Annotated in this window: 42 protein-coding genes and 2 tRNA genes; 21 read left to right on the forward strand and 23 right to left on the reverse strand. The window is 41.6% G+C overall.

The genetic code is table 11. From position 1 onward, the window contains the following. The 3 genes from ACKPQ5_RS05280 to ACKPQ5_RS05290 form a co-directional block, all read left to right on the forward strand. On the forward strand, positions 1 to 294 hold a 294-nt coding region (locus ACKPQ5_RS05280; protein WP_407678058.1), incomplete at its 5' end, for an amidohydrolase family protein. Then, positions 288 to 923 carry an ATP-binding cassette domain-containing protein gene (locus ACKPQ5_RS05285; protein WP_407678059.1) on the forward strand — a complete coding sequence of 212 codons (636 nt, stop codon included), beginning with the start codon at positions 288 to 290 and terminating at the stop codon, positions 921 to 923. The genes ACKPQ5_RS05280 and ACKPQ5_RS05285, both read left to right, overlap by 7 nt. Continuing rightward, a complete protein-coding gene (locus ACKPQ5_RS05290) occupies positions 920 to 2,314 on the forward strand; it encodes a hypothetical protein (protein ID WP_407678060.1) in 1,395 nt (464 codons plus the stop codon). The genes ACKPQ5_RS05285 and ACKPQ5_RS05290 overlap by 4 nt, the downstream gene beginning before the upstream one ends. Positions 2,315 to 2,359: 45 nt before the next feature. Here the strand turns inward: ACKPQ5_RS05290 and ACKPQ5_RS05295 are convergent, their stop codons facing one another. Both ACKPQ5_RS05295 and clpB read right to left on the reverse strand, forming a co-directional pair. Then, positions 2,360 to 4,063 carry a hypothetical protein gene (locus tag ACKPQ5_RS05295; protein ID WP_407678061.1) on the reverse strand — a complete coding sequence of 568 codons (1,704 nt, stop codon included), beginning with the start codon at positions 4,061 to 4,063 and terminating at the stop codon, positions 2,360 to 2,362. Between the two features lie 279 nt (positions 4,064 to 4,342). Beyond that, positions 4,343 to 6,934: an ATP-dependent chaperone ClpB gene (clpB, locus tag ACKPQ5_RS05300; RefSeq protein WP_456064506.1), complete on the reverse strand. Its 2,592-nt coding sequence runs from the start codon at positions 6,932 to 6,934 to the stop codon at positions 4,343 to 4,345. 200 nt (positions 6,935 to 7,134) lie between these two features. Here clpB and nth point away from each other — a divergent pair, with 200 nt between their 5' ends. Then, positions 7,135 to 7,788 carry an endonuclease III gene (gene nth / locus ACKPQ5_RS05305; RefSeq protein WP_407678063.1) on the forward strand — a complete coding sequence of 218 codons (654 nt, stop codon included), beginning with the start codon at positions 7,135 to 7,137 and terminating at the stop codon, positions 7,786 to 7,788. On the opposite strand, the gene ACKPQ5_RS05310 is transcribed toward nth, so the two are convergent. The 5 genes from ACKPQ5_RS05310 to ACKPQ5_RS05330 all read right to left on the reverse strand — a co-directional run bounded on the left by ACKPQ5_RS05310 (position 7,785) and on the right by ACKPQ5_RS05330 (position 13,463). After that, positions 7,785 to 8,795: a GYF domain-containing protein gene (locus tag ACKPQ5_RS05310; protein ID WP_407678064.1), complete on the reverse strand. Its 1,011-nt coding sequence runs from the start codon at positions 8,793 to 8,795 to the stop codon at positions 7,785 to 7,787. The genes nth and ACKPQ5_RS05310 overlap by 4 nt on opposite strands. Next, positions 8,792 to 9,607: a hypothetical protein gene (locus ACKPQ5_RS05315; RefSeq protein WP_407678065.1), complete on the reverse strand. Its 816-nt coding sequence runs from the start codon at positions 9,605 to 9,607 to the stop codon at positions 8,792 to 8,794. The genes ACKPQ5_RS05310 and ACKPQ5_RS05315 overlap by 4 nt, the downstream gene beginning before the upstream one ends. A 66-nt stretch (positions 9,608 to 9,673) precedes the next feature. Beyond that, positions 9,674 to 11,410, reverse strand: coding sequence for a cytochrome b N-terminal domain-containing protein (locus ACKPQ5_RS05320; RefSeq protein WP_407678066.1), 1,737 nt, complete (start codon positions 11,408 to 11,410; stop codon positions 9,674 to 9,676). Next, complete coding sequence (locus tag ACKPQ5_RS05325; protein WP_407678067.1) at positions 11,407 to 11,994, reverse strand: QcrA and Rieske domain-containing protein; 588 nt, start codon at positions 11,992 to 11,994, stop codon at positions 11,407 to 11,409. The genes ACKPQ5_RS05320 and ACKPQ5_RS05325 overlap by 4 nt, the downstream gene beginning before the upstream one ends. A 224-nt stretch (positions 11,995 to 12,218) precedes the next feature. Then, on the reverse strand, positions 12,219 to 13,463 hold the full coding sequence (locus tag ACKPQ5_RS05330) for a toxin-antitoxin system YwqK family antitoxin (RefSeq protein ID WP_407678068.1): 1,245 nt from the start codon (positions 13,461 to 13,463) through the stop codon (positions 12,219 to 12,221). Positions 13,464 to 13,597: 134 nt separating this feature from the next. On the opposite strand from ACKPQ5_RS05330, the gene ACKPQ5_RS05335 reads away from it, so the two are divergent. Continuing rightward, a complete protein-coding gene (locus tag ACKPQ5_RS05335) occupies positions 13,598 to 15,784 on the forward strand; it encodes a sodium-translocating pyrophosphatase (protein ID WP_407678069.1) in 2,187 nt (728 codons plus the stop codon). On the opposite strand, the gene rpe is transcribed toward ACKPQ5_RS05335, so the two are convergent. From rpe to ACKPQ5_RS05370, 7 genes are read right to left on the reverse strand one after another with little or no spacing between them, the layout of a single operon-like run. Further along, a complete protein-coding gene (rpe, locus tag ACKPQ5_RS05340; RefSeq protein ID WP_407678070.1) occupies positions 15,781 to 16,446 on the reverse strand; it encodes a ribulose-phosphate 3-epimerase in 666 nt (221 codons plus the stop codon). The two genes, ACKPQ5_RS05335 and rpe, sit on opposite strands and share 4 nt — an antisense overlap. Positions 16,447 to 16,458: 12 nt before the next feature. Beyond that, positions 16,459 to 16,959 carry an LPS assembly lipoprotein LptE gene (gene lptE / locus ACKPQ5_RS05345; RefSeq protein WP_407678071.1) on the reverse strand — a complete coding sequence of 167 codons (501 nt, stop codon included), beginning with the start codon at positions 16,957 to 16,959 and terminating at the stop codon, positions 16,459 to 16,461. Then, positions 16,952 to 18,067: a tetratricopeptide repeat protein gene (locus tag ACKPQ5_RS05350; protein WP_407678072.1), complete on the reverse strand. Its 1,116-nt coding sequence runs from the start codon at positions 18,065 to 18,067 to the stop codon at positions 16,952 to 16,954. The genes lptE and ACKPQ5_RS05350 overlap by 8 nt, the downstream gene beginning before the upstream one ends. A gap of 15 nt (positions 18,068 to 18,082) precedes the next feature. Beyond that, a complete protein-coding gene (locus tag ACKPQ5_RS05355) occupies positions 18,083 to 19,081 on the reverse strand; it encodes a beta-ketoacyl-ACP synthase III (RefSeq protein WP_407678073.1) in 999 nt (332 codons plus the stop codon). Positions 19,082 to 19,084: 3 nt separating this feature from the next. Beyond that, entirely contained in the window at positions 19,085 to 20,152 is a 1,068-nt protein-coding gene (plsX, locus tag ACKPQ5_RS05360) for a phosphate acyltransferase PlsX (RefSeq protein ID WP_407678074.1), read from the reverse strand. A 17-nt stretch (positions 20,153 to 20,169) separates the two neighbouring features. Then, complete coding sequence (gene rpmF, locus ACKPQ5_RS05365; RefSeq protein ID WP_407678075.1) at positions 20,170 to 20,346, reverse strand: 50S ribosomal protein L32; 177 nt, start codon at positions 20,344 to 20,346, stop codon at positions 20,170 to 20,172. A 60-nt stretch (positions 20,347 to 20,406) separates the two neighbouring features. Next, complete coding sequence (locus ACKPQ5_RS05370) at positions 20,407 to 21,378, reverse strand: undecaprenyl-diphosphate phosphatase (protein ID WP_407678076.1); 972 nt, start codon at positions 21,376 to 21,378, stop codon at positions 20,407 to 20,409. An 84-nt stretch (positions 21,379 to 21,462) separates the two neighbouring features. Between ACKPQ5_RS05370 and trpD the strand changes: the two genes are divergently transcribed. The 3 genes from trpD (at position 21,463) to ACKPQ5_RS05385 (ending at position 25,310) form a co-directional block, all read left to right on the forward strand. Continuing rightward, positions 21,463 to 22,518 (forward strand): anthranilate phosphoribosyltransferase, encoded by a 1,056-nt coding sequence (gene trpD / locus ACKPQ5_RS05375; protein WP_407678077.1) that lies wholly within the window; start codon positions 21,463 to 21,465, stop codon positions 22,516 to 22,518. Positions 22,519 to 22,524: 6 nt separating this feature from the next. Continuing rightward, entirely contained in the window at positions 22,525 to 23,844 is a 1,320-nt protein-coding gene (locus ACKPQ5_RS05380) for a phosphohexomutase domain-containing protein (RefSeq protein WP_407678078.1), read from the forward strand. Positions 23,845 to 23,909: 65 nt separating this feature from the next. Then, complete coding sequence (locus tag ACKPQ5_RS05385) at positions 23,910 to 25,310, forward strand: tetratricopeptide repeat protein (protein WP_407678079.1); 1,401 nt, start codon at positions 23,910 to 23,912, stop codon at positions 25,308 to 25,310. A gap of 6 nt (positions 25,311 to 25,316) precedes the next feature. Here ACKPQ5_RS05385 and ACKPQ5_RS05390 read toward each other — a convergent pair. Then, positions 25,317 to 25,404: transfer RNA gene (locus ACKPQ5_RS05390), tRNA-Ser, on the reverse strand. A gap of 128 nt (positions 25,405 to 25,532) precedes the next feature. Here ACKPQ5_RS05390 and ACKPQ5_RS05395 point away from each other — a divergent pair. From ACKPQ5_RS05395 to ACKPQ5_RS05405, 3 genes are all read left to right on the forward strand, one after another. Beyond that, the gene (locus ACKPQ5_RS05395; RefSeq protein ID WP_407678080.1) at positions 25,533 to 26,648 is read left to right on the forward strand and encodes a hypothetical protein; all 1,116 of its coding nucleotides are present in this window, start codon (positions 25,533 to 25,535) and stop codon (positions 26,646 to 26,648) included. A 350-nt stretch (positions 26,649 to 26,998) separates the two neighbouring features. Beyond that, entirely contained in the window at positions 26,999 to 30,025 is a 3,027-nt protein-coding gene (gcvPB, locus tag ACKPQ5_RS05400; protein ID WP_407678081.1) for an aminomethyl-transferring glycine dehydrogenase subunit GcvPB, read from the forward strand. Between the two features lie 46 nt (positions 30,026 to 30,071). After that, a complete protein-coding gene (locus ACKPQ5_RS05405; protein ID WP_407678082.1) occupies positions 30,072 to 30,320 on the forward strand; it encodes a hypothetical protein in 249 nt (82 codons plus the stop codon). Positions 30,321 to 30,331: 11 nt separating this feature from the next. Here the strand turns inward: ACKPQ5_RS05405 and hflX are convergent, their stop codons facing one another. Both hflX and ppdK read right to left on the reverse strand, forming a co-directional pair. Then, on the reverse strand, positions 30,332 to 31,606 hold the full coding sequence (gene hflX / locus ACKPQ5_RS05410; RefSeq protein WP_407678083.1) for a GTPase HflX: 1,275 nt from the start codon (positions 31,604 to 31,606) through the stop codon (positions 30,332 to 30,334). Between the two features lie 87 nt (positions 31,607 to 31,693). Next, a complete protein-coding gene (ppdK, locus tag ACKPQ5_RS05415) occupies positions 31,694 to 34,483 on the reverse strand; it encodes a pyruvate, phosphate dikinase (RefSeq protein WP_407678084.1) in 2,790 nt (929 codons plus the stop codon). Between the two features lie 246 nt (positions 34,484 to 34,729). Between ppdK and ACKPQ5_RS05420 the strand changes: the two genes are divergently transcribed. The 4 genes from ACKPQ5_RS05420 to ACKPQ5_RS05435 all read left to right on the forward strand — a co-directional run bounded on the left by ACKPQ5_RS05420 (position 34,730) and on the right by ACKPQ5_RS05435 (position 39,161). Continuing rightward, entirely contained in the window at positions 34,730 to 36,124 is a 1,395-nt protein-coding gene (locus tag ACKPQ5_RS05420) for a twin-arginine translocase subunit TatC (protein ID WP_407678085.1), read from the forward strand. Positions 36,125 to 36,179: 55 nt separating this feature from the next. Beyond that, positions 36,180 to 36,623 (forward strand): helix-turn-helix domain-containing protein, encoded by a 444-nt coding sequence (locus tag ACKPQ5_RS05425; RefSeq protein WP_407678086.1) that lies wholly within the window; start codon positions 36,180 to 36,182, stop codon positions 36,621 to 36,623. 13 nt (positions 36,624 to 36,636) lie between these two features. Next, positions 36,637 to 37,029 (forward strand): RNA-binding S4 domain-containing protein, encoded by a 393-nt coding sequence (locus ACKPQ5_RS05430; protein ID WP_407678087.1) that lies wholly within the window; start codon positions 36,637 to 36,639, stop codon positions 37,027 to 37,029. A 419-nt stretch (positions 37,030 to 37,448) separates the two neighbouring features. Next, entirely contained in the window at positions 37,449 to 39,161 is a 1,713-nt protein-coding gene (locus ACKPQ5_RS05435) for a toxin-antitoxin system YwqK family antitoxin (protein ID WP_407678088.1), read from the forward strand. Positions 39,162 to 39,212: 51 nt separating this feature from the next. Here ACKPQ5_RS05435 and ACKPQ5_RS05440 read toward each other — a convergent pair. Continuing rightward, positions 39,213 to 39,286, reverse strand: a tRNA-Gln gene (locus ACKPQ5_RS05440). A 62-nt stretch (positions 39,287 to 39,348) separates the two neighbouring features. Between ACKPQ5_RS05440 and pyrH the strand changes: the two genes are divergently transcribed. The 4 genes from pyrH to ACKPQ5_RS05460 all read left to right on the forward strand — a co-directional run bounded on the left by pyrH (position 39,349) and on the right by ACKPQ5_RS05460 (position 43,987). Beyond that, complete coding sequence (pyrH, locus tag ACKPQ5_RS05445) at positions 39,349 to 40,065, forward strand: UMP kinase (RefSeq protein ID WP_407678099.1); 717 nt, start codon at positions 39,349 to 39,351, stop codon at positions 40,063 to 40,065. Between the two features lie 40 nt (positions 40,066 to 40,105). Then, positions 40,106 to 40,663, forward strand: coding sequence for a ribosome recycling factor (frr, locus tag ACKPQ5_RS05450; protein ID WP_407678089.1), 558 nt, complete (start codon positions 40,106 to 40,108; stop codon positions 40,661 to 40,663). Between the two features lie 68 nt (positions 40,664 to 40,731). Next, on the forward strand, positions 40,732 to 41,835 hold the full coding sequence (gene proB, locus ACKPQ5_RS05455; protein ID WP_407678090.1) for a glutamate 5-kinase: 1,104 nt from the start codon (positions 40,732 to 40,734) through the stop codon (positions 41,833 to 41,835). Positions 41,836 to 41,878: 43 nt separating this feature from the next. Next, positions 41,879 to 43,987, forward strand: a complete 2,109-nt coding sequence (locus ACKPQ5_RS05460; RefSeq protein ID WP_407678091.1) for an ATP-dependent helicase — start codon at positions 41,879 to 41,881, stop codon at positions 43,985 to 43,987. On the opposite strand, the gene ACKPQ5_RS05465 is transcribed toward ACKPQ5_RS05460, so the two are convergent. The 5 genes from ACKPQ5_RS05465 to ACKPQ5_RS05485 form a co-directional block, all read right to left on the reverse strand. Continuing rightward, a complete protein-coding gene (locus tag ACKPQ5_RS05465) occupies positions 43,984 to 44,400 on the reverse strand; it encodes an iron-sulfur cluster assembly scaffold protein (protein ID WP_407678092.1) in 417 nt (138 codons plus the stop codon). The genes ACKPQ5_RS05460 and ACKPQ5_RS05465 overlap by 4 nt on opposite strands. A 3-nt stretch (positions 44,401 to 44,403) precedes the next feature. After that, positions 44,404 to 44,940, reverse strand: a complete 537-nt coding sequence (gene dcd, locus ACKPQ5_RS05470; RefSeq protein WP_407678093.1) for a dCTP deaminase — start codon at positions 44,938 to 44,940, stop codon at positions 44,404 to 44,406. 159 nt (positions 44,941 to 45,099) lie between these two features. Further along, positions 45,100 to 46,434, reverse strand: coding sequence for a Gfo/Idh/MocA family protein (locus ACKPQ5_RS05475; RefSeq protein WP_407678094.1), 1,335 nt, complete (start codon positions 46,432 to 46,434; stop codon positions 45,100 to 45,102). Between the two features lie 38 nt (positions 46,435 to 46,472). Continuing rightward, positions 46,473 to 47,330: a ThuA domain-containing protein gene (locus ACKPQ5_RS05480; protein ID WP_407678095.1), complete on the reverse strand. Its 858-nt coding sequence runs from the start codon at positions 47,328 to 47,330 to the stop codon at positions 46,473 to 46,475. Between the two features lie 84 nt (positions 47,331 to 47,414). Then, the gene (locus ACKPQ5_RS05485; protein ID WP_407678096.1) at positions 47,415 to 47,831 is read right to left on the reverse strand and encodes a Fur family transcriptional regulator; all 417 of its coding nucleotides are present in this window, start codon (positions 47,829 to 47,831) and stop codon (positions 47,415 to 47,417) included. A gap of 119 nt (positions 47,832 to 47,950) precedes the next feature. Here ACKPQ5_RS05485 and ACKPQ5_RS05490 point away from each other — a divergent pair, with 119 nt between their 5' ends. Together ACKPQ5_RS05490 and ACKPQ5_RS05495 are read left to right on the forward strand one after the other, a co-directional pair. Continuing rightward, a complete protein-coding gene (locus ACKPQ5_RS05490) occupies positions 47,951 to 48,739 on the forward strand; it encodes a carboxylesterase family protein (RefSeq protein WP_407678097.1) in 789 nt (262 codons plus the stop codon). 153 nt (positions 48,740 to 48,892) lie between these two features. After that, a partial coding sequence (locus ACKPQ5_RS05495) for a sulfatase family protein (RefSeq protein ID WP_407678098.1) occupies positions 48,893 to 50,545 on the forward strand: 1,653 nt, incomplete at its 3' end.

The raw sequence follows: 50,545 nt of genomic DNA on the forward strand, positions 1-50,545 counted from the left end.
TTTCCTTTTTATGAACTTAATCCAAAAGTTCGAAACGAACTTCGTAATGTTTATTATGATTTGGCTGCCTGTCCACTTCTCTACGAATCCTCAATCTATCGAAAACTAATCGATACCGTTGGACATAAAAAAATTATCTGGGGCACAGATTATCCATTGAAAATTTTCCCAAAGGTTCAAAGTAAGCCTGACTTCTCGACATTTATAAAAGAAATTCATAAAGTTGCAGATCTGAGCGATGACGAAAAAGACGCACTCTTTCACCAAAATATTTTTTCCCTCCTTCCATGTTAATTGAACTTAATCAAGTTAAACCTGAGCCCATTCCCAAGGAAATGGTTGCTCGTTCAGATGTTTGGGGAACCCGTTTAAATATCGAACCAAAAAGTTTCACACTAATATCCGCACATTCAGGAAAAGGAAAGTCTACCCTGCTCCACCTTCTGTACGGTCTACGAAATGACTATTCTGGTGAAGCGTCTATTGATGGCCAGTCTGTGGAAAAACAAGAAATGGGGGATTGGACTAGATTAAGAAGCCAAAAGATTGCTCTTCTATTCCAGGAACTCAGGCTCTTCCCCAAGCTCAGTGCACAGGAAAACATTACTTTGATTCCTGAGTCCAACCCACAGGTTCCATCGGATACGGAGATGGCAGAACGATTAGGTATGGAGGAGTTTCTTTCTAAGCCAATCGAAAACCTCTCCTTTGGACAACGGCAACGAATTGCGATCATAAGAACTCTTCGAAAACCATTTAAACTTCTCCTTCTTGACGAGCCGTTTAGTCACCTTGATAAGAAAAATGAGAAATTGTCTTCTTCCTTAATAGAAGAAATTGCCCGAGCGAACGAAGCCACTGTTCTTGTAACCTCTTTGGGAGAATCCCCGCCCCTTCCTTTTGACCGTACTCTCTCTTTGTGAAACAGTCCTTTTCAAAATCAATCCTTCAGTCATGCCTGAATGTACCGGGGCCAAGGCGAGAGTTATGGATTGCCTCACTCGGATGCCTTATTGGATCAACTCTCCTCATTCTCGCGATTCAACTTTATCAGGATACCTCCTCATTACTTAATGAGAAAGAAGTGGCAAAAAACTATTTCACCTTGAACAAAAAGGTGGAAGGAGGGGCCTTGGTCAACCTTGGTAAAAATGAACGAACTTTCTCTACTGAAGAACTGAATGAAATTAAAACCCTTGAGGGTGTGCAAAGAATCGGTGGGTTTACCCGTAATCAATTTCCTCTCACTCTGTATATTTGGCCATCCGGGAAGGTTGGACTAGGAGCAGCTGCAAAGACTGACCTGTTCTTTGAATCGATCCCCGATGAATTTCTCGATTTCGTCCCCGAGGACTGGCACTGGGATGAAAACTCTGAGATCGTACCCATTATGGTTCCCAAGTTCTACCTCGACCTATGGAATTTTGGTCTCGCCCCATCCAGGGTAGAATACCCCGCCCTCTCCACTGATGCCGCAACTGGAATGCCCATCGAACTCTTCATCGGAAAAAACAGGGAGACTACTTTAGAAGGTCGGTTTGTGGCATTTAGTAAACGAATCAATAGCGTACTTGTACCCAAAAACTTCCTGGAATGGGCCAATAAGAAATTCGGGCAACCCGAAGCAAATGACTTTTTATTTCTTTGGAAAGAGGGTTCCATTGAGGGTCCTCCTATTACTCGCTCCACTCTTGCCACGCTTCGAAACGAACTAGAGTTTAAAAACTGGGAAATTTCACCACTTGAAAATCCTGCTGAACGTTCCCCCGCAACTCAGGCTCTATTAGAAGGAAAGAAGAAAACTGGCCCCTCTCGGATCATCCTTGAGATTGAGGATAATCCCAGTACCTCATTTACTTCCCACATTCAGAAAAAAGGATATGAAATCAATCGGGAATTCCCAGAACAGGATATAATCAAAAAAGTAATCCAGACACTTTTTCTTGGAATGGTGGGAATTGGTGCTCTGCTTTCTCTACTTTCTATTACCACTTTTGCCACTAGTTTTCGCCTGGTAGTTGCCCAGGCAAGTGAACAGGCAAAGAATCTCCTGCTCCTTGGTTTCTCCAATGTACAGGTGTCGCATGTAATATTCACCCGATTCCTCAAACTCTTTATTTTTATTTTAGGGGGTTCAGTGATAGCTGGATACACCCTTAAATCGCTCTTAGCCAATCAAGCAATTGCATACGGAATCACAATAAACAGTGGCATTTCTTTTCAGACTTTTGCCTACATCTTCGTCTATGGTCTCATTTATATTTTTATAAATCAGCGAGTAATCGAAAAATCGGTTGTGAGACTGATTGATTAATCTAAAGCTTTGCTTCAGCTAATAAATTAAATTATTCATACATAATTACTCGGAGATTGCATTCTTTTCTACCTTCGATTTTAGCGACTCAATGTAATCAACCCCTACCTTAATCGATTGTAAAGGAATACTCACTTCAGTAGATAGCCTTCCCTGTCCCAGTTTTGCACTCCCAGTTACTGCAGGTGTATCCAATTCCAAAAGACCGTCCAATGCACCTCCGAAATTAACCCCACCCGTTGTCTCCACGATTTTCATAACTAATTCGGCATAGCGTACGATATCAATTCGCCATTTTAAAATCTCTCCCTTTTCCAGCTTAATTTGTTCCCCGATATTATTTTTCACTGGGATCCCTGACTTCACCGCACCCAATAATTCAAGAAGTTCTGGCTTACTGGTGGCCGAGATATAGAAGCCATTATCAACCACAAAAAAAACAGAAGTGTTAGAATAGGATGTAAGATTGGGAAGGTCTATATTGTCACTTTTATTTGCGTCCATAATCATATCATAGCGGAAAATTTTATTATTATCCAAAATTGAATCCTCCACGAAATTAATTTCATATTTGAGACCCGAATTTTTAATCATATCACTGGCAAATATTTCTTTAATTAGAGAAATTGATTCGGTTGATAATTTCTCCCATTCCTCGGAGGACATCTGCGTTCCACCCAACTGTACCACCTGTATTGGATTTTCAATATCATCAGATGTGCTGTAGCTCATCACAGCTTGTCCGTCATAAAGTTTGCTTCCCTCACGAATCAAAGAAATGAGTTTTGAAGCGGATTCTTTGGATTTCGGGTGAGTAAGCCCTTTTTCAATCCTGCCAACAAAATATTCTGTATAGTGAACCCAACTTTCTGGATCAAGATTGACTAGCATGTCCATAAACCCATTACTTTTAATATATTGAGAAGCATCTAAAGTGAACAGCTCAGGCTGGGCAGAAAAGAGAGAAAATATCTCCGTATCCTTTTGGGCAGAGATTGTGGTGCGAGTCATAATCTCCTCTGCAGAAAGGGACACATCGAACTTCACTGCTTCTACAGTGGCCAATTCATCCAGTGAAACAGAAATGAGATTACCAAGGTGAGACTGCACCTCGACCGGGAAAGGAGTAATGCTCAACCCTCCCAAAGCCGAAGCTTTCATCTTTTCTAGATCCTTAAAAAGAAACTTTAGTCGTCCGCCGATTTCAATATCATCAGTTGGATCCTCTTTGACAAAAGCCAAAAAGGAGGACCAATCCTTCACATCTTCGAATAATTTTGGATTCATCGTTGCTAATGTCCATCCATCCACTTCCATTGTTTTCATACCAACATTCTCAGCCTGCTTCTTAACCGGACTTTCGGGTTTTAATTTCACCGCTAGAATAAAGCTGGGTTGAGCACCGATAGTAATATCATCAAGTAATACTATTGTGACAGGTGTATCCGGATCGATTGAAACTAGTGCGGGATCACCTAAAGCCATCCCGGCTAAAGCAGGAAGCATTGCAATTTCAGGACCCGGTTTTACCACTTGTCCTACAGTAACTATTTTTTGTAAAAGCTTTGAAATGCTTATCGTCTTGGCATACCCAACTGGTTTGGACTCAATTCCAGATACCTCGATCTCAGGAATAAGGGGAGGGAGGACTTCAATTTCAGTCTCATTGTTCGCGGAAGAATTATTTTTTCCGCAACTACAAATAAGGAGAAAAGCGGGAAAGAGAATAGAAAGATATGATTTTTTCATAAGTATGGTATGTCAATAAAGTTGATTATATTACGACCTGTAAGAAACGCATGCCATTATAAAAGATCAACTAAGTTATAATGAATAATATAAATATCAGATAATCAGCAGTTTAATTTAATTTGAAAAATCAATTATCTTTGTAAACCAAAAGAGAAAATTTGTATTGAGAATCTCTTCGATCCTAGAAGTGACATCAATGAACACTGCAACCGAGGCAGTTGGTTCGAGGGCCAAGTTTACATAAAACACACTTATCGATCGACTCAAAGACTAAATCTAACCAACCTTCATCACAAGTTCGTCATCCTTTACTGAAAAGGCGACTTCACTCCCCTCCTCTACTTCACCGGCGACTAAAGCACGCGCCAGTTGGGTCTCGACTTGCTTCTGTAAGAATCGCTTAAGCGGGCGGGCTCCATAAGTGGGGTCGTACCCTTTTTCCCCGATCCATTTCTTAGCAGCATCCGTGAATACGACAGTTACCTTTCGGTCCTCTAGGCGTTTGTTCAGGCTATTGAGGAGCAGGTCGACAATTTCAGTAATTTCTTCGAGTGAGAGGGGCTTGAATAAAACCGTATCGTCAATTCGGTTAAGAAATTCTGGACGAAAATGATCCCGTAAATCTGCCATGACCGACTCGCGGGCGGATTCAGAAATTTCATTATCGATCAAGTTTTCCTGCAGGTAACGGCTACCCACATTGGAGGTCATGATGACCACTACATTCTTAAAGTCCACCGTTCGACCCTGCGAGTCTGTGAGGCGTCCATCGTCCATCAATTGGAGCAAAACATTGAAGACATCGGGGTGTGCTTTTTCAATCTCATCAAAAAGAATTACGGAATATGGTTTACGGCGCACTGCTTCGGTCAGTTGTCCGCCTTCCTCATACCCAACATAACCAGGAGGTGCACCGATCAGACGAGCCACAGAATGCTTCTCCATGTATTCAGACATATCGATACGGACGACATTATTTTCGCTATCGAACAGGCTCTCTGCAAGCGTCTTGGCAAGCTCGGTCTTTCCGACTCCGGTAGGGCCAAGAAAAAGGAATGATCCGATTGGGCGGTTCGGATCTTTAATACCCGCACGTGCACGCATGATCGCTTCAGAAACGGCATCCACCGCTTCGTCCTGGCCAATCACACGCTCATGTAAAATACTTTGCAGACGGAGAATTTTTTCCCGCTCGCCTTCAATTAATTTAGTCACCGGTACGCCAGTCCAACGGGCCACAATATCGGCAATTTCTTCAGCAGTAACTTCTTCCTTGAGGATCGAATCCTCTTTTTTCTCCATTTTTTCGAGAGATTCCAATTCTGCTTCCAAAGTGGGAAGTTTTCCATGTTTAAGCTCAGCAACCAGATTCAAATCATAGGCTCGTTCGGCACGCTCCATATCAGCCCGCATCGTTTCAATTTGCTCTCGGAGTACCCGGACATCGTCGATGCCCTTACGTTCATTTTCCCACTGTCGCTTGATGGTCTCCATCTTGTCCCGAGCATTACCCAATTCCTTGCGAAGTGTTTCCAAGCGGTCCTTACTGGACTTATCCTTCTCCTGCTTAAGTGCAGTTTCTTCGATCTCAAGTTGGAGAACGCGACGGCTAATTTCGTCTAATTCAGAGGGCATACTGTCCAATTCCGTACGAATCATAGCACAGGCTTCGTCAACAAGATCAATTGCTTTATCGGGTAAGAAACGGTCCGAAATATAGCGATTGGAAAGCACTGCAGCGTTAACCAACGCTTCATCCCGAATATTCACGCCATGGTGAATTTCAAAGCGTTCGCGCAAGCCTCGAAGAATCGAAATCGTGTCCTCCACATTAGGTTGCTCCACAAGTACCGTTTGAAAACGACGCTCGAGAGCAGCGTCTTTTTCAATATTCTGACGATATTCATTGAGCGTTGTTGCTCCGATACAATGAAGTTCACCTCGAGCGAGCATCGGTTTCAACATATTTCCCGCATCAATTGCACCCTCAGCCTTTCCGGCTCCAACAATGGTATGCATCTCGTCAATGAAAAGAACTATTCTTCCCTCCGCTTTGCTTACTTCGTTTAGGACTGCCTTCAAGCGTTCCTCAAATTCACCTCGGAATTTTGCTCCGGCTAACAAAGAACCCATTTCCAAAGTAAAAATAGTTTTATCTTTAAGCCCTTCGGGTACGTCGCCACGTACAATTCGCTGGGCCAATCCTTCTACAATGGCAGTTTTACCTACGCCCGGTTCACCTATGAGAACGGGGTTATTTTTCGTCTTACGAGATAGTATTCGAATGACTCGACGAATCTCTGAATCTCTCCCGATCACGGGATCCAGTTTACCAGACTTCGCCTGTTCCACTAAATCGATTCCATATTTTTTAAGAGCTCGAAAAGAATTCTCTGGAGTACGTGAGTTTATTTTCTGGCCACCTCTTAAATTTTGTAAGGTTTCTTTAATCTTTTTTTCAGAGAGATCAAAATTTTTCAGGAATTGAGTATAGGTCGCGGGTTTACCCACACTGGCTAGTCCAAGTAACAAATGTTCTGTGCTCACATAATCATCCTGCATCTCAACCGAAACTTTTTGCCCCTTTTCAATCGCCTCAGTCAATGCAACGGAAGCGTAAGAGCGAGATGTATTGATATCGCCTGCAATCTTGGGTAAATTTTTAAGTTCTCTCTGTAGACCCAGTTGAACCGGTGCGATTCCCACTCCCATCTCATCTAATAACGCCGGTACAATTCCATTCTCCTGCGCAATCAAAGCGGAAGTTAAATGCCAAACTTCAACTTCTTGTTGGCCATTTCGTTTCGCCACTTCTGCCATCTCTTTTATTGCAGAAATTCCAAGTTCAGTAAATTTTTCAGGATCGATATTCATGGTTGTACTAGTGCAAGTTGCGTTCCGATTCGATTATTAGACTAATCCTTAGATAAAACCAACGATTTAGAGGAATAACTCATTTTTCACTAATAGAAAAACCGGGACAAAGTAGGGCTGAAAAAACCACAACGAGACATATTGTCTCACTTAGTTCGATTGTAATCACGAGAAATTTACTTAATTCTAATCAAATGAAAATTTCTGAGAGAGCTACTTTGGTTGATCATGAATTGGCTAAATTATACCCCAACCCACCGATTCCGCTAGACCACAAGGATTCTTACACCTTGTTGATTGCCGTTTTACTCTCCGCTCAATGCACTGATGCAAGAGTAAATAAAATCACACCAAATCTTTTCCAACTCGCATCGAACCCACTTTCCATGTCGCAACTTTCGGTGGATGAAATAAATTCAATAGTGAGGCCTTGTGGGTTAAGTCCGAGAAAAGCACAAGCCATCCACGGACTATCCCAAATTCTATTGGATAAACACGAGGGGCAAGTACCAAGGAGTTTCGAGGAATTAGAGGAACTTCCAGGAGTGGGACATAAAACGGCATCCGTAGTAATGGCACAGTCATTTGGGTTTCCATCCTTTCCAGTGGACACTCATATTCACCGGCTTGCTCAACGATGGAAATTAACCAGTGGAAAAAGTGTCGTGCAAACGGAAAGAGATTTAAAAAAACTTTTTCCAATGGAAAGGTGGAACGAGTTGCACCTACAAATTATTTTCTATGGTCGGGAATTTTGCCAGGCAAGAAATTGTTTTGGTTTGGAATGCCCAATCTGCAAGGCTCTGTTTCCGAAGAGAAAATCAAAAGTGATCGCAAAAAAATCTTAGCCGCCATTTACAAATACTTTCGGTCTTGCATCTGTAAGCCGGGTAATCGAATCCTCATTTAAGCCAGTATCATATAAATAAATTTCGCGTAAACTTTTCATCGAAATTAATAAATCAACTAGTTCTTCATTCAATTCGATTCGTACCAAATTTAAATAAGTTAGGTTTTCTAGACTCTTTAAGTGAGCAAGGCCATCTACCGTGATTTCTTTATTTCCCTCCAGGTATAATCGTTGAAGGCTAGAAAGTTTGGATAATACTTTGAGCCCCTCATCGCTAATTTCGGCATGAGTTAAATCTAAGGATAATATTTTCCCAGATAATGGAACTATGGCCTCGAGATCTTGGTCATTAAGTCCTCTTTTCTTCTCTGGCGGAGAAAGTATCCGGAAACCATCTCCTTTGTCCATAGGAAGAATAATAATATCGGTGGAGCGAAGTCTCTGCCAATCTTCTTCATTTAAGGTAATTTCAAGTGCACTTTTGGGTTCTTGTTGAACAGCTGCAATCCTGTTCACTTTGGTAGCTTCAACCTTTTTACTGACAATCCCAAATTTTTGGAGAATTGGACTAACTTTGCTCGGAAAAGCAAAATACAGAGCAACCACAACGCCACAGGCCAGCATGCAGGTTACGCTAAATACAATTAGAGTTGAAATTATTCGCGAAATTAAACTTTTTTCTTTAGCAATCACTACCGATTTGCCACTGTTCATCTTTACCCGGCGAACTTGTTTACCAGAGGCAGGATTAGTATTCCTTCCGACCTTTTGACTGCCACTCTGTACAGATTTTTGCGAAGAAGCAGGAATTACCGGAGTTGGTGCGGCAGCAAAATCATTCGTATCTGGAATACCAAGCAGAACCCCGAGGGATTTCCACTCTGACTCTCCTTCATACAACGCGAAATCGGTGGCTAGAAGTTGACCCGTTCCTATAAACTGATTGGCTTGATCCCTGGTGTAAGGACCAAAAGTCTGGCCGTCCCTGGAAACATAAATATTCACTTCTTTTCTATTTGGTTGTCATTCGGTAATATGATTTTTTCGATCATATCCTCTGGTACTCCAATATTTTTTAAAATAGGAGCCACTCGATCGGGGGCAAAAATTAATCCTACAAATCCAAGGATTACCACGACCATAAAAAGAATAATAAACAATAATGAAGTGGAATAAATTTTGGATATTATCCCCTCTCCTTTCACAACAATAACGGTTTGATTTTTATTTAGACCCTTAATTTTATGAGAACTCGAAATACGGTTTTTCCCACCTCTCGCCAACGGTTTTTCGTTTGTATTTACTTGCCGAGCTGGTGCATTGGGTGGTGGAGGCAAAGGCAATGAAGGTGGTGGTGGAACATATTCCGCTGTATTTCCAATTACATTTTCGGGCTGTGTATCTTCAACCGGTTGCGGCATTTGTGGTGGATTATCAACCGGAGGAGGATTAGATTCATGGGGCAGTCGAATTTCAGGAACTGGAGCGACTGGAGGAATAACATCCGACCCTTCGATGGTATCGGTTGGTGAATGAGTAATTTTAGAATCGTTCTCTTCTTCATCTTGGAAGACATCTTCCCACTCTTTCATTTTCTCGTGATCTACCTCATCATCTTCAAACTGGTCATAAACAGAGGAATCGATTTCTGGTTCTTGGGGCGAAGCAAGTAAAGAAACAAGTGGAAGCCAACTGTCTTCTCCCTCCCATGTACCCAAATCGTCTTGGCTTAATTCATCGACTTGAATGAATTCAAGAATTTCATCACGGGTATAAGGGCCGAAAGTTTTATTATCTTTTTTTACATGTATATTCACAAAAGAGATTTATTAATAACGCCCACCGATAAAATTCCAAAACAAAAGAATGAATCCAAATATAACTTATTTTTCTGCGGGTCTTAACCGTATCCAATCAACGACAATTTCAATTTCTTCTGGAGTAAGTTTATTATCCCGACCAAAGGCAGGCATGCGATCATTTTTCTTTCCGTAAAACCTTTCATGTTCTGGATTAATAATGAAGTCGGTCATCCATTTCTTCGATCCATACCCCGTTAAATCAGGAGCAGACCCTTCTCCCTCTGAATCAATATCATGACAATCTATACAAGCAAGATCGTCATAAAAAATATCCATTAAGCTCTCTCGCCTTTCTTCTGTGAGACTCTCCTGATAAGGTAACTCTGCCAGGTCGGATAAAAGAATAGCCACTTGAGGGAGTAATTCCTGCTCCTCTTCATCAAATTTCTGTAATACTTTTTTTGCCATTGTTCCGTCCTTAAATGCAGTTCCACCAAAATATTCAAGAGAGGTGTAATGCTCGTAATTTAATAATTTAGTAAGCCATTCTTGACTCGCAAACCCGGCAAGTTCAGGGGCGGAAGGATCTTCTTCTACAGAATACCCTCTACCATCGTGACCATTGTAGCGGTGACAACTTGCACAATGCGCGGCAAATATACGACGACCGCGATTTTCGTGATCTTTCCTCAGTAAAGTAACCGCACCGGCAGGTGGGATCCCCTCCTCCTGTGCGATTTGCACTACTCGATTCGCCTGCCATTCCGCTTCTTTTACAGCAGCGCCATGGTTAATGTTTGACCGATCCTCTGAAAAAGCAAGGAAAGTAAGTCCTGCCGCACCGGCCAAAAGACACCACCAAAATCCAATATTAAATTGATGACCTTTTCGAGATGCACCTAAAAAGGGCTGAATAAATATCAATAAACCTAGAACTAACGGGATTATAACTGCACCCCAAAATGCGGGAACATACTTGAGCAATTGAAAAAGGAATAAAAAATACCACTCCGGTCGGGCGGGAAACTCATTGGATGGATCTGCGGGTGGTCCCAAAGGTGCTCCCTTGAAATAAAGAGTCAGGATAATAACTGCTAACATAACCGCTAAGCAAGCGACTCCATCTTTCAATATTTGATCGGGCCAAAAATAAGAGTCTTTTTTAGGGCGGGGTTCTTTAACATGGATTCCATGTTTTCGAAAAAGATAAATATGAGCCACAACAAGCCCAATTAAAGCTGCGGGAAGAATACCCGCGTGCAAAGCGAAGAAGCGGGTAATTGTTTGATGACCATACTCAACTCCACCCACGACAATTTTCTGCAGAATTGGACCAATAAAAGGAACTTCAGCGATTAAATTTGTTGCCACTGCAGTAGCCCAAAAACCTTTTTGGTCCCAAGGTAATAAATAGCCAGTTAATGAAAGCGCCAATGTTACACCCAGCAAAGCAATGCCGAACCAAAAATTTAATTCCCGGGGTGCTTTGTATGCCCCGTCTATCATGACCTGCATTAAATGTAAGACCAAAAGAACAATCATTGCTTGGGCCATGTAATGATGAACCCCCCGCAAAAACCAACCTCCCCATACTTGGTATTGAATAAAATATACACTTTCCCATGCGGTCTGTGCACTGGGACTGTAAGACATCCATAAAAGGGTACCAGTTACTACCTGTGTAAAAAAAGCAAATGTTAAACAACTTCCCCAAACATACCTCCATCTTGCACCACCCGGTACTTTTTCGTACAGTGCTTCTTTCACTATTCCGCGAATACCCGAGCGATCGTCCAACCAATCTAAAAATCTGTTCATGACAGGGGAACTTTATCGCTGATATTGGGACGGAATTGTTGAAATCGAATCCACACTACTCCCTCTTCCACTTTTGTATCCATTGTGTCCAACCCCCGAGGGCTTGGACTTTCAACATCAGTAACTGAACCATCCAATCCAAATGTGCTGTTGTGACATGGACAAAAATAGTCATTAGACTTCGAACGATAGTCCACCGCACAACCCAGATGTGGGCATTTCAAATTAAATGCAGTTACCTCATCTCCATCGCGAGCAAGATAAACCGCACCAACCGGTACATTTTTGTAGGTGGTCCACGCATCTTTTACTTGCTCTAAAATAACTTCGAATTTGGCGGGTTTTCCATCTTCGGAAAGGTTTTGTAATGGTGCCACTTTAGTCCACGGTACCTTTTCTTGTTTGCCAGAGCTTTTTTTTACAGGATCAAAAACCGTGGTGATTCCTGAGGCAAGTGGAAACAACCCACAAGCAGCAGAGACAGTTACTGTGGAAACCACAATAAATTTTCTTCTCGAATCCTCTGAACAGCACTTTTTAGTGGTTTCAGGAGTTTCCTTCTTTGTATTCGCTTTTTGAGTCATATGAAATTTTTAAGTAATAAAAATACTGGATCTTTTTTATTTTAAATATAATTAAGAAAAAATGAAATTAAGAAATAAAAATGGCTTTCTAGTCATTATGAATTATAACAAAAAGTAAGTCACAAAAGATCAAATATCCAATTAAATGGAATGAGTTTTAGATGAACTAACAGATTTGAATCCCGATTAATTCGTATTTTGTAAGAAAAATTAGATATACAATTTCACTCAGGGAAATCAGGAAGTGGAGGTAAGCCACCCCCTAAGGAATCATCTCCCGGTAAAGGAGGAAGCCCTCCGCTTGAGTCATCAGAAAAACCAGGAAGTGGAGGAAGATCATCAGTTCCAGAACCTGGTAGCGGTGGAAGATCGTCTCCGCCAGAACCGGGAAGACCAGGAAGTGGGGGTAAGTCGTCTCCACCAGAATCAGGAAAAGCAGGAAGATCGCTAGCACCTGTCTCGGGAAGACCAGGAAGTGGGGGTAAAGCCTCATCACTTGGAGGAGAACTGGGGAAGGAGGGAAGATTTGCGTCCATTGATTCAGGAAGCCCAGGGAGAGGAGGCAACCCGTCATCGCTCGCAGGGAACTCTGGAGCAGATTCCAAGGGTATCTCACTGGATTCAGGAAGTGGTGGAAATTCAGTCGTACCGCTCCCAGGCAGATCTAACAAATCATCAGATAAAACAGGATTATTCTGAGGAATCGAAGGGGTGACTTCGATTGCTGGCGTGTCTGAAGCGTCAGGCAATGGTGGAAATTCATTGGAGATTGGGGATGGATCAGAGGGGAACGAAGGAAAAGAATCTGCACTCGAATCACTTCCGGGTAGAGAAGGAAAGGGTTCGTTTACAATTGATTTTTCTTCTGGGAAAACTTTTTCAGCTCCAGACTCAACCGGCTGGAACTGCAAGGCTTCCTTCACATCCTTACGATCTTCGGATATCACCGGTTCTTGCCTAGGTGTAACAAAAGGCTTTTCAGATAATTGTATTGGAGACCCATCCGATCTCCATGTTGCTTCTTTTCCATGCCTGGTTCCGTTTGTGTAAGCACGAACATACATTTTTTGCCCATTAGGCCACCAACGGGTTACTGTTCCATGCCAACGTCCCTCACTATAGTTTCTCTCATACATCTTGATTCCGTTCGAAAACCAGCGAGCACTTAAACCCTCTTTTTTTCCTTCTTTCCAAGATTCATCAGCTAAAACATAATCTCCGCTTTCTCCTTTTTCTATTGATAAAATTCGTCCGGTAAACGGGCGGTCATTGAACTTTTGGTACAATAAACCATATCGAGATTCAAAGTAATTACCGTATTCCTCGGTAGTTACCTGGAAGGCATCATCGGTCACACCGACAATTCCCTGGGAGGAAGAATCTTCGGATATGTTTTGCCGATAACTATTTTGGCAAGAGGAAAAAAATAAAGCACAGGCAAGAAAAGAAACTAAGAACAGATTTTTCATAATAAATAGCGTGATCAATTTGAAGAGGAATGCAAGATTGAAGGACATTAATCTACAATGTTATTGTCAAAACTTTATTATTATGTTTTCGATTAATTTTAATTTTTCTTAAATTCACTCCCTTAACCCAAATTATGAATATTGAAAATCTTTCCCTTATAATACCCGCCTTTGGAATATTAGCTTTGCTTTTCACTTGGTGGAAAACAAAACAAATAAATGCACAGCCTGAAGGCACTCCCAAAATGGCTAAAATTGCGGCGAGCATACAGGAAGGTGCCATGGCATTTTTAAAGGCAGAATATAAAGTCTTATTCGTGTTTGTTATTGCAGTGGCGATCCTATTGGGTTGGAGCGGGTCACAAAACCCAAATAGCCATGTTTATGTTGCAGTTTCATTTGTTGTGGGTGCATTCTGCTCGGCACTCGCCGGATATTTAGGAATGGTCGTGGCCACAAAAGCCAATGTAAGAACTACCAATGCGGCTCGAGAAAGTTTAGGAAAAGCGCTGGAGGTTGCATTTGCGGGTGGGTCCGTTATGGGGCTTGGAGTTGTGGGTTTAGGAATTCTTGGATTAGGTGGTTTATTTGCATACTTCGCCCAGGAATTTAGTGCTTTCGAAGGAGGTGCTGCCTTAAATACTACTCTCTCTGTTTTGACTGGTTTTTCATTCGGTGCATCTTCAATTGCACTTTTCGCACGCGTGGGTGGTGGTATTTACACGAAAGCTGCAGATGTGGGAGCAGACTTGGTCGGAAAAGTGGAGGCAGGTATCCCGGAAGATCACCCGCTCAATCCCGCTACAATTGCAGATAATGTGGGTGATAATGTGGGTGATGTGGCCGGAATGGGTGCAGATTTATTTGAGTCTTATGTAGGGTCAATTATCGGGACTATGATCCTAGGAGCAGCCATGGTTGCAGGTTCTGACAATTTCCAAGATGAATTAAATGGATTATCACCGGTCTTTTTACCTCTTTTATTAGGAGCAATTGGAATTGTCACTTCGATACTAGGTACTTTCTTGGTAAAAGTAAAGGATGGTGGGGACCCACACAAAGCCCTTAATAAAGGCGAGCTTGTAGCATCCCTCGCAATGATCATATGCTCCTATATTACCATTAATTATTTTCTGCCACAAACATGGAACTATGACGGAGCCACCTTCACCTCGGATGGTGTATTTTATGCAATTATAATTGGATTAGTTTCCGGTTTAGCTATCGGTAAAATTACTGAGTATTATACCGGAACTGGCACGAAGCCTGTTAAATCAATTGTTGAGCAATCCATTACAGGCAGTGCCACTAACATAATTGGTGGCCTTGGAATTGGGATGATCTCCACTACTTTTCCTATCCTTATTCTAGCGGCTGCAGTTGTAGGTGCTCATGAATTAGCAGGGCTCTACGGAATCGCAATTGCTGCAGTAGGTATGCTTTCAAATACCGGGATACAATTGGCAGTAGATGCTTATGGCCCCATTTCTGATAATGCCGGTGGAATCGCGGAAATGTCCGAACTTCCTAGCGAAGTAAGGCAACGCACGGACAAGCTTGATGCAGTAGGAAATACGACTGCTGCAATTGGGAAAGGATTTGCCATTGGTTCAGCTGCACTTACTGCACTCGCACTTTTTGCCGCTTTCAAGGAAACTGCTGGAATTGATGTGATTGATGTATCTACCCCTAAAGTAATGGCCGGGCTATTCATTGGGGCAATGCTGCCCTTTTTATTTAGTGCCTTAGCAATGGGCGCCGTAGGTCGTGCGGCAATGGCAATGATTCAAGAAGTTCGTCGACAATTTAAAGAAATTCCTGCCCTTAAAAAAGCTCTTATAATTTTAGATAAAAATGATGGTAAGCCATCTGATCAATGGTCTGAAGTGGAGAGAGCACAATTCGACGAAGCTATCGATGCTGCAGAATATGGTAAATGTGTCGAAATCTCAACCCAGTCGGCAATCAAAGAAATGGTTGCCCCCGGTTTAGTTGCGATTCTCACCCCGGTACTAATCGGCTTTGGAGGAGGACCAGTAATGCTTGGAGGCTTACTCGCAGGGGTTACCGCATCTGGGGTTTTAATGGCGCTTTTTCAATCCAATGCCGGTGGAGCATGGGATAATGCAAAAAAGATGGTGGAAGAGGGCTACGAAATGGGAGGTGTGAAATACGGAAAAGGCTCGGATGTACATAAAGCAACTGTGGTCGGTGACACTGTGGGCGACCCATTGAAAGACACCTCTGGACCATCTCTCAATATATTGCTTAAATTGATGTCTGTGGTGGCTTTAGTACTGGCCCCATTTATAAAAGTTTAAGACTTCTCTCCCACAGACTGGGCAAATTCTCGACGCTCCGCATCACTGCCTTTATAATAAGCGGTTCCTGCTACAAAGACATCAACACCAGCATCTAAACAAGGTTGTACGTGAGTTGGACCAACTCCCCCGTCTACCTCAATCAGAAATTGGTTGGATGACTTTTCCCGTAAAGCAGTAAGTTCTTTGACCTTATTAAGCACATCATGAATAAAGCTCTGACCGCCAAAGCCTGGAACTACGGTCATGCATAAAACTAAATCAATACTGTGGTGGGTAATAATTTCGTAAATGTCTTCGACTGGAGTAGCTGGATTTAATGCAATGCCTACTTTTTTTCCAAGTGATTTAATATGCTTAATTGATTCGGAATGGTCATAAGAAGGCTCGATGTGAATTGTAATTAAGTCAGCGCCCGCTTGATTAAAAGCATCAATATAAAGATGCGGATTATCGAGCATTAAGTGAACATCAAAAAAGAGTTCTGACTCTTTTCTCAAGTCAGCCACAGTTTGTGGCCCAAAACTTAAATTGGGTACGAAGTGCCCATCCATAATATCGAGGTGAATCCATTGACGACCGTCACCCTCAGCAATATCGAGTGCAGTTTTCAAATTCGCGTGATTACCCGCGAGGATAGAGGGTGCTAAAAGCTTTTTCATAATAAGATATTTTTACCAGCGATAATTCTCAATAAGTTGGGAGACTTGCTGACCCAATGATTCAGATATGCTTAAAAGAGCTTGTCGATCTGATGGAACTGAAAGGGAGTTATCTCTCAGTACGGAAGCATGTTCGGTAATAGATGTATCTTTAAACAATACTTTGCCACTCCGTTTGGTAAGAGAAACATTGGCTTGAACACTCATTCGAAATCCAGCTGCAAGAAGAGTATCAGTTGGTTTATAAATTTCAGTTCCCTTGCTGTAATCAATTAAAGTAACCCGCAATATGTAATTACAGTCTTGAATATTAGACCGGATGAAGAAATGTCCACGACGAATAATTTGATCACGAATTTTATTACTTACAAAAGAGCCCAACTGAGGAGCCAATGTTTGATTACTAACTACTTCAATGTAGACCGACTTGGATCCAAGTTCTGTACTTTTGTATTTACAACTACATAAAAGTAATAAAAAAAAAAGGCTCTTTAGGTAAAAGATCTTATTCATTAGCACTGCGAAGCTCAGCAACTTTCTTCTCGGCTTCCCTTGCCGCTTCAGATTCCGGGGCAATGGTTATAGCTTCATTGTAAAATTGAAGCGCTGGGCGGTTTCCGAGTTCGCGCCAATGAGTAAGATAATACTTTCCATATTTCTCAACATACTTCCCGACAATCACCTTACTTGCCGCGAGGGTTTCTCTCATTTTTTTTCGACCTCTTTCAGCCGCTAAATTTCTTTTTTTTGCCTCCTCTAATCGATTGTTATAATCAGACAATTCTTCGTGTTTGCTTTTGGGAGGAGATTCCGCAAAAAGGATTAAATAATCTTCATAAAAATTGAGTGCTTTTAGAGTTGCACCCTGATCATAAGCAGGACCCGCAACCCGACTCTCGAAAATTTGTGCTAATATGAAATATGATTCCTCACAAAGATAGTTGTCGGGGTATAAGTTAGTTAATCTTTCAAGGGCATCGATTGCTTCCTCTTCCTTATTATCTTTGATCGCAATTTCAGATAATGCCATAAGGGCACGAGGGGCAAATCTTGGTCCACGAGCCAGACCGGCAATTTGATTGAGTCTCAAGCGATCTTGAACCCCCGAACGAAACCTTGGAACCACTCCCCACTTGCGAGGCAACTTATCCTTCGCCAGTCGTTCCGCGATTCTCATCAGAGACTCCGCAACTCGTTCAAAATCATAGTCTGTATAAGCCTCTGCAATAAGACGCAAATGTTGAAAAGCCTTTTGCCAGTCCCCTTTCTTCTCGCGTAAATTTGCGGCTCGATAAAGGGATTCAGGTCCAATCTGTATTTCATTGCCCTTTCTAATTATTCGATAATCGGAGCGTCTTTTGGAAAAATTCTCATAAAGAGAAAGTGCGTCTCCACTGTCACCTTCTGCTTCAGCCTGTTCGGCTTCAAGAAACCATAATTTAGCCTGCTTATCGTCGAGGGGATCACGATTCTTTTTAAAAAAACCCGTACCTGGAAATAGGTATTCCTTATCGTTATTAGAAGAGTTTCTGTTATTCCTACTGTCTCCCGGTGAGACTGACCAGAGGAATGAAGATGACAAAAGTAATATAAAGCCAAAGAGTATAGTGAGTTGTTTCATTAAATTTAAAAAGGGTTAAAATCGAACAAGAACCGCAGACCATGTCAAGCCTGCACCAAATGCAACAAACAAGCCAAGTTGTCCTTTCTTCAAAATTAAGGACTTTCTTGCTTCGTCTAGCGCGATGGGTATGGAAGCAGCCGATGTGTTGCCGTATTTGTCTAAGTTGCAAAAGAATTTTCCGAGAGGAATTTCCAATCTTTGCGATAAACTTTCCACAATTCTAGCATTCGCCTGATGAGGAATAACATGATCGACATCATTCTCGGTAAAGCCGTGTGCTTCGAGAAGTTCTCGGGAAGCACGTTCCATAACCCGCACAGCAGATTTGAATATTTCACGGCCGTTCATTTTTAAGAAATGCCCTCTGCTGGATAAGGAGTCTTGTGATGCTGGGAGCAAAGATCCGCCGGCAGGTTGGTACAAAAGATTTGGGTTGGAGCCGTCTGCTCCACTCTTAAAGCCTATGAGTTGTGAACCGGAACCAGCATTGGAAAGAATGGCAGCTCCCGCTCCATCACCAAAAAGTACACATGTGGTTCGGTCTTCCCAATCCATTATGCTAGAAAGCTTCTCGGCTCCGACAACTAATACACACTTGTAACGATTACTACTAAGCATGCCATCGGCCACATCCAGTGCATAAAGAAAGCCAGAACAGGCGGCTTCGATATCAAAACTCGCTACTTTGGGGATTCCAAGTTTATGTTGAATCAAGCAAGCGGTAGATGGAAAAGCCATATCTGGGGTAATCGTTGCCACGATTATAAGATCAATATCTTGAGCAGTTAATCCAGCATCAATTAATGCGTTTTGAGCAGCTTTTACGGCAAGATCACTGGTTGCCTCTTTCTCATTTGCAATTCGCCTTGCCTTGATTCCAGTGCGAGAAGTGATCCATTCGTCGCTCGTATCCACTTTTTCGCTTAACTTCAAATTATCAACCACCTCAGATGGTAGATAGGAGCCAACTCCCAATATTTTGCTACTTGATTTCGTTACATTATCCACCATGATTTAATCTCTCTTCAATAGAGGTTCAGGGCGCAGTATTTCGTTGGCTTCGTGTACATCGTCGAGAACTTGGGTTATCATATCGTGTTGTACTAGTTCTATTGCAATCTTGATTGCACCACTTATATGATTTCGATTCGATGAACCATGTGCTTTAATTACATTTTTTGTTAAACCTAGCAAAGGAGCACCCCCAAATTGTTCCGGATTAATTCTTTGCTTTAGGCTTCGAAACGCTCCCTTTGATAATAATGCTCCCGTCTTACGCAGTGCATTTCGACGTAATTCTTCATCCAGGAAACTACCAATTAATTTGCTTAATGACTCGCACGCTTTGAGTACAATATTTCCAACGAAGCCATCACAAACAACTACATCAACTACATTTTCAAAAATCTGGAAACCTTCTATTAGACCGGCATAATTTATGATGCTCCCATCAATATCCTTTAACATTTCATGAGTCTCATGAATTACTTCATTTCCCTTTCCCTCCTCCGTTCCAATCGTTAATAGTCCGACCTTGGGGCGAACTAAGCCGAGAGCAACTCGTGCATAATTTGATCCAAGGACAGCACTTTGAGCAATATGGAAAGGTTTTGCGTGTGGGTTAGCACCTGCGTCCAATAAAGTAAAATATCTTTCTCGCCCAGGCCAAATTGTGCAAAGTGCAGGTCTCTCTACCCCATCAAGTGTTCTTAATTTAATTGCACCACCTGCCATCAAACACCCTGTATTCCCGCAACTTAATAAGGCATCAGCCTCGCCATCTTTAAGTGCTTGGAGAGCCAAACTCATGGAGGATTTCTTTTTGCCTTTAATTCCAGCAATCGGCTTTTCCTCCATTCCCACCACCTCAGGGGAATGCACAAACTCCACCTTTGAACGCGAAAGTATGGAATGGGATGTTATGAGTGGTTCTATGATCTCTTCCTGACCAAACAAAACAAATTCTGTATTCCAAGGCGAACGATCAATAGCTTGGGCAACACCCTCAAGAACCTCGGAAGGACCTAGGTCGCTGCCCATGGCATCTATCGAAAGCCTAATTCTAGCTTCGGTCTTATCCATGCCGAAGCACTATAATTTTAAACCTCTACATCAAGAACTTGCCTACCACGATACTGTCCGGTTTCAGGATTGACGCGGTGAGGGCGACTCAAAGTACCATCAGCTTCTTTGGTAAGTTGAGGTTCTTGAAAGCGGTTCGCACCGCGACGCTTTCTGCTTCGCTGTTTAGAATGTTTTCTTTTTGGTTGTCCCATAGCTTAATAAATTAATTCCTCACTAAATCATGAAACCGGATTATGGTCAAGCTAGAGAAATTAAGATTGGGAGTTAAAATAAAATGCAAAAAGCACAATCGATAATACTATTCGGTACCAAACAAATACCCCCAGTCCGCGCCTTGATAAATAACCTACCAACCAAAACACAGATAACGCCGCGGAAATTCCCGCCACAAGGCAACCAAATAAAATTGGCCCAATAGACAAATTTGCTTCCATTACTTCCCATTTTGTTAACAGCTTGTAGCCCGCAGCTGCAGTTAAAGTAACAAGGCCAAGGAGAAAACTAAATTCTGCCGCTTTTTTTCTTTGTAGCCCAACTAAATATCCACCCACAATTGTCATCATCGATCGACTTGTACCCGGCCACATCGCAAAGCATTGTAAAAACCCTATCCCCAATGACTGGGCCAGGGTTAAATCATCCAAAGTTCGCCCCTGCTCGCTTATCATACCAGAGTCTTTTGCTTTTTTTCTTTTTTCGACCCAATACATCAAAATTGCCCCCAGGAATAAAGCGATTGCGATAGGAAGGAGTCCAAAAAGAAATTCTTCTATCTTATCATCTAATATTGGCCCCAAGACAGCAGCAGGTAAAAAAGCAACTAGTACATTAAATGCCAACCTCTTCCCCCGGGGGTCCAAGCCAAGTAATCCTAATATCATCGACCAAATTTCTTTACGGTAAAGCAGAGTGACCGCCAATATTGCACCCGCTTGAATGACTATTAAATAAGCATTGATCGCTTCCTCATTATGATTTTCGTTATCGGATAAAAACTCACTGACCACCACCAAATGACCGGTAGAAGATATCGGAAGAAATTCTGTTACACCCTCAACTATTCCATAAATAAAAGCATCCGAAAAGCTCATAGACGAATTTGAATCGGGCTGGTACTCCTGAACTTCACTCCGGTCTACTAAAGCCGTTTTTTCGATAGCCCCTACTAATCCTGCATAATGGAAAAAAAACAGCGTAATAAAAATAAGTTGGCGACTGGGCATCAAAATCTCTACAAACCTTGTTGCACAAATATGCAAGAATAACTTTTAGCCATACTTCACAATAACGCACCTTTTACAGATACGATGTACTCATTAAAAAATTTTACAGCATCTTTAAATGAGAAAACTGATTTAGACTCCGAGCAAATAAAATTTTGCATCGATCAACTAGTTTCAGAAAAAGTAGAGTCTTCAGAAAAAGAAAACTTTTTAATTTCACTCTCGGCAAAAGGGGAAACTGCCGATGAAATTTCTTCGTTTATTGAACATTTTCGTGTTTTGGCAAAAGACCCTGCTCTTGAACCATTTTCTGAAAATGCAATCGATCTTTGCGGTACGGGGGGCGATAAGGCTGGAAGTTTTAATATCTCTACATTTGTTTCTTTTATAATAGCTTCATCAGGAACTCCTGTGATCAAACATGGAAACCGATCAATCAGTTCTAAATGTGGGAGTGCTGACCTACTTGAAGCGATCGGAATACCCCTTGAAATTAATAAAGATAAAAGAATAGAGGGAATGAAAAGACTTAACTATTCTTTTTTATTTGCTCCTTCTTTCCACCCTGCTTTTAAGCACATTGCCCCAGTTCGAAAGGAACTTGCGAAAAAAGGTACGATCTCAATATTTAACATTCTTGGACCGATGATTAATCCTGCCCAACCAGGATATCAATTACTAGGTGTCTATTCCCAAAAATTGGTTTCAAAACTCAGTGATTCCCTGCACCAATCCGGAACAAAAGGCGGATTTGTCATCCACGGATGTGTGGAGGGACATTCAACCATAAATGGTGTCGATGAACTCACATCATGTGGACAAAATATAGCTCAAGGGTTTGGTCGAAACTTATCGAAGGAGGAAACTAATTTTACTCCTGAACAATTTGGCTTTACCCAGTCACCAATTGAAGATCTATCTGGAGGAGACTTGAATCAAAACCTCAATTTAATGAATCACATTTTGTCCGGAACGGCACCATCTGGACTCACAAACAGTATCTTAATGAATACGGCACTAGCATTTTTGACAACGGGTCGAACTCAGGATCTCCACGAGGGTGTTGATCTAGGAAGACAATTACTGCAGGATGGAATTGTCAAAAAATGGCTCAATCAAACCACTACTTTTTTCGCTTAATTCAAAATGAACAAATATTTTGGAACCGATGGCATTCGTGCTACTTTTGAAAATTCTTTCCTGGATGAAGATTTTGCTTTTTCTCTTGGAAAAGCCCTCGCATTATTTATCCAAAAAAATGAAATCCCCGGGAAGCAAGTTCTTATCGGTCGAGATACCCGCCCCTCTGGCAATCTTCTCTTACATGCCTTCGAGCAGGGATTAAAAACTTGTGGTTGCACCGGTCTTTGTGCTGGAATTTTACCCACCCCTGCCCTCGCATTTGGGACAATCGAGGAAAAGGTAGCGATGGGAGTAATGATCACTGCTTCTCACAACCCAGTTTCAGATAATGGATTTAAATTTTTCACTTCCACCGGAACGAAACTAAAAGACTCCGAAGAAACTGAAATAGAAGGTTTAATTTCACAGCATAAAAGACCAAAAGAGGTCCAAGATCTCAAGTCGTTGAAAGTCACTCAATCATATCTTGATCGTATTCGAAGTTTTTTTCCCGACGATCTCCTCAAAGGCAAGAAGGTGGTAATAGATGTTTCTAATGGTGCAACACAGGAAACCACTCCGGAAGTACTCGAAAAACTGGGAGCTGTGATAACAATCCTTAATAATGGAACCGGCGATATCAATGCAGGAGTTGGATCGGAGCACCCCTTGATGATGGCAAGTAAAGTGAAAGAGTTAAATGCCGATTTTGGCATTGCTCATGATGGGGACGGAGATCGGGTTATCTTTTGTGATTCCAAGGGAAATATCATACCGGGAGATAAAATCTTGGGAATTCTTGCCCTTAATGAACATCAAAATCAACGACTCAATAACAACGGGTTTGTTGCCACGATCCACAGCAATTCAGGTCTTGATGCCAGTTTAGAAAAACATGGTATTGCAGTACACAGATCCGATGTGGGGGATAAAAAAGTTGCCGCGATGATGAGAGAAAAGGGATTAAATATGGGAGGGGAATCATCTGGGCATGTGGTCGCAAGTGATTATCTTCCAACTGGAGACGGTCTCCTCACTGCTCTACTTGTGGCTAGAGCGTCTTATGAAAAGAAACAAACTATCGATTTACTGAGCAAAGAAATTGCTCTTTGGCCGTGCGTGGAAGGCTCATACAGGGTCAAACAGAAAAAGCCCCTTGAAGAGTGTGACGATCTAAACTCAGCTTTGCTTGCAGTGAAATCTTCTCTTGGTAATGATGGAAGAGTTTTACTTCGATATTCTGGAACAGAGCCAAAAATCAGACTTCTCGTGGAAGCGATTGATCAAAACACTACACAAGCCGCCTATGATCGCCTTGCGAACGCGATTGATAAATTCTTGTAGACTAATAAATTTGATTAAGTATGAGTTCTCCTCTTATCTCTTTCTCTACCCTTTAAAACAATTCCATGATTCAAGAGATTCCTATTGCCCAATTAGATCCTCGACAAGTAAAGCAACTTGAAGCAGCTGAAGCAGCTATTCAATCGAACCTAAGCTATACCCTGGAAGTTTATTCCTCCATTTTAAAGCAATCGCTGGGCTGTATCGAATTACGAAAAAAACTTCGTGCACTTCAAATTAAGAGTATTCAGGGTTCTACCAAAGGGCTCAACAATCTTCTAGGAAAGGTAACAGCAGTTCCCTTCATGTTCGGAGGCAAGGGGGAAAAAGATCCTGAGGGAACCTTAATCAAAGCAGAGGGTCTAATCGAAAAAAATCCTGGCAGTGTTCTCGCGCATGAAATGCTTGCCGATGCGGCCACTCATTTAGAAATGAAAGAAACAGTCGTTTTTGCTTACGAGACAATTCGAAAGATTCATCCCACCAATATTAAAAATCTCAAACAACTCGGGAATGCTTATTTAGAATTTGGTAACACCGAAAAAGCGATCGAAACTGGCAATTCAATTCTAAAGATTAACCCGACCGATGGGGATGCCGTGGAACTCATGAAGCGGGCATCAGTTGCGGTTGCTATGAACAAAGGAAAATGGGAGGAGTCTGAGGATTTCAGGTCTCAATTAAAAGACGAATCAGAAGCACAGGCACTCGAACAACAATCTAAATCAATTACTGACTCGAAGGGTCTGGAAGATCTAATCAGGCAGTCTTATGAGAAAGTGGAACAGGAACCTTCCAATTTAAATAATTACCGTCAATTGAGTGAATATTATCATCGCTATGGTGATTTAGAAAACTCAATTGCATGGATTCAGGAGGCAAGAAAACAAGAAGCGGGACAGGGAGATGTTTCACTCGAGGAAAAGGAGAGACAGTTAACCTTGGAATATTTTGATAACTCAATTGAGGAATGGGAAAAGCTTTTAATAACTAAACCCGAGGACGAAGAAACAATAAATTCTCGTGATAATGCGATTGCCCAAAAGAAACTGTATGAAAAAAATCAGCTCGAATCTCTCGTTCAAAGGTATCCAAATGACTATGGATATCGCTACGAACTAGGAATTAACCTTTTTGATAATGCAGATTATGATAATTGTCTCTCTCATTTCCAATTAGCGCAGCGTAACGCAAAAGTTCGACTGGATGCGATTTTATACCTTGGTCGTGCCTACAGCAGAAAAAACTTCTACGACCTTGCGATTGAACAATTTTCGATTCTTAAGAACGAAATTCAAATAATGGATGATAGGAAGAAAGATGCCATTTACGAGCTTGGCTGTTGCTTTGAACTAATGGGAGAGCAAGACAAAGCAATTGAGGAATTTAAAGTTGTTTATTCGGCCGACATATCATTTCGAGATGTGGCAGATAAAATAAATGCCTTTTATTCTAGAAACAAATAACTTAAATGGCGGAGAGGGAGGGATTCGAACCCCCGGTACCTTGCGGCACACCCGATTTCGAGTCGGGCACATTCGACCACTCTGCCACCTCTCCCGCAATAATTCAGGCTCCAAACAATTAATTAATCAATTCACTCTGGCAACTTAATTTGCATTTACCACTATTGATAATTTCTCATTTACACGCTTGCCCGAAATGCCCTCGTTCGCTTGGATATAACCATGAAATTAATTCCCCCATCAACACTTTCACTTTTATTTCTTTTTTTCTGTGTTTCTTGTAATTCTACTAAAACCACATCGATTGAATTTTCCGATGGGTCTTATCAAGGAGAAATAGATAAAAAAGGAAAGAAGCAGGGTAAAGGAATTTATGTCTGGCATGACGGCTCCACCTATGAAGGAGACTTCAAGAATGACTCAAGGCATGGGAATGGTTATTTTAAGTGGAGTAATGGGGAATCATACAAGGGTGATTACTTTGAAGATAGCCGAACGGGAGAGGGAATATATCGATGGCCTGATGGGTCCTACTACGAAGGTTCTTTTCTGAACGGCAAAAGACATGGTTTCGGAGTGTTTCATTCACTTGATGGTTCAATATATGAGGGGGAATGGTTTGATGACTTACAACATGGGGAAGGTGTTCGGACTAATCCCGAAAAAACTACAATCAAAGCAGTTTGGAGAAACGGAAAAATTATTACTAAACCTTCTGTCCTTCCCCGAACTGCGACCAAGCCCACACTGGAAAAGATTGAACTACCGATCGCTCCAGAACTCCCCAATACTACTCAAGTAAAGACTGAAACAAAGGAGAAAATTTCGCTCTCTAATCCGTCCAATTCAATTCGGCCCCGAAAAGAAGTAAGCTCAGATAATGCTAATGCTCCACCTTCTGAAAATTTATGGGGTGCAAAAGAAATTGGTTTAAAGGAGCCGATAAAGCAAGTAATTGAACAACCAACCCCAAGTGCTTCGAGCCCGAAAGAACAACCCACCTCCAAGATCGCCCTTGTTGAGCAAGCCCAACTTAATGCAAACCCACTCACTGGGAGCCCCCAATTGAATTCGGGGAGCTCCAATATTTGGACTGGTACTGTTTCCGAAGCCGAGGATCAGTTTGATACCAATCTGATTAATGGAATCGACACAGTAAGCGATTCCAAATCCAAACAACCATTTTCCGGAAAAATGCAAATTCTCAATCTAAACGGAAATTTAATTGGAGAAGTTAACCTTCTCGATGGCCAACTTCATGGAGAAGAGGTTTTCATTGATGAATCAGGTGTAATAACTGAAAGAAACCTATGGGAAAAAGGCGTCCGTATTCAATAAGCTAAATTATTGAGAGCAAAATGAAAGAGATTCCTTTTCGCTCGGTCATCAAAACACATTTCTTTTTTTGCTAGGTTCTTGCCTACCAACTTGTAAATTTCTTTTATACTAAATTAACGGAATCATTGTTTGGGTTAATTCTTATTACGCCATTCAACAATATTGTTTCTAGTGCCTTTAAGCATGAATGGTATTGCACACTTCAACGCCGATAGAAAACTGAATTACAAATACTCACAATTTAATTCTTCGAAAATGTGTATTTGGAATGTTTACAAATTTGGATAGTAATTACTAACGTTAAAACATTACATTTCCCCTCAAGATCCAGAATCATTATGAATTTTTAAATGGACTCCATTACATCGGATAAAAATCCCAAAAGTTTACTCCCTAATATTGCTCTCAATTACGAACCTTCTGAGTTCCCGAGGGAACTCTCAAGGCACTATATATCCGCTAGTGATCAAGATATATCCGATATGCTCAAACAGATCGGGGTGGATTGTATTGATGATCTCTTTTCTCACATCCCGGATTTTCTCCAACTAGAAAATATTACTGGGTTACCTAATGAACTAGAGTACAAGGAAGCAGCCAACGAACTTGCACGAATTTCAGATTCTACGAATTTAAAAACTTCATTTATTGGAGATACTTTGCCGAATTGGGGAACCCACCCCATCGTAGATTTTGTCTCAAGCTTACGTCCGTTGAGTACTTCGTACACCCCTTACCAGCCAGAAAGAAGTCAAGGTACCTTAGTTACGCATTGGATTTATCAATGTGCCTTGTCCTCACTAACTGGATTTGAGGCGATCAATACCTCTCTGTATGATAGATCTGCTGCTATTTACGAAGCCATTACCTGTGCTTACCGAACGAATCCCCGGGGAGGGAAAATTCTTTTGTCTGATTCGCTTTTTGAAACCGATCTTGAAGTCATTAAAACATTGTCCGAGGAAACAGACTTACAATTCCAATTTGTTCCATTTGATTCGCAGACCGGGCTTCTAAAAAAAGAATGGTTAACAAATCTTACCCAAGAAGAAACTAGTGAAATTTCCGCATTTGTTTTTCCTCAAGTTAACTCACTTGGGTTACTGGAGGATGTCGATTTCCTCAGTGACTTTGCCCAGTCCAATGGAATTAGATCTATTGCCTGTATCGACCCGATACTCTTAGGAACAGGGGGCTTAAAACCTCCAACCGAATTCGGAGGGGAAGGAGTCGACTTCATGGTTGGCGAAGCACAACACCTGGCAATAGCGCCTAATTTTGGCGGTCCTGGTCTTGGGATATTTGGATGTCGGCATAATGAAAAAAATAAAAGAGACCTTCGATCTACACCTGGTAGGTATATTGGAAAAGCGAAAGACCTAAACGGAAGAGATTGTTTTGTCATGGTTCTTTCCACACGCGAACAACACATTCGCAAAGAGAAGGCGACATCAAATGTGTGCTCGAATCAGGCATTTTTGGCTACACTCGCAGGAGCATCACTTTTGGCAAAAGGGGATCATGGACTAGCCGAGTCGATCCAAAAAGCAAGGTCCGCACACAATAGGATTCAGAGCATATTGGATCAACTGGACGGCATATCTCTTGCATTCCCCAACTCAACAAGCTTCAATGATCTTCTTCTACAAATTGACCGATCTGTGGATGAACTACAGAAAAAAGCTTCTGCTAAAAACCTTCAAATTGGAGTTGATGTCTCCAATCGCATGCGCAATGAAGAAAATCACCATCTTCTTAAAATCTCATTCTCGGATCTCCATGAAGATGATTCAGTCGAGGAATTAATTACATTTTTACACGAAGAATTTCCTGAAAGTTCAGGCAAAGTACTAATCAACACCAATAATGAAATTCCTCCAAAGTATCTAAGAGAAGGAAAGGCAGAAATGCCCAGTTTCTCCTACGATGAATTAACATTATATTACAAAAAACTAGCTAGTCTAAATGTGAGTCCAGACGATGGTTGCTACCCACTCGGGTCTTGCACGATGAAATATAATCCAATGCTTAATGATTGGGCAGCTGCTCTTCCGGGATTCTCACAGACCCACCCACAAGCACCGGAAAGTGATGTTCAAGGACCTCTTCAAATTTTATTTGAAATTCAGGAATGGTTTACAAAAATTACCGGGCTTCCAGGAGTTACTACCCAACCAGTTGCTGGCGCACAGGGAGAACTTGTCGGCTTAAAACTCTTCCAAGCCTACCATCGTTCCCGAAAAGATTATAATCGAAATGTCATCTTTATCCCTCGTTCCGCACACGGAACGAACTTTGCCACAGCAGCAATGGCAGGATTCACTGGTACTGATGGAATTGTGTACCTTCAGGCATCTCCAAATGGAACCATCGATATAGATGATTTCAATGAAAAGATTCTAACATTTGGTGATCGTCTTTGCGGGGTAATGATTACCAACCCAAACACCTCGGGCATATTAGAAGAACAATTCCATTTGATTGCCGAAGCAGTTCACCAAGTTGGCGGTCTTGTCTATATGGACGGAGCAAATATGAACGCAGTTGCCGGTTTGATAGATTTAGGAAAGCTAGGTGTAGATGCGGTTCATAATAACCTGCACAAGACTTGGACCATACCACATGGAGGCGGTGGACCAGGAGATGCAATTGTTGCGGTCTCAGAAAAGTTAATCGATTTCCTTCCAGGACGGCAGATTTTAAAAAATTCTGATGGCTCTTTTTATTCTCGTACGCCCCCTCAATCAATCGGTTCTTTTCACCGCAACTGGGGGAATTTCGGACATAAAGTACGGGCCTACGCCTACCTCCTTCGACTGGGAAATCAAGGTGTACCTCGAATGTCCTCAATGGCTGTGCTTTCGGCACGTTACCTTTACGAAAAATTAAAAAATTACTTTCCTACCCTACCTGGTGAAAAGGTTAGCGCTCCGCGCATGCACGAGTTTATCCTCACATTAAGCGATGAAGATTTCTTATGTTTAGAAGGTGTTGGTATTCCTAAAAGCAAAGCGATACCACAAGTCGGTAAACTTTTTCTTGATTTCGGTTTCCATGCACCCACAGTAGCCTTTCCTGAAGTGTTTGGCTTAATGATAGAACCAACAGAAAGCTACACAAAAGCGGAACTAGACAGGTTCATAGATGCGGTGATTGCAATCAAAGAATTAATATCCGAATGCCCAGAAGCAATTAAAACTGCTCCCCATTTTACTCCGATTGATCGGGTTGATGAAGTCGGTGCAAATCGAAATTTAATACTTCAGGAAAAACTGGAGCATTTACCGTCTCTCCATCTAAACCGGATTGAACCCAGCACATTAAATGCTTTAGAAATTTCGGAGATCAAAAAGCGTATTATTGATTCTACTTTGTGATGCGGATTGATTTGACGAATTCACAATAATTTACATCCTCTAATTCATGCCTGATGAAAAGGAAGAACAACCCCTCGTTTCTAAAAAAGGAATAGTAATCGATTTATTACTTTCTTTTTGTTTTTTTATTTTCATGGGAGCGTATGTATTACCTCCACATGTCCCATCGGATGATTCTTTTGTAGTTAACATCGTTGCTTTCATGACATCATTTTGTATGACAGGAGTATTCTGGATGGCCGCGAATATGTTTCGTGTAACTTTGGTTGATTTCCAAAGAAGTAAAAAAAATTAGTCTACCTATATCTAAGTTAGGAAACCCTCTAACAAGCTGACTAGTTTACCCCTTGGGGTAGCTTCTATATTGGTACCGCAATCTGTAACTTCTTCGGTACTTATACAACCCTGTTCGCGTAGCTTTGCCACCAGATCATACCGTTGATGAGGGATGGAATATTTTGTACTGACAACTGATTTGTTTAATCGTTCCTCGATAATCTGCAAAAGTTCCTGGATTCCTTCACCAGTTTTACAACTCACGAAAATACAATCGGGCGTAAGCGCTTTTGCTTTTAACCGAGTCATCACTTGATCGCCCTGATCTATTTTATTATACACGGTAAGAATTTCTTTATCTTCAGCACCTAGTTCTTCCAACACCTCATTTGTGGTATTTAAATGTTCCTCAAACTCTGAGCATGAAAAATCAATCACATGAAGAAGCAAATTGGCAACCAATGCTTCTTCCAGGGTAGCTTTAAATGCGTCAATTAACCGATGGGGTAGTTTTCGAATAAAACCAACAGTATCTGTTAAAACAATTGTCCTACCTCCGGGCAACTTAACCTTTCTGCTCGTAGGGTCTAATGTTGCAAATAATTTGTCCACTGAAAGGACGCTTGAACCTGTAATACGGTTTAAGAGTGTTGATTTCCCTGCATTGGTATACCCCACGATCGCAAGAGTGGCTAACGGGATTCGCTGCCTTTTCTTTCGACTCGTATTCCTACGACCGGATACTTGAATAATTTCTTTCTTGGTTGAAGCTATTTTGTCTCTCAACATTCTTTGATCTAACTCAATCTGAGCCTCACCGTCTCCTCTTTGTGTAACTCCCCCACCCCGTTGCCTGTCTAAGTGAGTCCACGCTCTACGCAAACGGGGCAAGGAGTACTCAAGGCGAGCAAGGCGAACTTGTAATACAGCTTCTTTGGTTTGTGCTCGATCCGCGAATACATCCAATATGACCTCATGGCGATCGATCACGAGTACTTTGGTTAATTCCTCCCAGTTTCTTTGCTGGCCTGGCGTAATTTCATTATCGAAAATAATAACATCACACCTCAAGGCTTTTACCTGTTCATCAATTTCCTGGCACTTTCCTTTTCCTAAAATATGTCCAGGATATGTTTTTCGTGTCCTTACAATGGACTGTGCGACTACTGAAATCGAAAGATTTTCAACTAACTCCGATAATTCCCCTAATAAGGAGGCTGCCGACCCCTCTTCCTCTTTCCGGGTAATAACAGAAACTAAAAAAGCACGTTCTACCTTCCTTGGTTTCTCTTTGACTTCAAACATGCAAAGTGTGAATGCAGTTTACCTCAACAAAAAGGGACCGAGCATTTGCTCGATCCCTTTACAGAAGATTTATTCAAAAGAAATGAATTAAGAAACTGCTGCCTGAGCTGCAGCAAGCCTCGCTGTGGGGACTCGAAATGGAGAACAACTCACATAGTTCAATCCAATCTTGTGGCAAAATTCCACACTTTTCGGATCTCCTCCGTGTTCACCACAAATACCGAGTTTAATACCACGACGAGAGGACTTGCCTTTCTTTACTGCAATTTCCATTAGTTGGCCCACTCCACTTTGATCAACACTCGCAAATGGATTCGCATCCAAAATGTCTAATTCAGTATAATTAGGAAGGAAACTCCCGGAATCATCACGGCTCATTCCCATTGTGGTTTGAGTTAAATCATTAGTTCCAAAACTAAAGAATTGTGCAGTCTTGGCAATTTCGTCTGCAACTAGTGCTGCTCTTGGAATTTCAATCATTGTACCCACTAAGTATTTTACTTTCACTCCCTTTGCTTCAAATACCTTTTTGGCAGTTGCATGAATAACCTCAACCTGAAGTTCAAGTTCTCGGGGGAAGCCAACGAGGGGAACCATTAACTCAGGGTTCACTTCAATTCCGCTCTTTTGTGCGAGAATAGCTGCCTCAAAAATCGCTTGGGCCTGCATCTCAGTTACTTCAGGGTAAGAAATGCCAAGACGGCAACCTCGATGACCAAGCATCGGATTAAATTCGTGTAAGTCTTCTACCCGCTTTTTAATTGATGCAAGAGACACTCCCAGCTTTTTTGCCAAATCTCTTTGCGCTGACTGATCGTGAGGTAAAAATTCATGCAAAGGAGGATCCAAGAGCCTAATAGTGGCTGGTTTTCCTTCGAGTGCTTTAAAAATACCGTGGAAATCACGCCTTTGGTAAGGAAGTAATTTTTTAAGTGCTTTTCTGCGAATCAGTTCATCATCCGCAAGGATCATTTCGCGCATCGCATCTATACGGTTTCCTTCGAAGAACATATGCTCGGTACGGCATAGACCAATCCCAGTTGCACCAAACGCAACTGCGTTTGCAACTTGTGTAGGGGAGTCCGCATTTGTACGAACAGTCATTCGAGTAGCTTGCTCACACCACTTCATCAGTTGGGAAAAGTTTTGGTATGCCCGGCTCTTCTTGGGGTCTAATTTTTTCTCAATGAGAACTTGAATAATTTCAGAAGGTGCAGTCTTGAGTTCTCCCGCAAAAACTTCTCCGGTCGTACCATTGATTGACATGTAATCTCCCTCTTTGAAAGTCTTACCGGCAACTTTTACTGTTCGAGTCTTGTAATCCACATCAAGATCAGCTGCTCCGCATACACAAACCTTACCCATTTGACGAGCGACCAAAGCTGCATGAGAAGAAACTCCTCCCCGTGCAGTTAGAATTCCTTCCGCAGCAATCATGCCCCGTAAATCTTCAGGTGAAGTTTCTTGGCGGACAAGTAGAACAGTACCTTTCTTCGCTGCTTCAACTGCTCTTTCTGCATTTAAGCAAATTTTACCAGATGCGGCACCAGGACCAGCAGGAAGACCTTTGCATAAACGAGCGGCGGCCTTTTGCGCAGCCTGATCAAATACAGGCGCAAGAACTTGGTCAAGCTGATCGGCAGGAACACGCTTAATAGCAGTTTTCCAATCAATTAAACGCTCTTTTACCATCTCGGTTGCAATACGAACTGCGGCAAGGCCGGTTCGTTTACCGTTTCGAGTTTGAAGCATATACAACTTCTCGTTCTCGATAGTAAACTCGAAGTCTTGCATATCCTTAAAATGTTTTTCTAATTTTTTCTGAACCAGGACGAGTTCTTTAAAAGGTTTTGGAAGTACCTTCTGAAGTTTTGCGACTGGTTGAGGTGTTCGAACTCCTGCCACAACATCCTCACCCTGAGCATCGGTAAGAAACTCACCATAAAGGACTTTTTCTCCGGATGCAGGATCACGTGTAAATCCCACTCCAGATCCAGACTTCTTTCCTGTGTTTCCAAAAACCATTGCCTGTACATTTACCGCAGTTCCCCACTCGGCAGGAATTCCGTATTTACGACGGTAAACTGAAGCGCGATCGTTCATCCAGGAACTAAACACAGCACCTATAGAACCTTCCAATTGCTCCCATGGACAGGTTGGGAAATCGGATCCAGTCCTTTTCTTCACCAAGTTCTTAAAGCGAGAAACCAATTCCTTCATTTGCACGGCTGAAATACGGGAATCATCCACCTCACCTTTCGCTTTGGGGAAAATTTCTTTCTTAAAATCTTCGATGATCGCTTCGAATGGATCATGGTCTTCACTTGGAAGTTTTTGTACACCCATCACCACATCTCCGTACATTTGAATAAATCTACGATAGCAATCCCATGCAAATCGGGGGTTACCGGAAGCTGCTGAAAGTGCTTCGACTGTTTCATCGTTAAGGCCTAGGTTTAAGATGGTATCCATCATACCCGGCATAGAGTCTCTCGCACCGGATCGTACAGAAAGAAGGAGAGGCTTTTTTAAATCGCCTAATTTTTGGCCAAGCTGTTTTTCCATTATCGCGACCGATGATCTCATTTGATCATCTAAAACTTTTGGATAGCTTTTCTTGTTTTTATAAAAATAAGTACATACCTCGGTTGAAATTGTGAAGCCAGGAGGAACTGGAAGGCCAATCTTTGCCATCTCGGCTAAGTTTGCACCTTTTCCGCCCAAAAGTTCGCGCTGCGTGGCATCGCCATCGGTCTTTTTGCCAAAGTCATACACATACTTGTGGCTTTTTGCTTTTGCAGTTTTTGCCTTCACTGAGGAAGACGCTTTTGCGGATGATTTCGATTTAACGGGTTTTGACTTCTTTTTTTGGGCCATTTGTATGAAGGTTTGGTTAGCATCTGAGATAATTTAACAACTTGAAGTTCAATTCAAATTACTTGTGAGTTGATAAAATTTTGGAGAGTGTTTTATCATATTTTTTTTTCTCTTTGTCAATGGATGACTTTTCTTGCATCTCAAACTATCCGAAGTACTCGCTTTACAATGGACTAGAAAAAAATTAATGGCATTATAAATTAACACAATTTCTTATTTATTTAATTCCTTTTTTTGTACCCCACGATGAGTAATCATTCCAACAAACCCAAAACATTTGGTGACCGATTTAAAGAAGAAGGTCTAACTGGAATTTTAAAGGGTAAAAAGAAAGACAGTAAGGGAAAACCGGATGAGATGCACTTCCTTGAACACCTAGAAGAACTGAGGTGGGTTATTTTTAAAGCGGTGATTGCTTTTCTATTTGGTTGTGTAGGGGTTGCAATTTTCATGCAGGATTCCGTTAAATTACTCCAAATGCCCCTGATAAGTGCTGTAGAAGATTTTGGTGTAATTGATATCGATCTTCAAACCATAGGTCTTGAGGAGTATATCGATCCATTAAATAAAAAAGAAGTTGATCTCGGTATGCTCAGGAATGCCCGAGAAAATTCTTTAATACAATGGGGAATTGATAATCCTCATCACAGAACAAGAATACTGACACACTTTTCAAATGGACAAAATCGGAATTTGCTTCAAGTCATTCGTTCCTACTCTCCAATTTTCATTGCTATGAAAATTTGTTTCCTCGGTGGAATCGGTATTTCACTGCCCCTTATTCTCTACTTCGTTGGTTCATTTGTAGTGCCCGGATTAACCAAAGAGGAAAAACATGTATTTTTCCCTGGATGCGTAGCAGCCACGTTTCTTTTTATTGCCGGGGCATCAATGACTTACTTTTTTATTCTTCCCTACTCGTTGGCCTTTACCATTGAATTCTCCTTTAATGTTCTCGGCCTTGATGTCTACAGGCCTGAGGCAGGGAATTACTACAGTACGATCATCTGGATGACCTTTGCTGTTGGCATTGCATTCCAGTTTCCACTCGTGCTTATTTTGCTGATTAAAATTGGCATTTTAAATGTCACAAAATTAAGGCAAAACAGGAGGTTGGTACTGGTCATCTTGATGATTTCAGCCGCTTTGATTACTCCCGGAGGAGATCCAGTGAGCCTTTGTATTTTAACGATTCCATTATACATTCTATACGAATTAGCGATTATTACAGGTTCGATAATTGAAGTTAGAAAAAAAAGAAAGGAGTGGATTGAATGGGACGAGAGTATTCAAGGACCCAAACCTGACAAACCAACAACTCGGAATAAGGGCGCCTGGATCCTTTATTTATCAATCATTATAATAGTCGGTTCACTGAGTATTTTTGCTTTTCAGAATAAAAAACTGATCGAGCCGTGGATTGAATCGTTTCGTAAATTTGGTCAATTTACGGAAACAGAAACAACAGAGCCAAATAAAATTCAACCCAGTACTGCATTCCAGGAGGAGAACGTCACCGCATTACCAACTCTTTCTGGTCAAAAGGAATTCCTGCTTCAATTGTCCCCAATTGATGAAAACATTTCTTTCGAACAAAACCAAACCATCCTTTTCCGGGCACAAATCTTTCAACAAGATTGAGCTACAAATAAATTAATTGGGAAAATCTAATCTTCACTACTAATTCTCACCTCAGATGGTTGATAATAAAAGCAAAATTTTAAAACTTGGAAAATCCCTAAAGTCATTTCGTAAACAAAAAGGGCTTACCCAACCTGAACTTGCTAATTTGAGTGGAGTTTCCACCTCCATTGTTAACGATCTGGAAAATGGTATCCGAACGGCGGGTTGCAAGACATTGAATAAGATTGCCCGTGGTCTTGAATTAAATGACGAAGATAGGTTTCGACTCATTTTAAAGGCGCTCGAACTTTCAAAAAGAGATTTTGTAATTCCAGACTTTGCGACATTCCCTCCGGAGATTATAAACTTTCTACCTTACATACTGGCGAAAAATGGAATCCAGCCTAAGAGAATTAAAAATGTGGAGCTTGCGCCGGATGATAAGAGTGGAATTCAAATTACAACCACAGATGATTTAACTCTCTCGATCGAGATCAAACTCACTAAGAAAAATTAAGTGGTAAAGAAGAGTGGATAAAGTTCGGTTAGATCGGTTTTTATGGGCTTCCCGTTTTTATAAAACCCGGTCGCTATCGACTGACGCATGTAAAAGAAACTGGATTAGCGTAAATGATTTAACCGCAAAGCCGTCTAAAGAGGTGCGGATCGGTGATATAATTAAAATAAAAAAATCCTCTCATTACAGGTCGATCAAAATAATTGTTCTCCTTAACAAACGGGTCGGAGCGAGTAAAGTAGAGGACTATATTGAGGATATTACTTCTCCCGAAGAGATTGAGAAGGAACGGGAGCACAACCAAAACCGAAAACTTTTCAATCTCTCTACATCTCATAAAGGTAGACCATCCAAGAAACAAAGAAGAGACCTTGAAGAATTTCTTTACCATGGAGGGGAAGATTAATCGGTATTAATCAATGAAACACATAACCCTCTAAAATATCATATTTCAACTTGAACTACCGATAAGAAATTAGAATTAAAAATTAGATTTCCTTTTTTCACCAAATATGCGTTAAATCGACCACTCCAAGTTAAAACCTACCTCCCATCACCTCCAACCATCATTTGCTTTAATCAATAAAGGATTGTATTAATATTTTTGTATTCCATAAATCCAATGCGAGTAGAGTGGAGCAAGTTTTATTTGTAAATTGCGCCGGTTGAAAGGATGACTTTGTTTTTAGAAATTGAAAAATTCAATCACTCAAGGGATGGGAGTATCGTTATTTTTTAATCCGAAAATACTACATGTGGAATATCTTGACCAAGATCTATTGTAAAAATACTTGCAAGAAACTTTAAGCATCGGCATTAAAAAGAATGATGAACAAGATTATATTCCCTTTTCTCGCAAGTTTGCTTGTATGCCTTTTTTCATCTTGTATTCAAACAAGTCCATCCTCAAAGGGTAACCCAAGCAGAGACAAGACTGTAATGCTCCACTGGTTAGACTTAGATGACCAAGGAATTGTTCGACTAACTGGAAACGACGGAAATGTTTCGAAATCAAGCAACCCCTTTACCGGTGAGGCGATTGAAACATTTGAACAAAGCCCGACAAAATCAGTATCCGAATGGAAAGAAGGAAAGAAACACGGTACTACAACCGAGTATTTTTACAACGGACGAAAAAGAAGAATTATCAATTACAAAAATGGCATTAAGCACGGCATTGCAGAAGAATATAGAATAACCGGGGAATTACTCCGCAGGGAAACCTATCAAGAGGGTAACCTTAATGGTCCTAAAAGCGAATGGCACCCCAATGGTGCGAAAATTTTAGAAGTTCAAATGAGAAATGCCAAACCTCATGGCGAGGCACTTGAATGGTATCCAGATGGTTTGGAAAAATCGTCCACCATATATCGTCACGGTCTTCGTGAGGGCCCCTCCTCCGAGTGGTACACCAACGGGCAAAGAAAACTCGGACTTTTTTACCAAAAAGATAAACAACACGGCCAAAGAACAATTTGGTATGAAGATGGACAAAAAAGATTAACCGCTCAGTTTGAAGAGGATATGATGGAAGGAAATTCACAGGGTTGGTTTCCAGGTGGACAACAACAATTTGATTATAACTTCAGGAAAAATCTTGAACATGGTGTCTGCACTGAATGGAACTCGGAAGGCAAAAAGATTTCAGAAATCCGGTTTGTTGACGGTTCTCCCTCTCAAAACTTATTAACCGGTGAAAAAATTATTACCCCGGCAGCCGAAAAAGAAGATCCATCTAGTTCCTCCATTCCTAGTACAGAAAATGCGACTCCATTATTAAATCCTTCCGCTAATCCTACCAATGAAGGAGTATTCGCCCCTCCTTCCCTAAATAACGATACTCGAAATTCACAAAATACGATTTCCAAGGAATTACCCACAAACCCTACACCGGAAACCGAAAAGGAAACCTTAGTTCCACCTCCTCCTACAATACCAATTAATCCAGTTTCTAATGACATAGCAGTCCCACAGGCAGAACCGTCGAGTGCTCCTCCACTTACTGCCCCTACTGTGCCCGGTTTCAATCCATTTGAAGATGAGCCCTCAAAACCTAAGGTAAATCCAATTGAGCAACAACCCATTGAAGTAATTCCGACACCTCCGCTCCCCCCTCCTCCTCCCCCCTCTTTTGATCCGTTTGAAGATAAACCTTTAGTGCCGAATCAGTCTGCACTCCCACCACCTCCTCCCCCTCCTTCGTTTAATCCGTTTGAAGACAATCTATCTCCTTCTTCAGAAACACCCGTTTTAGAAGAAACCACACCTCCGCCTCCGCCCCCTCCTCCAGGGAATATTAATCCATTTAACAACCCGTCTACCAGTCCTGCTCCTGACGCAAAAGGTACTCCATTTGATCCATTTGCAACCGAGGACGAAGCAACACAAGGAAAGGATTCTGATGTACCGCTCGGAGATGTATTTAATACTCCTCCACAAGCTTCTCCTACAGAAAGTGGTTTTGATAACATTCCGCCACCACCACCTCCTCCCCCTACTTTCAATCCTTTTGACCTGCCTCCGTTACCAGGAGAATAAAGTCGAGATTTAGTAAGGAATAGTAAAGGTTAATAGAACTTTCGAAAAAAGTGGCAGCCCGGCAGGGATTTGAACCCCGACTGAGAGTACCAAAAACTCCTGTGCTACCATTACACCACCGGGCTACTTCTTTTTAAAATGATCACAACTCAATTAAAGTCAAGATTCTTGCTTAAAAATAACTCACATTATGCCCAGTAAATTTAAAAGAATTATTCTTAAAATAAGTGGAGAAATCCTTGGTAGTAGAGAAGAGGGGGAACCCATTCACGCAAAATCATTGGAAAATATTTGCTCTGAGATTAAAGCTGTTTCTGATATGGGAGTTGAGGTTGGCCTGGTGGTTGGTGGAGGAAATATTTTTCGCGGATTACAGGGAAGCGATAAGGGAATTGATCGTACAACAGGCGACTCCATGGGCATGCTTGCCACTGTTATTAACGGTCTGGCATTGATGGATCGACTCGAAAAAATGGGCTCTGTAGTCCGGGTGCAAAGTGCGATTCCGATGGATAAATTAGCAGAACCCTACATCCAAAGACGAGCGATCAGACATTTAGAAAGAGGTCGAATTGTTATTTTTGTATCTGGAACCGGTAATCCATATTTTTCCACTGATACCACTGCCGCTCTACGAGCAAGTGAAATTTCGGCTGAAATTATCCTTAAAGCGACAAAAGTGGATGGTATTTACGATAAAGACCCACATAAATTTGATGATGCCGTAAGATTTGAAAGTCTCAGTTATATGGATTGCCTGGAAAAAAGACTCTCCGTTATGGACTCAACGGCATTTTCACTCTGCATGGATAATGGCATGCCAATCCTAGTCTTTGATCTGCAACAAAAACATTCGATTCGAATGGCTGTTGCAGGAGAAAAGATTGGTACCATTGTCAAATAAATCTTTCGACCAAAATCAAATTATACAACCCAGCCCAACCATGGAAACCTCACTAATTTTCGATAAGATGAATCAAGACATGAACAAGTCAATTGATCATGTAATGCATGAATTTAAAACCCTCCATACAGGAAAAGCAAATACCTCAATGGTGGAGAACATATCAGTTGATGTCTATGGTTCTGCAATGAAACTGCGTGATATCGCAGCAATTACCACCCCAGATGCAAGAACCATCCAAATTCAACCATGGGACAAAACAAGCTGTGCTCCGATTGAAAAAGCCCTTCTCGAAGCTAAGATCGGTATTACTCCTTTAATTACAGGGGAACTTATCCGCCTACCCATTCCTGAATTGAGTGGTGAGAGAAGAGAAGAATTATGTAAGGTGGCTCAAGGCTTTGCCGAGCAAAGCAGAGTGGGAGTCCGTGCCTCCAGAAAAGAAGCGATGGACGGTTTAAAGATAGCCCAGAAAGAGGGTCTACCCGAAGATGATTTTAAAAGATCAGAAAAAGAAGTTCAGAAAAACACTGATGATGCAGTGACCAAAATTAACGAAGCACTTGCTAGTAAAGAATCGGATCTTCGAAAAGTTTAAAATACTAATATCTTGGATCAGGTACGATTCTACTGGAATCAAATGAACCAGAAAATCCCGAAGATTCCTTGAAAAAAATAGTGATTAAACTGGGTACCGGTATTCTCTCTGCAGGCAGAGGAAATATCAGAACTGACCGAATGGAAGAATGGGCAAAGAGTATAGCAACTTTGTCCGCACAAGGTATTGAAACAATTATAGTAAGTTCTGGTGCAGTTGGATTAGGAATGGGAAAATTAGGGATTGAAGAAAGGCCCAAGGATTTATCCTTACTGCGGGCCTGTGCCTCAATTGGGCAATGCCTTCTCATGAACGCATGGAGTCAATCATTAGAAAAAGCCGGCTTGATTGCTTCGCAAGTTCTTTTAACCCGAGAGGATTTTGAAAGTAGGAAGCGATCACAAAAGGTGGAGGAAACTCTTTGTACACTTCTTAAGCAAAAGGTTGTTCCCGTAGTAAACGAAAATGATTCGGTAAGTGATGAAGAAATAAAATTTGGAGACAATGACGTTCTATCCGCATTACTTGCTTCCATCGGAAAAGCAGATTTTCTGATCATCCTATCCACAGCAACAGGATTAATGACCCACCCGACCTCCGGAACTCTAATTCCGTTCGTTGCAGAAATCACACCCTCCATTGAAGCTATGGCAAAAGGTACCCACAGTGCAACCGCAGTGGGCGGTATGGTTACCAAGATAGAGGCGGCAAAAATTGCCTGTGGGTCTGGATGTGCTGTTTTTATAGGAAGCGGTGAACAACCGGCAGAACTTTCCAGTATTATCAATGGGAGAAATGTGCAGGGGACTTTTTTTGCACCCACCGGACTTGAATTATCAGAAAGAAAAAAATGGGTTGCATTTTTCCCTACTCCGAAGGGTTCTTTAACAATAGATATCGGTGCCGAGGAAGCCATTATTGAAAAAGGAGGAAGTTTGCTTGCCATTGGCATTAGCAAAATTGAAGGAGATTTCGAAAAAGCGGACGTTGTAGAAATTAAAAATCAACAAGAACAAATTATTGCACGCGGAATTACTCGATTTAGTAAGCATGAATTACTGGGGCTTCAGGGTAAGCAAAATGAAGAAATCCTTGCCTTATTTCCTGGGAAAAATCGACCTGAAGTGATTCACCGGGATCATTTAGCACCATTACAGAGCGAAAAAAGCTGAATACGCTTGCCCGTTCATCCCCTTTTAGAGAAAGGTATTTCTCGTGTACGATTACGAAGATGATGAAGAAGATATGTTCGGTTCTCCGACTCCGCCCAAAAATGATGCAAAGATCGATTTTCAGGCGGAGCTTAACGCAGATCAATTCCAGGCGGTAACGGCTCCATTCGGGCCCGCTCTTGTTTTGGCTGGTGCCGGTTCTGGAAAAACAAGGACGCTCACTTACCGAGTTGCCTACTTGCTTACAGAGGGGGTCAGTCCCGAGGAAATCTTACTCCTCACATTCACCAATAAAGCATCCAAGCAAATGCTTGAGCGGGTCGAAGAACTTACCGGAGCGGGAGCTAACCGATTTCTCGGAGGTACATTTCACCATGTGGGTGGACAAGTTCTTAGACTTTTCGGAGATTCAATCGGTCTTCCGAGAAATTTTACTATTTTAGATGATGGAGATTCAGACGCCCTTCTTTCCGAGGTAATAAGGGACCTGGACCCCGATTTTTTTAAATCAAAAGAAAACCCCAAAGCAAAACCGATAAAAGGAATAATCAGTTACTCTCGAAATGTCATGGTACCAGTGGAAGAAGTAGCGAAAGGACGTTATCCATCCAATGGAGAATTGCTCGCTAAAATTGATGCCTTCACAAGGGAGTATCAAGATACTAAAATCAGTCGTGGCCTTGCAGATTATGATGATTTATTGGTACTGTGGCTTAAAGTACTCGAAACAAATCAAGAGGCGGCCCAATATTATCAACAACGATTTTCTCATATTTTAGTGGATGAATATCAAGATGTTAATTCTCTCCAATCGAAAATTATTGATAAGATAGGAATTAACCATCAGATAATGGCAGTGGGAGATGATGCACAATGTATTTATACCTGGCGGGGTGCTGATATGAATCAAATTATGGGATTTCCGGAAAGGCACCCGGGTACGAAAATCTTTAAGATTGAAACTAATTATCGAAGTTCTCCCGAAATTCTAAAGTTTGCCAATGGGATACTGGAAAATCGATCGACAGACGATAACTTTACCAAAACACTTAAACCGTCTCAACCCCATCAGGAACTTCCAGTTGTGGTTCCAACCGTAGATGGTTATCAACAGGCGAACTTCATCTTGTCAAAAGTCGAACAAATGGTTGATAACGGAACCAACTATCATGATATAGCAATTCTTTATCGTGCACATTATCACGCCATGGAGCTTCAGATCGAACTGTCTCGTCGGGATATTCCATTTGTGATCACGAGTGGTCTTCGATTTTTTGAACAAGCACATGTCAAAGACCTCGTTGCTCAACTGAGGTTTGTCGTAAATCCCAAAGATTTAACCGCGTTCCATCGATTTGCCTGCCTACTGCCAAAAGTGGGAGAAAAAACAGCTTCAAAATTACTCGGAATTGCAGAAAAAATTGCTGTCGATAAGGAAATCAAAATTACTGCTGCCCTATCCGAACCAGAAGTGGTGAAAAAAGTACCAGCAGATGCCAAGGAAGACTGGGTTGGATTGGTTGAAACATTACAAAGTATCGCTGAGCTTACTGCTACCGCAACGCCATCAAAAGTCGTCGATGAAGCAATTAATGGATGGTATCACGAATACTTGCATGCAACCTATGAAAATTGGCCCCGAAGGGAAGAGGACTTAGAAAGCTTGGTTGATTTCGCGAGTAAATATGAAAATTTAGCGGAAATGCTTACCCAATTAATCCTGCTTAGTTCCGAATCCGGCGACCGCGTTGTTCGGAAGGGAGAAAGTTGCCTTAGACTCTCCACTATTCATCAATCTAAAGGTTTAGAATTTCGTCATGTATTTATTATCGGATTAGCCGATGGATTGTTTCCAAACAAAAGAGCAATAGATGGGGAAGGCGACCTGGAAGAAGAGAGAAGACTTTTCTATGTTGCCTCTACTCGGGCAGAGCGTTCGCTACACCTTGTTTATCCTATGCTTTCGAGTCAGAATGGAACTCAAATTCGACTAATGCAGAGCCGATTCCTGAAAGAACTTCCCCAGACTCGCTATGAATTATACAATGTCCATGCCCAAAACGCTTTTGGCCGCCAATCGGGGTATGGAAGCAAATGGAGTCAATATGGTGGTGGGACAAGAAGAAGTGGAAATAATAGACGATCTTTTTAACGATCTAATCCATTCTTTAAGGCACGCCACGCGAGCAAACTACAGTCATGTCTGTCAGGAAATCGAATTATTGTTTGATATACAATTAAATCACCCGGTGGCGTAAACTCTTTTCCCAACTCTACATATTGGAGTATATCTCTGCACAGGTGAGACGATTCAAGTACATCCATACCATTAAGCTGAGAACACATAAGCGATGCACATGCTTGGGAGAGAGCGGAGCCTTGGCCAGAGAACCGAATCTTTTCTATAGTGGATTCACTTCTTACTAACTCGACCTTACAGGTATTTCCAGTCTTTTCACTCTGCCAAATACCGGTATGACTAAATTTTTCTAATTTTCCTTGAAAAAGTGGGGACCGAGCATGTTCCTCCAATATTTCACGATGGAGCGGATCTTCTCTCTCCATTCTTTAAAAAGTATTCTTCCACATCATCGACTCAACAGGCTTTGGCGAGCGTTGGTTATACTTTGCTGAAGCCTTACTTGAATAATCCACTTCAACATTGCCCTCCACCATAAAATAAATGAGTTGGCCAATTGGCATACCAGCGTACACCCGGACTGATTGTGAAACTGAAATTTCGAGAGTCCAATGATTACAAAATCCAACATCCCCTTTTCCTGCTGTGGCATGAATATCGATCCCAAGACGACCAACACTTGATTTACCTTCTAAAAAGGGCACGCATTGATGGGTTTCTGTATATTCTAGAGTGGATCCAAGATATGTTTTGCCGGGATTTAAGACAATGCCCGTTTGGTCAATTTCGAAGTGTTTGACCTGATTGTGTCGCTTTGCGTCAATAACATCGTCTACATAACAGGCTAGAAATTTAGATAAGTGAACATCATAACTATTGGTGCCAAGACAGGAGCGATCATAAGGTTCAATCACAATATCCTTCTTTTCTATGGCATGAAGAATTGAGGAATCAGAAAGAATCATAATTTATGTAATTGAAGATTAGTAACGGCAAAGCACACATGTAAAGTTTTATGCAATTTTAAACTTTCCATACAAGGTGTCAGTATGAGTAGTCTAACACAAAACCGCCATACACTTTATAGCATCTCCCTTGAAAAATGACAGGGAGAAAGAAAGACTCTAGGCGAATGGTCTGTAAACACCAGGTGCAGGGACAGGGTATTCACCCTTTTCATCAGGAGCAACCGGAGGGGCACTATCCCAAGTATAATCGTCAATACCAGGTGCATAATCTCTTCCCTTTTTCATTAGGTCATCCGCAATAATTTCTTTACCGGAATAGCAGGCTTCACGACCCAATATTGCTGTAAAAGTACTCATGGCACCATACTCAGCCTCATTGTAGTACTCTCCCTTATGCAGGGCTTCAATCAAATCCTTCTGTTCTTGGTAATGGCCTCCACCAGCACCGCGAATCCGAATAGGATCACCCGCGAAGGGTTCTATGTGACTGGCAACCTTACAGGTTCCCTTCGAACCATGAGCATACTCTGCAACATGGGACCATCCTCCTTTAAGGTGTCGGCCTTGGCTAAACATTTTTGTCCCGTCCGGAAATGTGTATTCAACAAAAGTATGATCAAAAATTTGGGAAAGCTTTCGATCTCCCCCCATTCTCATTTCACTTCCCCCCATACCGTTCGCTTTGATCGGATACATCCCCTTTATCCAGCAACCTGCATCCAAGTTGTGTATATGTTGCTCACAAATTTGATCACCGGATGCCCAGGTAAAATGATACCAGTTGTTCACTTGATACTCCATCTCGGTCATGCCTGGTTGTTTCCCACGATGCCAAATAGAATTACCATTCCAATACACACGAAGCATATTGATATCTCCAATGACCCCATCTTGAAGTTGTTTAACGCAATCAATGTAGCGTTCTTCGTGCCGACGCTGTAATCCAATACCCACCGTAAGACCTTTTTCCTTTGCTTTCTTCGCGGAGGCCAATACACGACGAATTCCAGTTACATCACTGGCAACCGGTTTTTCCATAAAAACTTTTTTGCCTTGGTTTATCGCGTATTCAAACTGCTGAGGCTTGAAGCCTGGAGGAGTTGCAATTACAACCATGTCTACATCTTCATTGATCGCCTGCTTGTATCCGTCTAAGCCACCAAAGATTCTCCCCTCAACATCAATACGGTCCTCTCCGTATTTCTTCTTCATCGCGGCAATTTTATTCGCTGATTTTTCAGGGAACGCGTCCGCGATTGCAACCAGCTTTGTTTTGCAGCGAAGATTCTTATTTTTTTCTAAATCCATGGGTGCATCTAGAATTTGAGTAATCGCACCGGTACCGCGGCCACCAAGTCCAATCGCAGCAACTCGTATTGTGTCACTTTGAAGAGCTTCGCCTCTTGCAACATAGGGAAAGGATGCGGCTGCACCTGCGATTGCTGAGGTACCAATGAATTTTCTACGACTTACAGATTCTGTTTCTTTCATATGAATTATAATAGATTAATTGAGGAATTTTGAGAATTTTAATTTAAGTTTCTTGATTGAGGAATTGATTTGGATGGCCCTTTTATATCGCCTAGTGCCCATTGAATTCCATCGAGAAAGTGTTGCAACATAAATGGTGTCCACCAGGTTGCTTTGTTATGACCAAAATTGGAATAAAAAACTCGTCCCTTTCCGTAAGAGCGAACCCAGGAAACAGGATAATCGTTTGTTTTGGAATTTCCTTTCTTATCTGTATTAACTGAATCAAGACCTATCAGTATACGAAGCTTGCTTCGATCATAGGCCTTATATTGATATATTTCATCCGAAAACATAAATTCTTTTTCTTTGAAAGCTTGATTGATAGGATGTTTTACATCTTCAACGAAAAACGGCCATTTACCACCGGCATTCCATGGATGCCCAGCAAAACATCCCCCAATCATATCGGTGTATTCCTGCCATTGAGACATTCCGCCATCCGAAGCGGCATGAAACCCAATAAAAGCTTTTCCATTCTTAATAAAATTTAGAATCGCATCCCGTTGAGACTTTTCAGTAAACGCCTTTTGTACATGAGTCGTATTATTAAAAATAATTGCATCATATTTTTTTAAACCTTCGGAGGTAAATTCTTTTGTCTCGAGAGTAAAAGTAGCTTCAAATGCCTGCGTTTTTTCAGCAAGTACACGTAAACCTTTAACACCAGTGGGGATCGAACTATGTTTAAAACCGCTTGGATGCGAATAAACTAGAACTTTTCGTGTTTTTTTTGGTTTAACTGAAGATTTCTCAGGTGCAGCGTTCTTAATTTTCAACAACTCATCATCAGGATTGGATAAAAGACCAGATACAACAAATAGGAGAAGACTAATTAAAGAAAATATAATTTTCATAAATGGATTAAGAGGGAATATATTTCATTCAAATGCAATTAGCTTTCTAAGCAAGCTAGGAAACAAATGATTAGGAAAAAAATTCTACACACAGGATGGGCAGGTTCCAAAAACCTCCATAACATGAGCGATTTCAACAAACCCAAAGGACTTCGCTGTTTCCTCCAATTCTTCTCCCATACAAAGATCAATCCGTTCAGTCCTACCACAATTTCGGCAAGTCAAATGATGATGATGGTCATGTCCGTGCCCAATACAGTAAACCTTAGTTCCGTTTTCACGCACGCCTCTCTGTACGACATTAATTTTCTCAAACTGTTCCAAACAACGGTAGGCAGTAACCAGGTCACAGGATTCTGAAGGCAGTTGAGCGAACGCTTCCTCCGCAGACATTGGGGAGTCAGCACTAGCTAAAACTTCCAGTATCGCCTTTCGCTGTTCTGTGACACGTAGTCCTTTCTCTCGAAGAAGTGTTATTCCATTTTCAACCAATTCTGACATTTGTTCTATGATTACTATTGCACTGATTTGAGCAATACAGAATGAAGCTTTTGTTACCGAAAATAAACTTTCTTAATTTTCGCATTGAATCGATTAGTAACTCCCATTAGCACTCTGAAATGAGTCGTTTACTTTTTCTATGTCCAATGATTGCCTGCTTATTTAGCATTCATTTATATTCAAATACCAATGACAAGCTGATTACTACTTATGCGGCACAATCTGTAAAAAAAGAACAAAACAAAAATTTCCTTTATCGAACATCTGCCCCTACCAAAATGGTAAAAGGAAAAAAATATCCTTTGTTGGTATTCTTCCATGGAGCCGGAGGGCGGGGCCAAGACAACCAAGGACAGTTGACCGATGCCGGAGCAATCCTAGCATTTGAACAACAAGGCGTTCGTTCCAAAAGAAAATCTCATATCTTCGCAGGGCAAGTTCCAAAGGGTGAACGATGGGTTGATGTCCATTGGAGCCTTCTCGGTCATAGAATGCCAAAAATCTCTAATTCTATGAAAATGGCATTTAAGGAAATTGATTCCTATGTTCAAAATCCAAAAAACCAAGTCGATCCAAATCGAATTTATGCAATGGGACTATCTATGGGAGGCTATGGCACATGGGATGCAATTCAACGCAGACCTGATTTCTTTGCTGCCGCCGTTCCTATTTGCGGAGGTGGAGACAAAAGTCTTGGTGGGAAAATTTCCAAAATCCCCATATGGGCATGGCATGGAGACAAGGATACGGTCATAAAACCGAGTCGATCGAGAGACATGATCCAGGCTGTAAAAGAAGCAGGAGGCTCAGCAAAGTATTCCGAAATAAAGGGCCGCGGTCATAACTCATGGGTTGATGTCTGGAACTCAGCCGAACTTTGGGACTGGCTTTACTCACAAAACAGCTAGCAAAAAAGCTTTTCTTTTAAATCTTCAATGCCCACAAACCTCTGAGTAGGAAGAAATATTATTCCAATTTAGAAAATTAAGTTCTCTACTCACTGGTAATTTCATCCAAGAAAATTCGGCTAATTTCCCCATTACCATAACTTACTAATCTAGATGAAGTATTTTAAAATATTTCTTCTATTGGTAGGGAATTATTCTTACACAGACCTACTTTTAGCAGACCTTAAAACTAAGCCCAACATCATACTCTTTATAGCTGATGACATGGGCATTGGGGATACTGATGCGTACCTTAATATCAGCCTCATTAAAGGATCTAAACCCGTTGGAAAAACCCTTAAAACTCCTAACATTGAAAAATTTGCCAAACAGGGAATTATTTTTACGGATGCCCATGCACCGGCATCTATGTGTAGTTCCACTCGATATTCTCTCTTAACCGGGCGACTCGCTCATCGGGCCTACCTTAAAAAACAGGGATGGCTCCCTCATGGTCCGAACCGACCCATGATTCAGAAGGCTCTGACCACTCTTCCCGAAATGCTCCAACGAAACGGCTACTACACTGGAGCTATCGGGAAATACCATGTCGGTATGGATTTCGATGATGGCCATGGTCAGCCTGCGGATGAATTTGACTATAAAGATGTAGATTTCACAAAACCATTACTTGATGGTCCTACTCATCATGGATTCGATGAATTCTTTGGTGTCCCAGGAAATACTGAAGATTCTTTGGATACTGAACCAAGAATCTACATTCGTAATGACAAGTGGACTCTCACAGATCGTTCGAAAATGCATTGGATGGGCATGAAACACAGAGCCGGCCAAATTCTCAGCGGACCGAATTGGGACCTATCTCAACTCGGACCCGATTTCCTCAAAGAAGGGCTCCAATTCATTCAAGTAGCATCTCAAAAACAAAAGCCGTTCTTTCTGTACTATGTTCCCACCGCAAATCATTTCCAAAGAAACCAAAGCGGGGATTATGCAGTACCAAAATTTTTGGATGGAAAGCCCGTTAAGGGAACAAGCCGGTATACGGATGAAACCAAAGGAACCGAGCGTGAAGACATGGTGATTGAAAATGACATAGCTTTTGGTGCACTGATTACAAAACTAGAAGAAACCAATGATCCACGAAATCCAGGTCATAAACTCATCGACAACACCTTAATCATTTTCACCAGCGATAATGGGCCTAATGTAGGGGATAACGAAGGAACAAACCAGGAAAGCGGAGGGCTAAGAGGAAAAAAAGCCAAGATATGGGAAGGGGGCCACCGGGTTCCTTTTATTCTTTTTAGAAAACAACATTTCGAAGGTGGCACGATAAATAGAAGCCTGTTTTCCCTCACAGATCTTTTCGCTACTATGGCCTCACTAGTCAGTGAAGAACTCAAACCTACTGAAGCTCAGGACAGCCTAGATTCACTCGCTTATTGGAAAAATCCAGAAAGGAGAGATAAGCGACCCCGTTATTTCTTTTGCCATTTAGGCCCTCCCTATGAAAACGACGCGATTGCGATTAGGAAAGATTCACAAAAGGTAATCGTAAGTGGTGGACTCGCTCAACCTTGGACTAAAAATGGAACACAAGGCTCAGCTCAACCATTAGTATCTTATGATTTGAAGCATGATCCTTATGAAAAAGAAGATTTCTCAAAATCCACTCCAAACGCATCTTCCATGGCAAACCGACTCCTTCAAATTCATAATCAGGGCTATTCAAGGGAGCTGAACCTTCCTGTAAGTCAGAACCTAATCATTGATGATGGGTGGCATAACTTAAGAAACGATATT

Origin of the sequence: Candidatus Seribacter sulfatis, from assembly GCF_964187635.1 — a bacterium.
GTDB classification, from domain to species: domain Bacteria; phylum Verrucomicrobiota; class Verrucomicrobiia; order Opitutales; family Seribacteraceae; genus Seribacter; species Seribacter sulfatis.

Excerpts from the sequence above, each read along its gene's own strand:
- ACKPQ5_RS05285 (WP_407678059.1), top strand. The coding sequence starts at position 288 with ATGTTAATTGAACTTAATCAAGTTAAACCTGAGCCCATTCCCAAGGAA.
- ACKPQ5_RS05295 (WP_407678061.1), bottom strand. The coding sequence starts at position 4,063 with ATGAAAAAATCATATCTTTCTATTCTCTTTCCCGCTTTTCTCCTTATT.
- nth (WP_407678063.1), top strand. The coding sequence starts at position 7,135 with ATGAAAATTTCTGAGAGAGCTACTTTGGTTGATCATGAATTGGCTAAA.
- ACKPQ5_RS05320 (WP_407678066.1), bottom strand. The coding sequence starts at position 11,410 with ATGAACAGATTTTTAGATTGGTTGGACGATCGCTCGGGTATTCGCGGA.
- ACKPQ5_RS05325 (WP_407678067.1), bottom strand. The coding sequence starts at position 11,994 with ATGACTCAAAAAGCGAATACAAAGAAGGAAACTCCTGAAACCACTAAA.
- ACKPQ5_RS05330 (WP_407678068.1), bottom strand. The coding sequence starts at position 13,463 with ATGAAAAATCTGTTCTTAGTTTCTTTTCTTGCCTGTGCTTTATTTTTT.
- ACKPQ5_RS05335 (WP_407678069.1), top strand. The coding sequence starts at position 13,598 with ATGAATATTGAAAATCTTTCCCTTATAATACCCGCCTTTGGAATATTA.
- rpe (WP_407678070.1), bottom strand. The coding sequence starts at position 16,446 with ATGAAAAAGCTTTTAGCACCCTCTATCCTCGCGGGTAATCACGCGAAT.
- lptE (WP_407678071.1), bottom strand. The coding sequence starts at position 16,959 with ATGAATAAGATCTTTTACCTAAAGAGCCTTTTTTTTTTATTACTTTTA.
- ACKPQ5_RS05350 (WP_407678072.1), bottom strand. The coding sequence starts at position 18,067 with ATGAAACAACTCACTATACTCTTTGGCTTTATATTACTTTTGTCATCT.
- ACKPQ5_RS05355 (WP_407678073.1), bottom strand. The coding sequence starts at position 19,081 with ATGGTGGATAATGTAACGAAATCAAGTAGCAAAATATTGGGAGTTGGC.
- plsX (WP_407678074.1), bottom strand. The coding sequence starts at position 20,152 with ATGGATAAGACCGAAGCTAGAATTAGGCTTTCGATAGATGCCATGGGC.
- rpmF (WP_407678075.1), bottom strand. The coding sequence starts at position 20,346 with ATGGGACAACCAAAAAGAAAACATTCTAAACAGCGAAGCAGAAAGCGT.
- ACKPQ5_RS05370 (WP_407678076.1), bottom strand. The coding sequence starts at position 21,378 with ATGCCCAGTCGCCAACTTATTTTTATTACGCTGTTTTTTTTCCATTAT.
- trpD (WP_407678077.1), top strand. The coding sequence starts at position 21,463 with ATGTACTCATTAAAAAATTTTACAGCATCTTTAAATGAGAAAACTGAT.
- ACKPQ5_RS05380 (WP_407678078.1), top strand. The coding sequence starts at position 22,525 with ATGAACAAATATTTTGGAACCGATGGCATTCGTGCTACTTTTGAAAAT.
- ACKPQ5_RS05385 (WP_407678079.1), top strand. The coding sequence starts at position 23,910 with ATGATTCAAGAGATTCCTATTGCCCAATTAGATCCTCGACAAGTAAAG.
- ACKPQ5_RS05395 (WP_407678080.1), top strand. The coding sequence starts at position 25,533 with ATGAAATTAATTCCCCCATCAACACTTTCACTTTTATTTCTTTTTTTC.
- gcvPB (WP_407678081.1), top strand. The coding sequence starts at position 26,999 with ATGGACTCCATTACATCGGATAAAAATCCCAAAAGTTTACTCCCTAAT.
- ACKPQ5_RS05405 (WP_407678082.1), top strand. The coding sequence starts at position 30,072 with ATGCCTGATGAAAAGGAAGAACAACCCCTCGTTTCTAAAAAAGGAATA.
- hflX (WP_407678083.1), bottom strand. The coding sequence starts at position 31,606 with ATGTTTGAAGTCAAAGAGAAACCAAGGAAGGTAGAACGTGCTTTTTTA.
- ppdK (WP_407678084.1), bottom strand. The coding sequence starts at position 34,483 with ATGGCCCAAAAAAAGAAGTCAAAACCCGTTAAATCGAAATCATCCGCA.
- ACKPQ5_RS05420 (WP_407678085.1), top strand. The coding sequence starts at position 34,730 with ATGAGTAATCATTCCAACAAACCCAAAACATTTGGTGACCGATTTAAA.
- ACKPQ5_RS05425 (WP_407678086.1), top strand. The coding sequence starts at position 36,180 with ATGGTTGATAATAAAAGCAAAATTTTAAAACTTGGAAAATCCCTAAAG.
- ACKPQ5_RS05435 (WP_407678088.1), top strand. The coding sequence starts at position 37,449 with ATGATGAACAAGATTATATTCCCTTTTCTCGCAAGTTTGCTTGTATGC.
- frr (WP_407678089.1), top strand. The coding sequence starts at position 40,106 with ATGGAAACCTCACTAATTTTCGATAAGATGAATCAAGACATGAACAAG.
- ACKPQ5_RS05465 (WP_407678092.1), bottom strand. The coding sequence starts at position 44,400 with ATGGAGAGAGAAGATCCGCTCCATCGTGAAATATTGGAGGAACATGCT.
- dcd (WP_407678093.1), bottom strand. The coding sequence starts at position 44,940 with ATGATTCTTTCTGATTCCTCAATTCTTCATGCCATAGAAAAGAAGGAT.
- ACKPQ5_RS05475 (WP_407678094.1), bottom strand. The coding sequence starts at position 46,434 with ATGAAAGAAACAGAATCTGTAAGTCGTAGAAAATTCATTGGTACCTCA.
- ACKPQ5_RS05480 (WP_407678095.1), bottom strand. The coding sequence starts at position 47,330 with ATGAAAATTATATTTTCTTTAATTAGTCTTCTCCTATTTGTTGTATCT.
- ACKPQ5_RS05485 (WP_407678096.1), bottom strand. The coding sequence starts at position 47,831 with ATGTCAGAATTGGTTGAAAATGGAATAACACTTCTTCGAGAGAAAGGA.
- ACKPQ5_RS05490 (WP_407678097.1), top strand. The coding sequence starts at position 47,951 with ATGAGTCGTTTACTTTTTCTATGTCCAATGATTGCCTGCTTATTTAGC.